Annotated in this window: 58 protein-coding genes (2 of these 58 running past the window's edge); 32 read left to right on the top strand and 26 right to left on the bottom strand. The window is 73.5% G+C overall.

What is annotated here, in order from left to right:
* The 11 genes from rplF to meaB form a co-directional block, all read left to right on the top strand.
* Positions 1-48 carry the final stretch of a 50S ribosomal protein L6 gene (rplF, locus tag KC207_RS07165; RefSeq protein ID WP_211602321.1) on the top strand. 489 nt of this gene lie to the left of the window's left edge, so the window shows 48 of its 537 coding nt (coding positions 490-537); its start codon lies beyond the left edge, outside the window; its stop codon occupies positions 46-48.
* Between the two features lie 3 nt (positions 49-51).
* Positions 52-426 carry a 50S ribosomal protein L18 gene (gene rplR / locus KC207_RS07160; protein ID WP_211602320.1) on the top strand — a complete coding sequence of 125 codons (375 nt, stop codon included), beginning with the start codon at positions 52-54 and terminating at the stop codon, positions 424-426.
* Positions 427-469: 43 nt separating this feature from the next.
* Positions 470-1,111, top strand: a complete 642-nt coding sequence (gene rpsE, locus KC207_RS07155; RefSeq protein WP_211602319.1) for a 30S ribosomal protein S5 — start codon at positions 470-472, stop codon at positions 1,109-1,111.
* Complete coding sequence (gene rpmD, locus KC207_RS07150) at positions 1,111-1,293, top strand: 50S ribosomal protein L30 (protein ID WP_211602318.1); 183 nt, start codon at positions 1,111-1,113, stop codon at positions 1,291-1,293. The genes rpsE and rpmD overlap by 1 nt, the downstream gene beginning before the upstream one ends.
* A 2-nt stretch (positions 1,294-1,295) precedes the next feature.
* Positions 1,296-1,787 carry a 50S ribosomal protein L15 gene (gene rplO, locus KC207_RS07145; RefSeq protein WP_211602317.1) on the top strand — a complete coding sequence of 164 codons (492 nt, stop codon included), beginning with the start codon at positions 1,296-1,298 and terminating at the stop codon, positions 1,785-1,787.
* A 166-nt stretch (positions 1,788-1,953) separates the two neighbouring features.
* Entirely contained in the window at positions 1,954-3,267 is a 1,314-nt protein-coding gene (gene secY, locus KC207_RS07140; protein WP_211602316.1) for a preprotein translocase subunit SecY, read from the top strand.
* Positions 3,267-3,833: an adenylate kinase gene (locus tag KC207_RS07135; protein WP_211602315.1), complete on the top strand. Its 567-nt coding sequence runs from the start codon at positions 3,267-3,269 to the stop codon at positions 3,831-3,833. The genes secY and KC207_RS07135 overlap by 1 nt, the downstream gene beginning before the upstream one ends.
* Positions 3,834-3,844: 11 nt before the next feature.
* Positions 3,845-4,702, top strand: a complete 858-nt coding sequence (map, locus tag KC207_RS07130; protein ID WP_211602314.1) for a type I methionyl aminopeptidase — start codon at positions 3,845-3,847, stop codon at positions 4,700-4,702.
* A 96-nt stretch (positions 4,703-4,798) separates the two neighbouring features.
* Positions 4,799-6,610, top strand: coding sequence for a methylmalonyl-CoA mutase family protein (locus tag KC207_RS07125; protein ID WP_211602313.1), 1,812 nt, complete (start codon positions 4,799-4,801; stop codon positions 6,608-6,610).
* Positions 6,607-8,763, top strand: a complete 2,157-nt coding sequence (gene scpA / locus KC207_RS07120; RefSeq protein WP_211602312.1) for a methylmalonyl-CoA mutase — start codon at positions 6,607-6,609, stop codon at positions 8,761-8,763. The genes KC207_RS07125 and scpA overlap by 4 nt, the downstream gene beginning before the upstream one ends.
* Positions 8,760-9,773 (top strand): methylmalonyl Co-A mutase-associated GTPase MeaB, encoded by a 1,014-nt coding sequence (gene meaB / locus KC207_RS07115; protein ID WP_211602311.1) that lies wholly within the window; start codon positions 8,760-8,762, stop codon positions 9,771-9,773. Before scpA ends, meaB begins: the two co-directional genes overlap by 4 nt.
* Here the strand turns inward: meaB and KC207_RS07110 are convergent.
* The gene (locus KC207_RS07110; protein ID WP_211602310.1) at positions 9,754-10,998 is read right to left on the bottom strand and encodes a CPBP family intramembrane glutamic endopeptidase; all 1,245 of its coding nucleotides are present in this window, start codon (positions 10,996-10,998) and stop codon (positions 9,754-9,756) included. The two genes, meaB and KC207_RS07110, sit on opposite strands and share 20 nt — an antisense overlap.
* Positions 10,999-11,193: 195 nt before the next feature.
* Here KC207_RS07110 and infA point away from each other — a divergent pair, with 195 nt between their 5' ends.
* The 12 genes from infA (at position 11,194) to KC207_RS07050 (ending at position 22,424) form a co-directional block, all read left to right on the top strand.
* Positions 11,194-11,415, top strand: a complete 222-nt coding sequence (infA, locus tag KC207_RS07105; protein ID WP_006946284.1) for a translation initiation factor IF-1 — start codon at positions 11,194-11,196, stop codon at positions 11,413-11,415.
* A gap of 28 nt (positions 11,416-11,443) precedes the next feature.
* A complete protein-coding gene (gene rpmJ, locus KC207_RS07100) occupies positions 11,444-11,557 on the top strand; it encodes a 50S ribosomal protein L36 (RefSeq protein WP_166099899.1) in 114 nt (37 codons plus the stop codon).
* 211 nt (positions 11,558-11,768) lie between these two features.
* Positions 11,769-12,146: a 30S ribosomal protein S13 gene (gene rpsM / locus KC207_RS07095; RefSeq protein WP_211602309.1), complete on the top strand. Its 378-nt coding sequence runs from the start codon at positions 11,769-11,771 to the stop codon at positions 12,144-12,146.
* Between the two features lie 56 nt (positions 12,147-12,202).
* Positions 12,203-12,607, top strand: coding sequence for a 30S ribosomal protein S11 (gene rpsK, locus KC207_RS07090; protein ID WP_211602308.1), 405 nt, complete (start codon positions 12,203-12,205; stop codon positions 12,605-12,607).
* A gap of 35 nt (positions 12,608-12,642) precedes the next feature.
* Positions 12,643-13,251 (top strand): 30S ribosomal protein S4, encoded by a 609-nt coding sequence (gene rpsD, locus KC207_RS07085; protein WP_211602307.1) that lies wholly within the window; start codon positions 12,643-12,645, stop codon positions 13,249-13,251.
* Between the two features lie 149 nt (positions 13,252-13,400).
* Positions 13,401-14,435 carry a DNA-directed RNA polymerase subunit alpha gene (locus KC207_RS07080; RefSeq protein WP_211602306.1) on the top strand — a complete coding sequence of 345 codons (1,035 nt, stop codon included), beginning with the start codon at positions 13,401-13,403 and terminating at the stop codon, positions 14,433-14,435.
* A 40-nt stretch (positions 14,436-14,475) separates the two neighbouring features.
* Positions 14,476-15,156: a 50S ribosomal protein L17, sunset domain variant gene (gene rplQ / locus KC207_RS07075; RefSeq protein ID WP_211602305.1), complete on the top strand. Its 681-nt coding sequence runs from the start codon at positions 14,476-14,478 to the stop codon at positions 15,154-15,156.
* Between the two features lie 85 nt (positions 15,157-15,241).
* Positions 15,242-15,697, top strand: coding sequence for a hypothetical protein (locus tag KC207_RS07070; RefSeq protein WP_211602304.1), 456 nt, complete (start codon positions 15,242-15,244; stop codon positions 15,695-15,697).
* Between the two features lie 30 nt (positions 15,698-15,727).
* Positions 15,728-16,579, top strand: coding sequence for a tRNA pseudouridine synthase A (locus KC207_RS07065; RefSeq protein ID WP_211602357.1), 852 nt, complete (start codon positions 15,728-15,730; stop codon positions 16,577-16,579).
* A gap of 9 nt (positions 16,580-16,588) precedes the next feature.
* Positions 16,589-16,987 (top strand): MmcQ/YjbR family DNA-binding protein, encoded by a 399-nt coding sequence (locus tag KC207_RS07060; RefSeq protein WP_211602303.1) that lies wholly within the window; start codon positions 16,589-16,591, stop codon positions 16,985-16,987.
* A gap of 54 nt (positions 16,988-17,041) precedes the next feature.
* On the top strand, positions 17,042-18,736 hold the full coding sequence (locus tag KC207_RS07055) for an ABC-F family ATP-binding cassette domain-containing protein (RefSeq protein ID WP_211602302.1): 1,695 nt from the start codon (positions 17,042-17,044) through the stop codon (positions 18,734-18,736).
* A gap of 184 nt (positions 18,737-18,920) precedes the next feature.
* On the top strand, positions 18,921-22,424 hold the full coding sequence (locus KC207_RS07050) for an alpha-amylase family glycosyl hydrolase (RefSeq protein ID WP_211602301.1): 3,504 nt from the start codon (positions 18,921-18,923) through the stop codon (positions 22,422-22,424).
* 21 nt (positions 22,425-22,445) lie between these two features.
* On the opposite strand, the gene KC207_RS07045 is transcribed toward KC207_RS07050, so the two are convergent.
* Genes KC207_RS07045 through mftA form a run of 8 tightly spaced genes read right to left on the bottom strand, consistent with a single transcriptional unit; the run spans position 22,446 to position 28,915 of the window.
* A complete protein-coding gene (locus KC207_RS07045; protein WP_211602300.1) occupies positions 22,446-23,102 on the bottom strand; it encodes an LmeA family phospholipid-binding protein in 657 nt (218 codons plus the stop codon).
* Positions 23,103-23,134: 32 nt separating this feature from the next.
* Entirely contained in the window at positions 23,135-24,310 is a 1,176-nt protein-coding gene (mftD, locus tag KC207_RS07040) for a pre-mycofactocin synthase MftD (RefSeq protein ID WP_211602299.1), read from the bottom strand.
* Entirely contained in the window at positions 24,307-25,764 is a 1,458-nt protein-coding gene (gene mftF, locus KC207_RS07035; RefSeq protein ID WP_211602298.1) for a mycofactocin biosynthesis glycosyltransferase MftF, read from the bottom strand. Before mftF ends, mftD begins: the two co-directional genes overlap by 4 nt.
* Positions 25,757-26,563: a mycofactocin-coupled SDR family oxidoreductase gene (locus KC207_RS07030; RefSeq protein WP_211602297.1), complete on the bottom strand. Its 807-nt coding sequence runs from the start codon at positions 26,561-26,563 to the stop codon at positions 25,757-25,759. Before KC207_RS07030 ends, mftF begins: the two co-directional genes overlap by 8 nt.
* On the bottom strand, positions 26,560-27,288 hold the full coding sequence (mftE, locus tag KC207_RS07025) for a mycofactocin biosynthesis peptidyl-dipeptidase MftE (RefSeq protein ID WP_211602296.1): 729 nt from the start codon (positions 27,286-27,288) through the stop codon (positions 26,560-26,562). The genes KC207_RS07030 and mftE overlap by 4 nt, the downstream gene beginning before the upstream one ends.
* Before the next feature lie 4 nt (positions 27,289-27,292).
* Positions 27,293-28,528, bottom strand: coding sequence for a mycofactocin radical SAM maturase (mftC, locus tag KC207_RS07020; RefSeq protein WP_211602295.1), 1,236 nt, complete (start codon positions 28,526-28,528; stop codon positions 27,293-27,295).
* On the bottom strand, positions 28,525-28,788 hold the full coding sequence (mftB, locus tag KC207_RS07015; RefSeq protein ID WP_211602294.1) for a mycofactocin biosynthesis chaperone MftB: 264 nt from the start codon (positions 28,786-28,788) through the stop codon (positions 28,525-28,527). The genes mftC and mftB overlap by 4 nt, the downstream gene beginning before the upstream one ends.
* A 10-nt stretch (positions 28,789-28,798) precedes the next feature.
* The gene (gene mftA / locus KC207_RS07010) at positions 28,799-28,915 is read right to left on the bottom strand and encodes a mycofactocin precursor MftA (protein WP_211602293.1); all 117 of its coding nucleotides are present in this window, start codon (positions 28,913-28,915) and stop codon (positions 28,799-28,801) included.
* A 294-nt stretch (positions 28,916-29,209) separates the two neighbouring features.
* On the opposite strand from mftA, the gene mdo reads away from it, so the two are divergent.
* From mdo to mftM, 4 genes are all read left to right on the top strand, one after another.
* Entirely contained in the window at positions 29,210-30,502 is a 1,293-nt protein-coding gene (gene mdo / locus KC207_RS07005; RefSeq protein ID WP_211602292.1) for an NDMA-dependent methanol dehydrogenase, read from the top strand.
* Positions 30,503-30,586: 84 nt separating this feature from the next.
* Positions 30,587-31,849 carry an AAA family ATPase gene (locus KC207_RS07000; RefSeq protein ID WP_249138612.1) on the top strand — a complete coding sequence of 421 codons (1,263 nt, stop codon included), beginning with the start codon at positions 30,587-30,589 and terminating at the stop codon, positions 31,847-31,849.
* Positions 31,850-31,859: 10 nt separating this feature from the next.
* A complete protein-coding gene (locus KC207_RS06995) occupies positions 31,860-33,386 on the top strand; it encodes a VWA domain-containing protein (RefSeq protein ID WP_211602291.1) in 1,527 nt (508 codons plus the stop codon).
* Positions 33,383-34,294: a mycofactocin oligosaccharide methyltransferase MftM gene (mftM, locus tag KC207_RS06990; RefSeq protein ID WP_211602290.1), complete on the top strand. Its 912-nt coding sequence runs from the start codon at positions 33,383-33,385 to the stop codon at positions 34,292-34,294. The genes KC207_RS06995 and mftM overlap by 4 nt, the downstream gene beginning before the upstream one ends.
* Positions 34,295-34,351: 57 nt before the next feature.
* On the opposite strand, the gene KC207_RS06985 is transcribed toward mftM, so the two are convergent.
* From KC207_RS06985 to KC207_RS06955, 7 genes are all read right to left on the bottom strand, one after another.
* Entirely contained in the window at positions 34,352-35,557 is a 1,206-nt protein-coding gene (locus KC207_RS06985) for an HNH endonuclease signature motif containing protein (protein ID WP_211602289.1), read from the bottom strand.
* A gap of 135 nt (positions 35,558-35,692) precedes the next feature.
* Positions 35,693-36,400 (bottom strand): spermidine synthase, encoded by a 708-nt coding sequence (locus tag KC207_RS06980; protein WP_211602288.1) that lies wholly within the window; start codon positions 36,398-36,400, stop codon positions 35,693-35,695.
* A gap of 45 nt (positions 36,401-36,445) precedes the next feature.
* Positions 36,446-37,129: a MadR family response regulator transcription factor gene (locus KC207_RS06975; RefSeq protein ID WP_282958956.1), complete on the bottom strand. Its 684-nt coding sequence runs from the start codon at positions 37,127-37,129 to the stop codon at positions 36,446-36,448.
* Positions 37,123-38,493 (bottom strand): MadS family sensor histidine kinase, encoded by a 1,371-nt coding sequence (locus KC207_RS06970; protein WP_211602287.1) that lies wholly within the window; start codon positions 38,491-38,493, stop codon positions 37,123-37,125. The genes KC207_RS06975 and KC207_RS06970 overlap by 7 nt, the downstream gene beginning before the upstream one ends.
* Positions 38,490-39,701 carry an iron-containing alcohol dehydrogenase gene (locus KC207_RS06965; protein WP_211602286.1) on the bottom strand — a complete coding sequence of 404 codons (1,212 nt, stop codon included), beginning with the start codon at positions 39,699-39,701 and terminating at the stop codon, positions 38,490-38,492. The genes KC207_RS06970 and KC207_RS06965 overlap by 4 nt, the downstream gene beginning before the upstream one ends.
* Before the next feature lie 134 nt (positions 39,702-39,835).
* Positions 39,836-41,128 (bottom strand): MFS transporter, encoded by a 1,293-nt coding sequence (locus tag KC207_RS06960; protein ID WP_211602285.1) that lies wholly within the window; start codon positions 41,126-41,128, stop codon positions 39,836-39,838.
* Positions 41,125-41,745, bottom strand: a complete 621-nt coding sequence (locus tag KC207_RS06955) for an ArsR/SmtB family transcription factor (protein ID WP_211602284.1) — start codon at positions 41,743-41,745, stop codon at positions 41,125-41,127. The genes KC207_RS06960 and KC207_RS06955 overlap by 4 nt, the downstream gene beginning before the upstream one ends.
* 234 nt (positions 41,746-41,979) lie before the next feature.
* Between KC207_RS06955 and rplM the strand changes: the two genes are divergently transcribed.
* The 4 genes from rplM (at position 41,980) to KC207_RS06935 (ending at position 44,908) form a co-directional block, all read left to right on the top strand.
* Positions 41,980-42,423, top strand: a complete 444-nt coding sequence (gene rplM, locus KC207_RS06950) for a 50S ribosomal protein L13 (RefSeq protein ID WP_211602283.1) — start codon at positions 41,980-41,982, stop codon at positions 42,421-42,423.
* Positions 42,423-42,938: a 30S ribosomal protein S9 gene (gene rpsI / locus KC207_RS06945; protein WP_211602282.1), complete on the top strand. Its 516-nt coding sequence runs from the start codon at positions 42,423-42,425 to the stop codon at positions 42,936-42,938. Before rplM ends, rpsI begins: the two co-directional genes overlap by 1 nt.
* Before the next feature lie 125 nt (positions 42,939-43,063).
* Positions 43,064-44,410: a phosphoglucosamine mutase gene (gene glmM / locus KC207_RS06940; RefSeq protein ID WP_211602281.1), complete on the top strand. Its 1,347-nt coding sequence runs from the start codon at positions 43,064-43,066 to the stop codon at positions 44,408-44,410.
* 45 nt (positions 44,411-44,455) lie between these two features.
* Positions 44,456-44,908: an Ohr family peroxiredoxin gene (locus KC207_RS06935; protein ID WP_211602280.1), complete on the top strand. Its 453-nt coding sequence runs from the start codon at positions 44,456-44,458 to the stop codon at positions 44,906-44,908.
* A 35-nt stretch (positions 44,909-44,943) separates the two neighbouring features.
* Here KC207_RS06935 and lhgD read toward each other — a convergent pair whose 3' ends face one another.
* The 6 genes from lhgD to KC207_RS06905 form a co-directional block, all read right to left on the bottom strand.
* Positions 44,944-46,128 carry an L-2-hydroxyglutarate dehydrogenase gene (gene lhgD / locus KC207_RS06930; RefSeq protein ID WP_211602279.1) on the bottom strand — a complete coding sequence of 395 codons (1,185 nt, stop codon included), beginning with the start codon at positions 46,126-46,128 and terminating at the stop codon, positions 44,944-44,946.
* A 13-nt stretch (positions 46,129-46,141) separates the two neighbouring features.
* Positions 46,142-47,524, bottom strand: a complete 1,383-nt coding sequence (locus tag KC207_RS06925; protein ID WP_211602278.1) for a GH1 family beta-glucosidase — start codon at positions 47,522-47,524, stop codon at positions 46,142-46,144.
* 10 nt (positions 47,525-47,534) lie between these two features.
* A complete protein-coding gene (locus KC207_RS06920) occupies positions 47,535-48,371 on the bottom strand; it encodes an MOSC domain-containing protein (RefSeq protein ID WP_211602277.1) in 837 nt (278 codons plus the stop codon).
* Positions 48,368-48,817: a beta-class carbonic anhydrase gene (locus KC207_RS06915; protein WP_211602354.1), complete on the bottom strand. Its 450-nt coding sequence runs from the start codon at positions 48,815-48,817 to the stop codon at positions 48,368-48,370. The genes KC207_RS06920 and KC207_RS06915 overlap by 4 nt, the downstream gene beginning before the upstream one ends.
* 92 nt (positions 48,818-48,909) lie before the next feature.
* Complete coding sequence (locus tag KC207_RS06910) at positions 48,910-50,625, bottom strand: fumarate hydratase (protein WP_211602276.1); 1,716 nt, start codon at positions 50,623-50,625, stop codon at positions 48,910-48,912.
* A complete protein-coding gene (locus tag KC207_RS06905; protein WP_249138611.1) occupies positions 50,622-51,551 on the bottom strand; it encodes a PfkB family carbohydrate kinase in 930 nt (309 codons plus the stop codon). The genes KC207_RS06910 and KC207_RS06905 overlap by 4 nt, the downstream gene beginning before the upstream one ends.
* 92 nt (positions 51,552-51,643) lie before the next feature.
* Here KC207_RS06905 and KC207_RS06900 point away from each other — a divergent pair, with 92 nt between their 5' ends.
* The gene (locus KC207_RS06900; RefSeq protein ID WP_249138610.1) at positions 51,644-52,201 is read left to right on the top strand and encodes a DUF4245 domain-containing protein; all 558 of its coding nucleotides are present in this window, start codon (positions 51,644-51,646) and stop codon (positions 52,199-52,201) included.
* 258 nt (positions 52,202-52,459) lie between these two features.
* Here KC207_RS06900 and KC207_RS06895 read toward each other — a convergent pair whose 3' ends face one another.
* From KC207_RS06895 to KC207_RS06880, 4 genes are all read right to left on the bottom strand, one after another.
* Positions 52,460-53,221 carry an SDR family oxidoreductase gene (locus KC207_RS06895; RefSeq protein ID WP_211602275.1) on the bottom strand — a complete coding sequence of 254 codons (762 nt, stop codon included), beginning with the start codon at positions 53,219-53,221 and terminating at the stop codon, positions 52,460-52,462.
* 86 nt (positions 53,222-53,307) lie between these two features.
* Positions 53,308-54,654, bottom strand: a complete 1,347-nt coding sequence (locus KC207_RS06890) for an NAD(P)/FAD-dependent oxidoreductase (protein WP_211602274.1) — start codon at positions 54,652-54,654, stop codon at positions 53,308-53,310.
* A gap of 12 nt (positions 54,655-54,666) precedes the next feature.
* A complete protein-coding gene (locus KC207_RS06885; RefSeq protein ID WP_211602273.1) occupies positions 54,667-55,860 on the bottom strand; it encodes an FAD-binding oxidoreductase in 1,194 nt (397 codons plus the stop codon).
* On the bottom strand, positions 55,857-56,096 hold the 3' portion of the coding sequence (locus KC207_RS06880; RefSeq protein ID WP_211602272.1) for an aromatic ring-hydroxylating oxygenase subunit alpha. 1,044 nt of this gene lie beyond the right edge of the window; only the last 240 of its 1,284 coding nucleotides appear in the window; its start codon lies off the right edge, out of view — the gene reads right to left on this strand; the stop codon is at positions 55,857-55,859. The genes KC207_RS06885 and KC207_RS06880 overlap by 4 nt, the downstream gene beginning before the upstream one ends.

Below are 56,096 nucleotides of genomic sequence, written 5' to 3'. Positions count from 1 at the left end.
TACGAGGGCGAGCACATCCGCCGCAAGGTCGGAAAGGCTGGTAAGTAAGCGATGGCACTCATCACCAAGCGCGCCAAGGGCAAGTCGGCCGCACGGGTTCGCCGTCACGTGCGCGTCCGCAAGCAGGTCAGCGGTACCGCGGCCCGCCCGCGTCTCGTCGTCTCGCGCTCCTCGCGGCACGTGTTCGTCCAGGTCGTCGACGACACCGTCGGCAAGACCGTGGCGTCCGCGTCGACCATGGAGGCCGACGTGCGCACCGCCGAGGGCGACAAGCGCGACAAGGCCAAGAAGGTCGGCGAGCTCGTCGCCGAGCGCGCGAAGGCGGCCGGCGTCGAGTCCGTCGTCTTCGACCGTGGCGGCAACAAGTACCACGGCCGCGTCGCCGCCATCGCGGACGGCGCCCGGGAAGGCGGGCTGTCGCTGTGACCCGCGCCCGTACCACCACGTCCGTCGAGAAGAGGAACATCTGATGCCAGGACCCCAGCGTCGAGGCACCGGGAGTGGCCCGAACGACCGCGGCGGCGACCGTCGCGGAGGCCGGGACGACCGTCGCGGTCGTGACTCCCGGGACGCCGAGAAGAACCAGTACCTCGAGCGCGTCGTGACGATCAACCGCGTCGCGAAGGTCGTCAAGGGCGGCCGGCGGTTCAGCTTCACCGCGCTCGTCGTCGTCGGCGACGGTGACGGCACCGTCGGCGTCGGCTACGGCAAGGCCAAGGAGGTGCCCGCGGCGATCGCCAAGGGTGTCGAGGAGGCGAAGAAGAACTTCTTCCGCGTCCCCCGCATCCAGGGCACCATCCCGCACCCCGTCCAGGGTGAGGCCGCGGCCGGTGTCGTCATGCTCCGCCCCGCCAGCCCCGGTACCGGTGTCATCGCCGGTGGCCCGGTCCGTGCGGTGCTCGAGTGCGCCGGCATCCACGACGTGCTGTCCAAGAGCCTCGGCTCGGACAACGCGATCAACATCGTCCACGCCGCCGTCGAGGCCCTCCAGGGCCTCGAGCGCCCGGAGTCGGTCGCGGCCCGCCGCGGTCTCCCGGTCGACCAGGTCGCCCCCGCGGCGATGCTGCGCGCCCAGGCCGCCGGTGTGGCCGAGGCGAAGGCAGGTGCGTGATGGGTCGTCTCAAGGTCACCCAGACCCGGTCCGGGATCGGGGGCAAGCAGAACCAGCGGAACACGCTGCGCTCCCTCGGTCTGAAGCGCATCGGCGACGTCGTCGTCAAGGAGGACCGTCCCGAGATCCGCGGGATGGTCAACACGGTGACCCACCTGGTCGCCGTCGAGGAGGTCGAGTGAGCATGGCCGACACCACGAAGGCCGGCAAGGCCGCCGCGGGCCGTGAGGCCGCGGCGCTGAAGGTCCACCACCTGCGTCCCGCCCCCGGGGCGAAGTCCGCCAAGATCCGCGTCGGTCGCGGTGAGGGCGGCAAGCGCGGCAAGACCGCGGGTCGCGGGACCAAGGGCACGAAGGCCCGCTACCAGGTGCCCGAGGGCTTCCAGGGTGGCGCGACCCCGCTGCACATGCGGTTCCCGAAGCTGCGCGGGTTCACGAACCCGTTCAAGACCGAGTACCAGGTCGTCAACCTCGACAGGCTGTCGGCGCTCTACCCCGACGGTGGCGCGGTGACGGTCGAGGACCTCGTGGCCCGCGGCGCCGTCCGCGGCGGTCACCCGGTCAAGGTGCTCGGGACCGGCGAGATCTCCGTGGCGGTCGACGTCACGGCGGCGGCGTTCTCCGCGAGCGCCAAGGAGAAGATCGAGGCGGCCGGCGGATCGACCACGACCGCCTGACGCACCACCAGGACCGCGTGCCGCAGGGCCGGCTCCGGAGTCACTTCGGAGCCGGCCCTGCGCCGTCCGGTCCGCCCCCCGTGGCGACGGCGCCGTCGGAGTCACCGGGTATGTTGTGACGGATCGCTGACAACCGGCCGTGACCCGGCCGCTCCATGGAGGACCTGTGCTCACCAACTTCGGCCGAGCGTTCAAGACGCCCGACCTGCGCAGGAAGCTGCTGTTCACCCTCGGCATCATCGTGCTGTTCCGTCTCGGGTCGCACGTGCCGACGCCGGGCGTCAGCTACCCGCTCGTGCAGAGCTGCCTCGAGGGCGCCGACAACAGCAACCAGCTGCTCGGGCTCATCAACCTCTTCAGCGGCGGGGCACTGCTCCAGCTGTCGATCTTCGCGCTCGGGATCATGCCGTACATCACGGCGAGCATCATCGTGCAGCTGCTGACGGTCGTCATCCCGCGGTTCGAGGCCCTCAAGAAGGAGGGGCAGGCCGGCCAGGCGAAGATGACGCAGTACACCCGCTACCTCACCATCGGTCTCGCGGTGCTGCAGTCCTCGACGCTCATCACGTTCGCGCAGAACCCGCAGACGCTGTTCAACAACCCGGGCTGCACGAACATCCTCGCCGACGACTCCGTCGTCACCCTCCTCATCATGGTCCTCACGATGACCGCGGGCACCGGCCTGGTCATGTGGCTCGGCGAGCTCGTCACGGACAAGGGCGTCGGCAACGGGATGTCGCTGCTCATCTTCACCTCGATCGCGGCCCAGTTCCCGGGCTCGCTCTGGGCGATCCAGCAGCGCTCCGGCTGGTCGGTCTTCCTCGGGGTCATCGCCGTCGGGCTCGTCGTCATCGCCCTCGTCGTCTTCGTCGAGCAGAGCCAGCGGCGCATCCCGGTCCAGTACGCCAAGCGGATGGTCGGTCGCCGGGTCTACGGCGGCACCTCGACGTACATCCCGCTCAAGGTCAACATGGCCGGCGTCATCCCCGTGATCTTCGCGAGCTCGCTGCTCACGCTGCCGATGCTCGTGGCGCAGTTCAACCAGAGCCCCGACGGGGTCAACCCGGGCTGGGTCGACTGGCTCACCGCGACCTTCCAGACCGGTGACCACCCCGTCTACATGCTCACGTACATCGGGCTGATCCTCTTCTTCACGTTCTTCTACGTCTCGATCACGTTCAACCCGACCGAGGTCGCCGACAACATGAAGAAGTACGGCGGCTTCATCCCGGGTATCCGCGCCGGGCGACCCACGGCCGAGTACCTCAACTACGTCCTCACCCGGATCACCGTGCCGGGCGCCATCTACCTCGCGCTCATCTCGCTCATCCCGCTCATCGCGCTGGTGCTCGTCGACGCCAACCAGAACTTCCCGTTCGGCGGCACCTCGATCCTCATCATCGTCGGTGTCGGCCTCGAGACCGTGAAGCAGATCGAGGCCCAGCTCCAGCAGCGCCACTACGAAGGGTTCCTCCGCTGATGCGCCTCATCATCCTCGGTCCTCCCGGTGCCGGTAAGGGCACGCAGGCCTCCCGGATCGCCGACCACTACGGCATCCCGGCCATCTCGACCGGAGACATCTTCCGCGCGAACATCAAGGAGGAGACCGAGCTCGGTCTCCAGGTCAAGGAGATCCTCGCCTCCGGCGGCTACGTCTCCGACGGGATCACGAACGCGATCGTCGAGGACCGCCTCGCAAAGCCCGACTGCGCCTCCGGCTTCCTCCTCGACGGCTACCCGCGCACCCTGGCCCAGGTCGGCGCGCTCGACCAGATGCTGGCGCAGCAGGGCGCGGACCTCGGTGCCGTCCTCGAGCTCACGGTGGACGACGAGGTCGTCGTCGGCCGGCTGCTCAAGCGGGCCGAGACCGAGGGGCGCGACGACGACACCGAGGACGTCGTGCGGGACCGGATGGCGATCTACCACCGCGAGACCCGGCCGCTCGCGACGACGTACCGCGACCGCGGCCTGCTCGTCTCGGTCGACGGGGACGGCGCGATCGACGAGGTCACCGAGCGCGTCATCGACGCCCTCGGCCGCGTCTGACGACACACCGCATGGGACTGTTCGGCCGCGAGCGCTGCGAGGGCAAGACCCCCGAGCAGCTGGCCCGGATGCGCACCGCCGGTCTGCTCGTCGGGCGCACCCTGGACCTCGTCGCGGCGTCGGTGCGGCCCGGCGTCACGACGCTCGAGCTCGACGCGCTCGCCGAGACGCACATCCGCGACCACGGCGGGGTGCCGAACTTCCAGCTCGTGCCCGGCTATCGCCACACCCTCTGCGCGTCCGTGAACGACGAGATCGTCCACGGCATCCCGCGGGCGGACAAGACGCTCCGCGAGGGCGACCTGCTGTCGGTCGACTGCGGCGCCGAGGTCGAGGGCTGGAACGGGGACGCGGCGATGACGCTCGTCGTCGGCGGCCGGGACGCGGGACGGCCCGAGGACATCGCGCTGTCCGACGACACCGAGGCCGCCCTCTGGGCCGGTATCGGCGCGCTGCGCGTCGGGGGAGCGCTCTACGACGTCGGCGCCGCGGTCGAGGACTCCCTCACGGCGGCGGGCACCGACCGCGGGCGGCGCTACGGGCTCGTCGAGGACTACGTCGGCCACGGGATCGGCACCTCGATGCACATGGACCCGCAGGTCCCGAACTACCGGGTGTCCGGGAAGGGTCCGAAGGTCGTCGACGGCACGACGATCTGCGTCGAGCCGATGGTGACGCTCGGCAGCCAGGACAACACCGTCCTCGAGGACGAGTGGACCGTCGTGACGCGGGACGGGTCGCGGGCGGCGCACTGGGAGCACTCCGTCGCCGTCACCGAGGCCGGTCTCCACGTCCTCACCGCCCTCGACGGGGGCCGCGAGCGGCTGCAGGCCGCCGGTCTCCGGTACGCCGACATCGCGCCCGCCTGAGGGGTCCGTCCCGGCCCGGGTGACCGATCTCTCGGTGTCCCGCGACCACGCCGTGGCTAGGGTTGACGGGACCGACCGCCGATGGAGGAGGGCTGGATGACGTCGCCCGCTGCGGACCCGATGGCACTCGCCGAGGGGTTCGACCCGCGCACCCGCGAGGACTGGCGCCGGCTCGTCGCGCAGGTCCTCGCCAAGGGCCGGCCCGAGGGGGACGGTCCCGGGCCGGAGGAGGCGGAGGACGCCCTGCGCCGCGAGCTCGACGGCGGGCTGAGCACGGCCGGGCTGTACCTGCGGGAGGACCGCGACCTCGGCCTGCCCGGCGTGGCGCCCTTCACCCGCGGCCGCACGGTCCGCGACGGCACCCTGCCCTGGGACGTCCGCCAGCTGCACGACGACCCCGACCCGGCGCGCTCGCGTGCCTTCGTCCTCGACGACCTCGAGCACGGCGTCACCTCGGTGTGGCTCCACGTCGGCGACGAGGGCATCGCCGCCGCCGACGTCCCCGAGGTCCTCGCCGACGTCCGGCTCGACCTCGCCCCCGTCGTCGTCTCCTCCTTCACCGACCAGGAGGGTGCGGCCCGCGCCCTGCTCGACCACGTCGGTGACTCCACGACCGCGGGTCTCGGCCTGGGGCTCGACCCCGTCTCCGCGGCCCTGCGCACCGGCGCCGCCCCCGACCTCACCGGACTCGCCCCGCTCGTCGACCGCTGCGTCGGCCGGGAGGGCTGGAGCGCGCTCACGCTCGACACCCGTGTCCTCCACGACGGGGGTGCGAGCGAGGTCGACGCGCTCGCGTTCGGGCTGTCGTGCGCCGTCGCGCTGCTCCGCCGTCTCGAGGCCGACGGGCTCGACCCCGCCCGGGTCGTCCCCCTCGTCGAGATGCGGCTGCCGGCGACGGCCGACCAGTTCCTCACCGCGGCCGTCCTGCGGGCCGCCCGCCGCCTGTGGGCGCGGGTCGCCGAGGCCTGCGGGGTGCCGGAAGCCGACCGCGGGCTGCGGACGCACGCCGTGACGAGCCTGCGGATGGCGGCCCGCCAGGACCCCTTCGTCAACGTGCTGCGGGGCACCCTGGCGGCCTTCGGCGCGTCGATCGGGGGCGCGGACGCCGTCACCGTGCTCCCGCACGACACCGTCGCCGGCCTCCCCGAGCGCTTCGGCCGCCGGCTGGCCCGCAACACCCAGATCCTCCTCGCCGACGAGTCCAACGTCGGCCGCGTCACCGACCCCGGTGGCGGGTCGTGGTACCTCGAGGCGCTCACCGACGAGGTGGCGACCGCCGCCTGGGAGCGCTTCCGTGAGGTGGAGCGGGCCGGCGGTGCGCTCGAGGCGCTGGCGTCCGGGCTGGTCCACCGCTGGGCCGCCGTCGCGGCCGACGACCGCGCCCGGCTCGTCGCCACCCGGGCCAGGCCGCTCACCGGCGTCTCGACCTTCCCGGACCCGCGGGACCCGACACCGCCGCGCCGGACCCGGTCCGCGCTCCCGGTCTCCGACGGCGCCCTCGCCCCGCGCCGTGACGCGGCGCCGTTCGAGGCGCTGCGCGACCGGGCCCGAGCGCTCGGCGCACCCACGGTCACCCTCGCCACCCTCGGGCCGCTCCGGGACCACCAGGCCCGGCGCTCCTTCGCCGAGAACCTCCTCGCCGCCGGGGGCCTCGTGGTGGGGGAGGAGGTGGGGCCGGTCGCCGTCCTCGTCGCGGGTCGGGGCGGGTACGCCGACGGCGCCCGGGAGGAGGTCGAGCGGCTGCGGGCCGCGGGCGTCGGCCACGTCCTCGTCGCGGGCCGCGCCGACGAGCTCGGCGACGACGCGGACCTCGTCGACGGCGAGCTCTACGACGGGGTGGACGTCGTCGCCCTGCTCGGTGACCTCCTCGACCGGTTCACCGACGCCACGGACGGAGCGCAGCGATGAGCAGGATCCCGGACTTCGGCTCCCTCGACCTCGGCGACGGCACCCCCTCTGCCGGGGCCCCGCCGGCCGCGGGCGAGCCGTGGCTCACCCCGGAGCAGATCGCGGTCAAGCCGTTCTACGACGCCTCCGACCTCGACGGCCTCGACTTCCTCGACACCGTCCCCGGCGCCCCGCCGTACCTGCGCGGCCCGTACCCGACGATGTACACGACGCAGCCGTGGACGATCCGCCAGTACGCCGGCTTCTCCACGGCGGAGGAGTCCAACGCCTTCTACCGGCGCAACCTCGCCGCGGGGCAGAAGGGGCTGTCCGTCGCGTTCGACCTCGCGACCCACCGTGGCTACGACTCCGACCACCCGCGGGTCGCGGGCGACGTCGGGATGGCCGGCGTCGCGATCGACTCCATCGAGGACATGCGGATCCTCTTCGACGGCATCCCGCTGGACCGGATGTCGGTGTCGATGACGATGAACGGCGCCGTCGTCCCCGTCCTGGCCCTGTACGTCGTCGCCGCCGAGGAGCAGGGGGTGGGCCCGGACCGCCTCACGGGGACCATCCAGAACGACATCCTCAAGGAGTTCATGGTCCGTAACACCTACATCTACCCACCCGAGCCGTCGATGCGGATCATCAGCGACATCTTCGCCTTCACGAGCCAGGAGATGCCCCGGTTCAACTCGATCTCGATCTCCGGGTACCACATGCAGGAGGCCGGGGCGACGCAGGACCTCGAGCTCGCGTACACCCTCGCCGACGGCGTCGAGTACGTCCGCGCCGGGAAGGCCGTCGGGCTCGAGGTCGACCGGTTCGCGCCCCGGCTGTCCTTCTTCTGGGCCATCGGCATGAACTTCTACATGGAGGTCGCCAAGATGCGGGCGGCCCGGCTGCTGTGGGCCCGGCTCGTGCGCGAGCAGGGCGGGAAGGACCCCAAGTCGCTCTCGCTGCGCACGCACAGCCAGACCTCCGGGTGGTCCCTCACCGCGCAGGACGTCTTCAACAACGTCGTGCGCACGTGCGTCGAGGCGATGGCCTCGACCCAGGGCCACACCCAGAGCCTGCACACGAACGCCCTCGACGAGGCGATCGCGCTGCCGACGGACTTCTCGGCCCGGATCGCCCGCAACACCCAGCTCGTCCTCCAGCAGGAGTCCGGCACGACCCGCACCATCGACCCGTGGGGCGGGTCGGCGTTCGTCGAGCGGCTCACGCACGACCTCGCCCGCCGGGCGTGGGCGCACCTCGAGGAGGTCGAGGCGGCCGGCGGGATGGCGAAGGCCATCGAGGCCGGGATCCCGAAGATGCGGATCGAGGAGGCGGCGGCGCGCACCCAGGCGCGGATCGACTCCGGCCAGCAGCCGGTGATCGGGGTCAACACCTACCCCGTCGACGAGGACGAGCCGATCGAAGTCCTCAAGGTCGACAACGTCGCCGTCCGGGCGAGCCAGGTGGCCCGCCTCGAGCGGCTGCGGGCCGAGCGGGACGAGGAAGCCTGCCGCGCCGCCCTGGCCCGGATGACCGAGGCCGCGCGCGCCGGGTCGGACGGCACGCTCGGCACGAACCTGCTCGCGCTCGCCGTCGACGCCGCCCGGGCCAAGGCCACCGTCGGCGAGATGTCCGCCGCGATGGAGGAGGCGTTCGGCCGGTACACCGCGCAGATCCGTACGATCGGTGGCGTGTACAGCGCCGAGGCCGGGGAGGACGCCTCGGTCCGGGCCGCCCAGGTGGCCGTCGAGGAGTTCGAGGAGGAGCAGGGCCGCCGCCCGCGCATCCTCGTCGCGAAGATGGGCCAGGACGGCCACGACCGCGGACAGAAGGTCATCGCGACGGCGTTCGCCGACCTCGGCTTCGACGTCGACGTGGGTCCGCTGTTCCAGACCCCGGACGAGGTCGCCCGGCAGGCCGTGGAGACCGACGTGCACGTCGTCGGGGTCAGCTCGCTCGCGGCGGGTCATCTCACCCTCGTGCCGGCGCTGCGTCAGGCGCTCGACGACCTCGGCCGGGACGATCTCATGATCGTCGTCGGCGGGGTCATCCCCGACCAGGACCACGAGGCGCTCCGGGAGGCCGGTGCCGACGCGATCTACCCGCCCGGGACCGTCATCAGCCGGGCGGCGACGGCCCTCGTCGCCGACCTGCGCGAGCGGCTCGGGTGAGGCCGGTCGACGTCGACGACCTCGCGGCGGGTGTGCGGGCGGGGTCCCGCGGCCACGTCGCCCGGGCCATCACGCTCGTCGAGTCCCGCCGGACCGACCACCGTGAGCAGGCCCGCGAGCTGCTCGCCGGCCTCGACGACGCGACCGGGCGGGCCGTCCGGCTCGGCCTCACCGGGGTCCCCGGCGCGGGCAAGTCGACGTTCACCGACGCCCTCGGCACCCGGCTCGTCGAGGCCGGGCACCGCGTCGGCGTCCTCGCGGTCGACCCGAGCTCACGCCGGACCGGAGGCTCGATCCTCGGCGACCGCACCCGGATGGCGACGCTCGCCGCGAGCGACGACGCCTTCATCCGGCCCAGCCCGTCGGGGCGCCAGCTCGGGGGGGTCGCCAGGGCGACCCGCGAGTCGATGCTCGTCCTGGAGGCCGCCGGGTACGACGTCGTCGTCGTCGAGACCGTCGGCGTCGGCCAGAACGAGATCGCCGTGTCCGAGATGGTCGACACCTTCCTCCTGCTCACCCTCGCGCGCGCCGGCGACCAGCTGCAGGGCATCAAGCGGGGGATCCTCGAGCTCGCGGACGTCATCGCCGTCAACAAGGCCGACGGCGACGGCGAGACCCCGGCGAAGGGGGCGGCCCGCGACCTGGCGTCGGCGATGCGGCTCATGCTGCCCGGTGACGTCCGCCGGCCGCCGGTGCTCACCTGCTCCTCGGTGACCGGCGCCGGGCTCGACGAGGTGTGGCAGGCCGTCCTGGACCATCGGGCCCACCTGTCCGAGGGCGGGTCCCTCGAGGCCCGCCGCGCCCGGCAGCAGCAGGACTGGATGTGGGCGCTCGTCGACGCCTCGCTCACCGACGGCGTCCGCGGGTCGGCGAGCGTGCGGGCCGAGCGAGAGGCCGTCGAGGAGGCGGTGCGCGCCGGGACGATGAGCGCCGTCGACGGCAGCGCCCGTCTGCTCGCGCTCTACACCGCCGACCTCGCGGCGGGGGAGGTCAGCCCCGGGCCGGGGTGAGCGCGCCCGCCGGCGCGACGCCGCGCCGGACCGCGAGCCGCAGGAGCACCCACGTCACGAGACCCGTGACGAGCCACGCCATCGCGGCCGACGCCGGGCTGCCGGTCGCCTCGGCGTCGACGAAGGACTGGTCGAGACCGCCGAAGAGGGAGCCGGCGACGGTGATGAGCACGTTGTTCACGACGTGCACCGCGATGACGGCCTCGAGGCCGCCGGTGCGCCACGCCAGCCAGCAGCCCGCCACCGCCAGCGCGGAGAGCTCGGCGACGATCCACGGGTCGGCGGAGCCGTGGGCGGCGGCGAACAGGGCCGTCGTGAGGAGGGTCGTCACGACGAGCGCGACGACCGGCCGCCGGAACCAGGCCCCGACGGCCTGGAGCAGCCCGCCGCGGAAGAAGACCTCCTCCGCGCTCGCCTGGAGCGGGGTGAGCAGGAGCGCCGAGGCGAGCAGACCCGCCCACTCCGCGGGGCGGGGGAGCACCTGCTGGTCGAAGACGACCCACGACACCGCGAGGTAGACCGCCCACACCGGCACGACGACGAGGAGGCACCAGCCGAGCCAGCCCCACCGCAGCCGCCCCGCCACGGAGAGCACCCGCCAGGGCGAGCGGCGGTGCGCGACCCACGAGGCGAGCAGCGTGGACGGCACGAGGAGGATGAGGGTGAGGTTGAGGACGGCGAGCCCGGACGCCGACCCCACGAGCTCGGCCTCGTCGGCGGGCACGAGCCCCGCGAAGGTCAGGGGGAGCACGACGAGGACCGTGAGCAGCGCGTAGGAGAGGGCGAAGACGACCAGCCAGAGCAGCGGGCGCCACCACCGGTGGCGGGGACCGCGCATCTGGTGCACGAACGGCCGCGGCTCGGCCTCGGCCGCCGCGACCGCCTCGGCGGCGGCGACCCGCTCGTCCGTGGCGGTGCGCCACGCGGAGCGGGCCCTCGCCGCGTCGACGAAGGCGGGGTCGAGGCCGGGGGAGGCCCAGGGCGGGGCCCCGGGGGTGTCGCCCCCGACGGGGACCCGGGCGGCGTGCGCCCAGGCGACGACGGCGGCGGCCGCGGGTCCGGCCCCCGGAGCGACCCACAGTCCGTCGGCGCCCTGGATCCGCTCGACCGGCAGGGTGCGGGCGTCGAGCGGACGGACCTCGACGTCCGGCGCGACCGCGGGGGAGCCCTCGGCCGGGCCGGAGGTGACCTCGTCGGCGGTGAGCAGGGCGATGCGGACCGTCATGCGACGATTGTCGGGGGTGCCCCTGGGAGAGGGCTCGGCGGATCCCGGATTTCGCCGCACGGGGCGCCCTGCCCTATCATTGAACGTCGGTCACGTGTGCGCATGCGTGGGTGCATCCTGCGAGGTGGGCACGGGGCCGATTTCCATGGGTGGTCCGACCGACGAAGGGCTGCCCACCTGGCGGATTGAGAGGGTATGGCCAAGAAGGACGGCGTCATCGAGATCGAGGGCACGATCGTCGAGGCACTCCCGAACGCGATGTTCCGGGTCGAGCTGACGAACGGTCACAAGGTGCTCGCGCACATCTCCGGCAAGATGCGACAGCACTACATCCGGATCCTCCCCGAGGACCGGGTCGTGGTGGAGCTGAGCCCGTACGACCTGACCCGCGGCCGCATCGTCTTCCGCTACCGCTGAGACAGACCGACGAGACAGCAAAGGCGACATGAAGGTTCAGCCGAGCGTCAAGAAGATCTGTGACAAGTGCAAGGTGATCCGCCGTAACGGGCGGGTCATGGTGATCTGCGACAACCCGCGCCACAAGCAGCGCCAGGGCTGACCCCGGTCAGACGCAGGTCACGGCACGAGGTCACCGATCTCGACCGGACGCACCACACCAGAAGCACGCAGCACCCGACCCCCGACGGGCCACCTGGATCGCAGGTGGGCGCGGGACGTCACCCCCGGCCCGGAGGCCGGGGACCGGACCAGGATGGGCCGGACCGGTGTTGCACCAGACCTCCGGACATCACGAGAAGGAAACCATCCCCATGGCACGACTGATGGGAGTCGACCTCCCGCGCGACAAGCGCGCCGAGGTCGCACTGACCTACATCTTCGGTGTCGGTCGCACGAGCGCACAGAAGGCCCTCGCGGCCACCGGCGTCAGCCCGGACACCCGGGTCAAGGACCTCGGTGACGACGACCTGGTCAAGCTGCGCGACTGGATCGACGACAACCTCCAGGTCGAGGGTGACCTGCGGCGCGAGGTCGCCGCGGACATCCGCCGCAAGGTCGAGATCGGCTCCTACGAGGGCCTCCGTCACCGCCGGGGCCTCCCGGTGCGCGGCCAGCGGACCAAGACCAACGCGCGTACCCGCAAGGGCCCGAAGCGCACCGTGGCCGGCAAGAAGAAGGCCGGTAAGTGACCTGCGCCTGACGCGCGTCACGCCACCTCACCCGAAGACTTCGTAGGAGAACACACATGCCTCCCAAGGGCCGCAGTACCGGCGCCAAGAAGGTGCGCCGCAAGGAGAAGAAGAACGTCGCCGTGGGCCAGGCCCACATCAAGAGCACGTTCAACAACACGATCATCTCGATCACCGACCCCACCGGTGCCGTCATCTCCTGGGCCTCCGCGGGCCAGGTCGGCTTCAAGGGGTCCCGCAAGTCCACGCCGTTCGCCGCGCAGACCGCCGCCGAGGCCGCCGCGCGCCGTGCCATGGAGCACGGAATGCGCAAGGTGGACGTCTTCGTCAAGGGCCCGGGCTCCGGTCGCGAGACCGCCATCCGCTCCCTGACCGCGGCCGGCCTCGAGGTCGGCTCGATCCAGGACGTCACCCCGCAGCCGCACAACGGCGTCCGCCCGCCCAAGCGCCGCCGCGTCTGAGCGCCGACAGACTTCGCGAAAGGTAAGAGAGAGACATGGCCCGTTACACCGGACCCATCACGAAGAAGTCGCGTCGCCTCAAGACCGACCTCGTCGGTGGTGACAAGAACTTCGACCTGCGCCCCTTCCCGCCCGGCCAGCACGGCCGTCGCCGGATGCAGGAGAAGGAGTACCTGACCCAGCTCCAGGAGAAGCAGAAGGCCCGCTTCACCTACGGGGTCATGGAGAAGCAGTTCCGTCGGTACTACAAGGAGGCGGCCAACCGCCCCGGCAAGACCGGCGAGAACATCCTCACGATCCTGGAGTCCCGGCTCGACAACGTCGTCTACCGCGCCGGGCTGGCCCGGACCCGTCGCGCCGCCCGTCAGCTCGTGACGCACGGCCACTTCGAGGTCAACGGCGTGCGCGTCGACGTCCCGAGCTACCGGGTCGAGCAGTTCGACATCGTCACGGTGCGCAAGCAGTCGGTCGAGATGCTGCCGTTCCAGCTCGCCCGCGAGACCTTCGGCGACCGGCCGACCCCGGCCTGGCTGCAGGTCGTCCCCGGCTCGCTGCAGATCCTCGTCCACTCGCTGCCGACCCGTGCGCAGATCGACACGGTGCTCACCGAGCAGCTCATCGTCGAGTTCTACTCCAAGAACTGACCTGACGTCCGCGACGGCGCCGGCCCCACCCGGCCGGCGCCGCCGCGGACGCCGCCCGTCCCGCGGACCGAGCCGGGGCGGGTGCCGGGATGGTGCCCGGCGTTCACGCGGCGTCATATAGCGGTCGCCCGTGGGAAGGAAGAACCACCGTGCTCATCGCACAGCGTCCCGTCCTCAGTGAGGACGTCGTCTCCGAGTACCGGAGCCGTTTCGTCATCGAGCCGCTCGAGCCGGGCTTCGGCTACACGCTCGGCAACAGCCTCCGTCGCACCCTGCTCTCGAGCATCCCGGGCGCGGCCGTCACGAGCATCCGCATCGACGGCGTGCTCCACGAGTTCTCGACGATCCCGGGCGTCAAGGAGGACGTCACCGAGATCATCCTCAACATCAAGAGCCTCGTCGTCTCCTCCGAGCACGACGAGCCGGTCGTCATGTACCTGCGCAAGCAGGGTGCGGGCGCCGTCACCGCCGCGGACATCGCGCCGCCGGCCGGTGTCGAGGTGCACAACCCGGACCTGCACATCGCGACGCTCAACGACAAGGGCACCGTCGAGATGGAGCTGACCGTCGAGCGCGGCCGCGGCTACGTCTCGGCCGTCCAGAACAAGGCGGGCGACCAGGAGATCGGCCGGATCCCGGTCGACTCGATCTACAGCCCGGTCCTCACCGTCACGTACAAGGTCGAGGCGACCCGTGTCGAGCAGCGCACCGACTTCGACCGCCTCGTCGTCGACGTCGAGACGAAGAGCTCGATGGCCCCGCGCGACGCGCTCGCCTCCAGCGGCAAGACCCTCGTCGAGCTCTTCGGCCTGGCCCGCGAGCTCAACGTCGAGGCCGAGGGCATCGACATGGGCCCGTCGCCGACCGACGCCGCGCTCGCCGCGGACCTCGCGCTCCCGATCGAGGACCTCGACCTCACCGTCCGGTCCTACAACTGCCTCAAGCGCGAGGGGATCCACACCGTGGGTGAGCTCGTCGGCCGCAGCGAGGCCGACCTGCTCGACATCCGCAACTTCGGTGCCAAGTCGATCGACGAGGTCAAGGCGAAGCTCGCGGGCATGGGCCTGGCGCTCAAGGACAGCCCCCCCGGGTTCGACCCGAGCATGATCGCCGACCGCTACGACGACTTCACCTTCGGAGAGGGCGAGGACGACTCGGCGTTCGCCGAGGACGAGCAGCTCTGAGCCACCGCCCTCCCGGCACTGTCACCAAGGAGAATCAACCATGCCCACGCCCACCAAGGGTCCCCGTCTCGGAGGCGGTCCCGCGCACGAGCGGCTCATCCTCGCCAACCTCGCGCAGTCGCTCTTCGAGCACGACCGCATCACGACGACCGAGGCCAAGGCCAAGCGCCTGCGCCCCCTCGCCGAGCGGCTCGTCACCTTCGCCAAGCGGGGTGACCTCTCGGCCCGTCGCCGGGTCATGGCGGTCGTCCGCGACAAGGGTGTCGTCCACCGTCTCTTCGTCGAGATCGCGCCGGACATGGCCGAGCGCAACGGCGGCTACACCCGCATCACGAAGATCGGGCCGCGCAAGGGCGACAACGCCCCGATGGCCGTCATCGAGCTCGTCCGCGAGCCCGTCGCGAAGAAGGCCACCGTCAAGGAGGCCGAGGCCGCGACGAAGCGCTCGGCCAAGGACCGGGACGCGGCCGAGGCCGCCGCCGAGACCCCGGCGGCGGAGGAGGCCGAGACCACGGACGCGACGACCGAGGTGCCCGAGGGCGCCGTCGCCGCGAACGAGGACGGCTCGTCGCCCGACGAGGCGTACGTCGTCAAGGGCAACGCCAACTCGATGAAGTTCCACGAGCCCGACGGCCAGTGGTACGAGCAGACCGTCGCCGAGGTCTGGTTCAGGACCGCCGAGGACGCCGAGGCCGCGGGCTTCACCAAGGCCGGCTCCTGACGCCACGGGTCGCACCCGCCGAGCGAGGGCCGTCTCCCCACCGGGGAGGCGGCCCTCGCCGCGTCCCGGCCGATATCGTCGGGGGATGCCCGCCCGCCCCGCGTCCCTCCTCGTCGCCCTCGTGGGCGCCGCGGTCCTCGCGGGCTGCGGTGGTGGCGGTGACGCGTCCGGCGGCGGCATCTCGCCGGCGCCGGGGGAGAGCCCCGGGCCGACGACCGTGGACACCGACCAGCGCTTCCCCGACGTCGAGACCGCGGAGCTCACGCCGGAGGAGGGTGGCACCTGGTCCCTCGCGGTGACGGTCTCCTCGCCGTACGACACCCCGGAGCGGTACGCCGACGGATGGCGCGTGCTCGACGAGGAGGGGAACGAGCTCGGGACCCACGAGCTCGCGCACGACCACGCGGACGAGCAGCCGTTCACCCGGACCCAGTCCGGACTGGCGATCCCCGAGGGCGTCGACGAGGTCAGGGTCGAGGGGCGGGACAGCGCGAACGGGTACGGCGGGAGCACCGTCGTCGTGCCCGTGCCCGCCGGGTGAGTCCGCGCGGCTAGCCTGACCCGCGTGACGGTGCGGCTGCGGATCGACCTCGCCTACGACGGCACGGGCTTCTCGGGGTGGGCGACCCAGCCCGGACGGCGGACCGTCGAGGGGGTGCTGTCCGACGCGCTGACGACCGTGCTGCGGTCCCCGGAACCTGTCCGTCTCACCGTTGCCGGGCGCACCGACGCCGGCGTGCACGCCCGCGGGCAGGTGGCGCACGCCGACGTCGACGCCGTGGCGTGGCGGGCCCTGCCGGGACGGTCGGACCGCGCCCCGGAGGAGGCCGCCGTGACACGGCTGCGTGGGGTGCTGCCCGTCGACGTCGTCGTCCGGAGGGTCACCGTCGCGCCGGACGGCTTCGACGCCCGGTTCTCCGCCCTGCGCCGGCGCTACCTCTACCGGCTCGCCGACGACGACGCCCGCCACGACCCGCTGCGCCGGCTCGACACGGTGCGGGTCCGTGGGCGCCTCGACGCGGCGGCCATGGACGCGGCGGCGGGCGGGCTCGTCGGACTGCGCGACTTCGCGGCCTTCTGCAAGCGGCGTGAGGGCGCGACGACGGTCCGTACCCTCCTCGAGTACGGCTGGCGGCGGGACGCCGACGGCGTGCTCCTCGGCACGGTCGTCGCCGACGCGTTCTGCCACTCGATGGTCCGGGCGCTCGTCGGCGGCGTCGTGCCGGTGGGGGAGGGGCGGGAGGACGCGGGGTTCCCCGCAGCGGTCCTCACGGGAGGGGTGCGCGACCCCCGGGTCAGGGTGATGCCGGCGCACGGGCTGTCCCTGGAGGAGGTGGCCTACCCGGCGGACGACGAGCTCGCCGCCCGCGCGCAGGAGTCCCGGGCGACGCGGACCCTGCCGGACGACGCTGCCGGGGCCTAGCCTGGGGCGATGGCGCACCCGCCGAGGTTCGACGAGGACGACCCGCTGCTCGCCCGGCTGCGCTCGCTGGCGCTGGCACTGCCCGGCGCGGACGAGAAGGTCAGCCACGGGCGGCCGACGTTCTTCACGAAGAAGGTCTTCGCGATCTTCGGCGGGGTGATCAAGGGCGACCACGGCTCGCACGCCCTGCGGCGCGCGCTCGTCTTCCTCCCCGACGACGCCGAGCGGCCGGCCCTGCTCGACGACCCGCGGTTCGTCGTCCCCGGCTACGAGGGCGCCTACGGCTGGCTCGCGCTCGACCTGCAGGGGGAGGCCGTCGACTGGGACGAGGTCGCCGAGCTCCTCGAGTCCTCGTACCGGGCGACGGCACCGGTCCGGCGGGTCGCCGAGCTCGACGCCCGCGGCTGAGCGGCGCCGGAAAGCGCTCGATCGCAGGCCCGTCGTCGGGGACACTGGTCGCTCGTGGGACATCTCGACGTCGGAGCCGTGGGCTTCTCGCTGCCGGACGGCCGGCCCCTCCTGCGGGAGGTGACCTTCCGCGTCGGCGAGGGCGCCAAGGTCGCCCTCGTCGGACCCAACGGGACGGGCAAGACGACCCTCCTGCGGATCCTCGCCGGTGACCTGGCGGCGCAGGACGGCGCCGTGACCCGCAGCGGCGGGCTCGGCGTCATGAGGCAGTTCATCGGGGCGGTCCGCGACGACTCGACGGTGCGCGACCTCCTCGTCTCCGTCGCCCCGGACCCGGTGCGCCGGGCCGCGGCCGAGATCGACCGCACGGAGCTCGCGATGATGGAGCGCGACACCGAGCAGGACCAGCTCGACTACGCCCAGGCCCTCTCCGACTGGGGCGACGTCGGCGGCTACGAGTGGGAGACGCTCTGGGACGTCTGCACCGTCGCGGCGATCGGTGTGCCGTTCGAGCGGGCCCAGTGGCGGCAGGTGACGACGCTGTCCGGCGGCGAGCAGAAGCGTCTCGTCCTCGAGGCCCTGCTCCGCGGTCCGGACGAGGTCCTCCTCCTCGACGAGCCCGACAACTACCTCGACGTCCCCGCGAAGCGCTGGCTCGAGGAGCGGCTCGTCGAGTCGCCGAAGACGGTCCTCTTCGTGAGCCACGACCGCGAGCTCCTCGACCGCGTCGCGACCCGCATCGCGACGCTCGAGCCGGGCCGCGGCGGCAACACCGTGTGGGTCCACCCCGGCCGGTTCGCGACCTACGACGCGGCGCGTGCGGACCGCAACGCCCGGCTCGACGAGCTGCTCAAGCGGTGGGACGAGGAGCACGCGAAGCTCAAGGCGCTCGTCGTCATGTACCGCCAGAAGGCGGCGTACAACTCCGACATGGCCCCGCGGCTGCACGCCGCCGAGACACGGCTGCGGCGCTTCGAGGAGGCCGGCCCGCCCGAGGCCGTGCCGCTCCGGCAGAACGTGCGGATGCGGCTGCGCGGCGGACGGACGGCCAAGCGCGCCGTCGTCTCGACCGGGCTCGAGCTGCGGGTCGACGGCACCCGGCTCGTCGCGCCGTTCGACGACGAGGTGTGGTTCGGGGAGCGGCTCGGCGTGCTCGGCAGCAACGGCTCGGGCAAGTCGCACTTCCTGCGCCTGCTCGCCGCGGGCGGGAGCCATCCCGAGAAGGAGCACGAGCCGGTCGGGGACGTGCGCCCCGCGCCGGTGGAGCACGCCGGTCGCGTGGTCCTCGGGTCCCGGGTCCGACCTGGCTGGTTCGCCCAGACCCACGACCACGCCGCCCTGCACGGCAGGTCCCTGCTCGACATCCTGCACCGCGGGGACGAGCACCGGGAGGGCCGGCCGCGCGACCTCGCGGCCCGGGCGCTCGACCGGTACGGCCTCGCGGCGGCGGGGGAGCAGACCTTCGACTCGCTCTCCGGGGGACAGCAGGCGCGCTTCCAGATCCTGCTCCTCGAGCTGTCCGGCGCGACGCTGCTCCTGCTCGACGAGCCGACCGACAACCTCGACCTGCACTCGGCCGAGGCGCTCGAGGACGCCCTCGAGGCCTTCGAGGGCACCGTCGTCGCCGTGACCCACGACCGGTGGTTCGCCCGCGGGCTCGACCGCTTCCTCGTCTTCCGGTCCGACGGGACCGTCGCGAGCAGCGACGAGCCGGTGTGGGACGAGGGACGGGTCGCCCGGACCCGCTGACCCACCCCGGGACCGCGCGAGGCGCCACCCGTCCGTCGTGGCAGGTCAGGGGGTGGGGAGCACGAGGGTAAAGAGATCGCAAGGACCGGGTCCCGGGTCTTCATGTAAAGCGTTTTCGCATCTAGGTTCACCTGCGGACCCCCCAGCCGGGCGGCGACCCCGCCCGCGACCCCCAGGAGCGACGATGCCCCGAGTACGACGCCTGCCCGCCCTCGCCGCCGGAGCGGCGCTCCTCGCGGGGCCGGGGCTCCTCACCGCCCTGCCGGCGGCCGCGGACCACACCGACGTCCCGGAGCGCGTCACGCTCATGGGCTCGCTCATGAGCGAGCTCGGGTGCGGCACCGACTGGGACACCGAGTGCGCCGAGACCGACCTCGACGCCGTCGCGGGCTCCCTGGGCGTCTTCAGCGGCGTGTTCGAGGTCCCTGCTGGCTCCTACGAGTGGAAGGTGCGGCTCGACGGGTCCTGGGACGAGAGCTACGGCGACGCGACGTTCGACCTCGGTGGCAACGTCCCGCTCGCGCTCGAGCAGGACGCCGAGCTGCGGTTCACGTACGACCACTCCACGCACCGCGTCGCGGTCGGCCCGGCCTCGCCCGCCGGCGGCCTGACCGCCGCCGACCGGGCGCTCGCCGGCGACGGGCTGCGCGAGGACCTCACCCGCGAGAACTTCTACTTCGTCATGGCCGACCGCTTCGAGAACGCGGACCCGTCGAACGACACCGCGGGCATCGAGGGGACCCGGCTGGACCACGGCCACGACCCGACGAGCCAGGGGTTCTTCCACGGCGGTGACCTGCAGGGCATCATCGAGCGGCTCGACTACATCGAGGAGCTCGGGACGACGGCGATCTGGATGACCCCGTCGTTCAAGAACAAGCCCGTCCAGGGCGAGGAGGGCACGGAGTCGGCCGGCTACCACGGGTACTGGATCACCGACTTCACCCAGATCGACCCGCACCTCGGGACGAACGAGGAGCTGAAGACCCTCATCGACCTCGCCCACGAGCGCGGGATCAAGGTCTTCTTCGACATCATCACGAACCACACGGCCGACGTCCTCGACTACCCCGAGGACGCCTACGACGCCGACGGCCAGGTCCCGTACGTCACGAAGGCGCAGGAGCCCTACCGCGACGCCGACGGCACCCCCTTCGACGACCGGGACTTCACGACGGTCGGCGACGACTTCCCCGAGGTCGACGCCGAGACCTCCTTCCCCTACGTCCCGACCTTCCGCTCCCCGGAGGACGCCGAGGTCAAGGTCCCGGACTGGCTCAACGACCCGACGATGTACCACAACCGGGGCACCTCGACCTTCTCCGGCGAGAACAGCGAGTACGGCGACTTCCCGTCCGGCAACCGGTCGGCGCTGGACGACCTGTGGACCGAGCGGCCCGAGGTCGTCCAGGGGATGGTCGACATCTACGAGACGTGGGTCGAGGACGCCGGCGTCGACGGCTTCCGGATCGACACCGTCAAGCACGTGAACATGGACTTCTGGAAGCAGTTCGGCCCCGCGCTGCAGGGCCATGCGGCGTCGATCGGCAACGACGACTTCTTCATGTTCGGCGAGGTCTACGACGCCGACCCGCGCTTCATGTCGCAGTACACGACGGAGGGCCGCCTGCAGGCGACCGTCGACTTCGGCTTCCAGGGCAGCGGGGTCAACTTCGCCAAGGGCACGCCGACCAGCGAGCTGCGGGACTTCTACGCGCTCGACGACTGGTTCACCGACGTCGACTCCAACGCCTACTCGCTGCCGACCTTCCTCGGCAACCACGACATGGGTCGCGTCGGCAGCTTCCTGCGGCAGGGGAGCACGTGGGACGACGCCGAGCTGCTCGAGCGCGACCGGCTCGCGCACTCGCTCATGTACCTGACCCGCGGGCAGCCGGTCGTCTACTACGGCGACGAGCAGGGCTTCTCGGCCCCGGCCGACGTGCCGGGCGGCATCGGTGACCAGCGGGCGCGCGAGGACATGTTCCCGAGCGAGGTCGCGCTGCACAACGACACCTACGACCTCATCGGCACCGACGCGAGCACCGCGGACGCCAACTTCGACACCTCGCACCCGATGTACGAGCACATCGCCGACCTCGCGGCCCTGCGGGAGGACCACCCCGCGCTCGCCGACGGCGCGCAGGTCCACCGGTTCGCCTCCGACGAGGCGGGGATCTTCGCGCTGAGCCGCATCGACGCCGACGAGAACGTCGAGTACGTCGTCGCCGTCAACAACGCCGACACCGAGCAGACCGCGACGTTCGCGACCTTCCAGCCGCAGCGCAGCATGCTCAAGGCGGTGTGGCCGGCCTCGGCGCCGAAGAACCTCAAGACCGACGTCGAGGGCCGGGTCACCGTGACGGTGCCGCCGCTGTCGGCCGTCGTGTACCGGGCCAACAGCCCTCTGCGTCCCGACAAGGAGGCCCCGGAGCCAGTGTTCACGGCCCCGGGCGATTCGGGCATCGTCACGGGACGCGCCGAGGTCGGCGTCAGCGTCCCCGGTGGTGACTTCACCCAGGTGACCTTCGCCTGGCGGCCCGTCGGCACGAGCGAGTGGACCCCGCTCGGGACCGACGACAACGCGCCCTACCGCGTCTTCCACGACGTCCGGGGACTCGCCCAGGGCACGCCCGTCGAGTACCGGGCGGTCGCCCGGGACCACGACGGCGACCTCGGCGTGACGTCGACGAGCGCCGTCGTCGGGCAGCCGCAGCCGCCCGCGGACCCCGGCATCGACCTCGGGCCCATCACCCAGCCCGACGCCGTGTCGGTCCCCGGCAGCCACGGCAGCGAGATCGGCTGCGCGGCCGACTGGGACCCGCCGTGCGACGCGATCCAGCTGACCCTCGACGACGACGGGGTCTGGAAGGGCACGTTCAGCCCGGTGGCCGGCCAGTACGCCTTCAAGGCGGCGATCGACCGCTCGTGGGACGAGAACTACGGCGCCGGCGGCAACCGCAACGGCTCGGACATCCCGTACGCCACGGACGGCGGACCGGTCGACTTCTACTTCGACTACCGGACGAAGTGGGTGACGAACAGCGAGCTGGACCCGGTGCTCGTCGCGACGGGTGACTTCCAGTCCGAGCTCGGCTGCGCCGCGGACGACGACGCCGACTGCATGCGCTCCTGGCTGCAGGACCCGGACGGGGACGGCACGTACTCCTTCACGACGGTCGACATCCCGGCGGGGACGTGGTCGGTGTCGGTCGACGGGACCGGTCCGGTCTCGTTCACCGTCGAGGAGGGCGAGGCGACGACGGTCTCGTTCCAGCGCTCGTCGTCGAGCCTGACCGTCGACACCTTCGTGCCGGACGTCGGCCCGGACCTGTCGACGGCGCGCGCCTCGTGGCTCACCCCCGAGGTCGTCTCGTGGAACCTGCCCGACGACCGGGGCGCGTGGACCTACCGCCTGCACTGGGGTCCGGCCGGGTCGCTCGAGCTGGACACCGAGACCGTCGGCGGGTCCTCGCTCCCGCTGACGCTCGACCCGTCGGGGCTCCCGGCGACGCTCGCGGCGCAGTACCCCGACCTGGCCGACGCCGAGGTGCTGCGGCTGTCGAAGAAGGACGCCCGCGACGCGGGGGCGATCTCGCGGTCCGGCCAGGTGGCCGTCGTCGCGTACGACGTCCTCGGGCGGGTCGTCCAGGCGACCGGCGTGGAGGTCGTGGGGCGGATCCGCTGACCCCCCGCAGGGGCCGCGACGTCAGTTCACGACGACGTCGCGGCCCTGGAGGGTGACGGCGAAGCCGGCGGCGCCGGTCGTCACCTCCCGCAGAGCCATGCCCTCGGGGACGCCGGGCACGTCCTGCCGGAAGGTGACGAGCGTGCGGGCGACGGCGCTGATCGCGGCGTCGAGGAAGGACGGTCCGCCGACGTCGACCGTCGCGGGTTCGATGAGGAGCCGGCCGTCCTGGGCGCTGACGTCGGCCGTCGCTCGGATCGTCACGTCACGGCCGAGGACCGAGGCGGTCCGCTCGATGCCGGTGCGCCCCTCGTTCGCCGCGTAGAGGCGCACCCCGTCGCCGATCTGCTCGGCGACGACGTCGAACGGGACGGTCGCGTCGATGTCGAGGCGCTGCGCCCGCAGCCCATCGGGGCCGAACCGGACCCCGGTGCCCTGTGCGGTCACGTCGGCGAGGCTGCCGTCCGGCGCGACGACTCCCTGGCTCGACAGGTCGACCGACCCGAGCCACGTCTCCTGGGGACCGAGGTCGTCCGGCGCCTGCGCGGGGGTCGCCGGGGCGGCGCTCGGCGGGAGGTCGAGCGGCTCCGCGCCGGACCCGAGGGAGGCGAGCAGGACGGCGCCACCGACGGCGAGCACGGCGAGGGTCGTCACGACCCCGAGCAGGAAGTTCTTCACCTGCTCAGCGTCGCACGGCCGGACGCCGCGGGTCAGGCGCCGAGCTCGCGGCGGAAGCCGTCCGGGACGAGCACGTCGTCCGGCGTGAGGTCGTGGACCGAGGCCTTGCCGAGCCCGAGGAGGGCGGAGGAGATGCCGCCGGACATGATGTCGAGGACGTTCTCGACGCCGGCCTGGCCGTTCGCGGCGAGCCCCCAGAGGTAGGCGCGGCCGATCATCACGGCCTTCGCGCCGAGGGCGAGCGCCTTGACGACGTCGCCGCCGCGACGCACCCCGGAGTCGAAGACGACCTCGACGTCGTCGCCGACCGCCTCGGCGATGCCGGGCAGCATCCGGATGGCACCCGGGGTCCCGTCGAGGTTGTTGCCGCCGTGGGTCGAGACCGAGATCGCCGAGACCCCGGCGTCGACGGCCCGGCGGGCGTCGTCGATCCGGCTGATCCCCTTGACCATGAACGGACCGCCCCACGCCTCGCGCATCCACGCGATGTCCTCCCACGTCGGGGGCGGGGTCGTCATCCACTCGCCGTAGGCGCCGAAGAACGTCGGGCCCTTCTCGCCCTTGCCCGCCATGTTGGGCGTCGTGAGGTCGGGCAGCTTCCCGGTCCGCGCGAAGTCGAGCAGCCACCGGGGCTTGCGGACGACCTCGGGGGCGAAGGAGGCCATGGCCCGCGGGGTGAGCTTCTCGGGGATCGTCGGGCTGCCCCAGTCCCGGCCGTGCGAGAAGGTCCAGTCGAGGGTGACGATGACGCCCTTGGCGCCGGCCTCCCGGGCCCGGTCCAGGCGCTGCTCGATGACGTCGCGGCCGCCGGACCAGTAGATCTGGAAGAGCGTCTTGTCGTTGACGGCGGTGACGTCCTCGATGGGGAAGGAGCCGAAGGAGCTGAGGCCGACGGCGGTGCCGCGGGCCGCGGCGGCCCGGGCGACCGCGACCTCGCCCTCGGGGTGGACGGCCTGGACCCCGGTCGGGGAGATGATGACCGGCAGGGCGAGGTCGACGCCCATGACGTGGGTGCCGAGCGCCCGGTCGGCGACGCCGCCGGCGACGTGCGGGGCGAACCCGAGCTCGGAGAAGGCGGCGACGTTGTCGTCGTAGGTGAGGCCGCGCTCCGACCCGGCGAGAAGGGCCTTGTAGACCGAGCGCGGCAGGCGCTTCTCGGCGCGGCGCTGTGCCTCGGCGACGGTCTCGAACCATCCGGTGCTGCTCATCGGGAACCTCTCGTCGGCGGGGTGTCGGGGTCGGGGCTCGTGCGCGCGGTGCGTCGGACGAGGGGCAGGAGGGCGCGGGCGGACCGTTCGCGGGCGCAGCCGGCCCACAGCCCGACGCCGTACGCGAGGTCCTCGGCGCGGCGCAGGGCGGTCCAGCGGACGACGTCGAGGTCGGGGCGGACCCGGCGGTGGTCGAGGACCCCGTCGACGACCGCGGCGACGACCAGCGCCCGCCGGGCCCGGCGCGAGGCCGGTGCGAGCGCGACGGCGAGCGGCCAGTGGTGGCGGACGAGGGCGGACGCGGTCTGGGTCAGTGTGGCGTGCAGGCCGACGGCCATCACCGCGGCGGCGGCCCGGTGCGGCCGGTCGGACCCGGCGAGCCGTCGGGCGAGGGAGACCTCGGTGATGGCGCACGCCGCGAGGGCGACGGGAAGGCTCCAGCGCCGCTGGGCCAGCAGGGCGGCGGCGACGACCCCGGCCCAGGGGGCCATGACGACGGGCGCGACGGCGCTGCCGTGCCGCGTGGCGAGCAGGGCGGCGCCGGTGCCGTAGAACGCCTTGCGGTGCAGCCAGGCACGGGGCGTCGTGCGGTGCTCGTGCCGGACGACGACATCGGGGTCGTACCGGACGGTGTGCTCCCGGGCGAGGCGCCACACGAGGTCGACGTCCTCGGCGACCTCGAGGGACTCGTCGAAGCCGTCGCCGAGAACATCGCGGCGGGCGAGGAGCATCGCGCTCGGGACGTAGGACACCCGGCCGTGCGGGTGGACCCGCGCCGGGGTGGCGCCGAGGTCGAGGGAGCTGCGGGCGGCCTCGAACCGGGCGAGGACGCCACGGCCCTCGTCGAGGCCGAGGACGCGCGGGGCCGCGAGGACGACGTGCGGGTCGTCGAGGTGGCGGCGCAGGGCGACGAGCGCCCGGACGTCGAGGACCACGTCGGAGTCGGCGAACGCCACGCACGACGTGGTGACGGCCGCGAGGCCGGTGTTGCGGGCGGCGGCGGGACCACGACGCTCGGGATGGCGGACGTACCGCGCGTCGTGGGTCCGGCACACGGCGACGACGGCCGCCGGGTCCTGCGACCCGTCGTCGACGACGACGGTGCGCACTCCGGGGAGCCCGGTGAGCAGGCGGTCGAGCTCGGCGGGGCGGTCGAGGACGGGGACGACGAGGGTGACGTCGGCGGGCGGCGACGCGTCGGCGGCGTCCGGCCACCAGGGGTGCGCGAGGCCTCGGTCGAGGAGCAGCCGGGCGACCGCGGCCGACGTGCGGTCCTCGACGCGGACCGACCCGGACCCGTCGATGCGGGCGAGCGCCGCCGGACGCAGATGGACGAGCCGACCGGAGGACCCGCCGAAGAGGGTGCGACCGTCGTCGCACCGGTGCGCGTCGTCGGCGAGGCGCACCCGGAACCCGAGGGGCAGGCCGTCGGGGGAGGGACGGGCGTCAGACACGGCCGAACCCCCCGTCGGCGGCGAGCACGCTGCCGTGCAGGACCCGTCCTGCCGTGCAGGCGTGCAGGGCGACGGCGGCGACCTCGTCCGGCGTCATCGGGGTCCGGCCCTGCTGGTCCTCCGCGAGCGGGGCAACGTCGTCGAGGCCGTAGAGGTCGGCGGTCGCTCGGAGCATCCTCGTGTCGGTGGCGCCCGGGGCGACGCCGACGGCCGTGACGGCCGTGCCGACGAGGTCGGCGGCGAGCGCCCGGACGACCCCGACGGCGGCGTGCTTCGCGACGACGTACGCCGACAGCCCGTAGAGCCCGCGCTCGCCGGCGACGGAGGTGAGGACGGCGACGGTGGGTCGGTCGTGCGCGGGGCGGTGCAGCAGGTGGGGGACGGCGGCGGCTGCGAGGTTCCACGCCGTCGCGGCGTCGGCGGCCAGGAGGGCGTCGCGGACCTCCGGCGGGGTCTCCCAGAGCGGGGTGCCCCCGACGATGACCGAGGCGGTGGAGGCGGCGACGTCGAGCCGGCCGTGCCGGGCGGCGACGTCGTCGACGGCGGCCCGGGTGGCGTCCGCGTCACGCAGGTCGACGGCATGGCACCGCACGCCGTCCCCCTCGAGCACGGCGACGTCGGCCGCCGCGGCGTGGGGGTAGCCGAGCGTGTCGCCGTCGACGGCGTCGAGCACCTCGACCGTGTGCCCGGAGGCGACGAGCATCCGCACGAGGGCGGCGCCGATCCCGCGGGCCCCGCCGCCGACGACGGCGACGCGGCCCGCGGCGGGGCCTGCCGGGGTGGCCCGGACGGCGGTCACCGCGGGGCCCCCGCGGGCACCGGACGCTCCAGGCGGCCGTACTCGTCGGCGACGCCCGCCGTCACCTGGCCGTGGACCCGGTCGACGACCCGACGGAGATGCTCCCGTCCCTCGCTCGCCCCGGCGCCCGCGGGGTCGCCGAGGACCCCCGACGGGGAGACCGCTCGTACGCCCCCCGCCCGGAGCGCGGGCAGGAGGTCGCCGACCGGGGCGTCGGGCCCGGCGACCGCGGCGTCGGTGTCGACGTCCTCGGGACGCAGGGTGAGCAGGAGCGAGGTCTCCGCCCGACCGGCGTGCGCGTCCCAGCCCGGCTCGGCGCACGAGGTCCAGGCGACGTCGTGTCCCTCGTAGCGGAGCCGGCGGACGGCGGCGGACACCGCGTCCGCGTTGCCCCCGTGCCCGGTGACGAGGACGACCGGGCCGCACCAGCGACGGGCCGAGCGGACGAGCTCGACGACGACGGTCCGCAGCGCCTCGGTCCCGATCGACACGGTGCCCGGGAAGCCCTCGTGCTCCCCGCTCGCGCCGTAGGGCATCGGCGGCGCGACGAGCACCGGGCGGCCGTCGGCGGAGAGCCGCGCGGCGACCCCGCGACAGACCGCCTCGGCCACGGTCGTGTCCGTGTCGAGCGGCAGGTGCGGACCGTGCTGCTCCACCGCACCGAGCGGGACGAGCATGGTCACCGCGTCCGGCACGGACGGCGAGGTCCGGCGGCCGAGGTCCACGGGCTCAGGGGAGGGCCGGGACGTCGCGGGAGGACCCGACGGGGCTCTCGTCGCACGGGCTCGCCGGGGGGCGACGGCCGATGGACACCGGGACCGGCGCGTTCCGCACGGTGCCCCGGTGGCTGTGGTCCTGCGACGGCGACGGGCGGGTGCCCGCCTCGACGGCGGCGAGGGCGTCCGCGGCGTTGCCCTTGACGCACTCGGGGTCGGGACCGTCGAGCGGGAGGCCGGTGAAGAACTTCGCCGCCATGCAGCCGCCGCGGCACGCGTCGTACGCCGAGCACCGCGTGCAGGCGCCCCCGGTCTGCGGGGAGCGGAGGTCGGCGAAGAGCGGGGCGTCGCGCCACACCGCCGCGAACCCGGCGTCGCGGACGGACCCCGCCTTGAAGCGGTCGTGGATCGCGAACGGGCACGCGTACACCTCGCCGACGGGGTCGACGAGGCAGACCACCCGGCCGGCCCCGCAGAGGTTGAGGCCCGGGAGGGCGTCGCCGTAGGCCGCGAGGTGGAAGAAGGAGTCGCCGGTGAGGACGCCGTCGCCGTGCGCGACGAGCCAGTCGTAGAGCTCGCGCTGCTGCTCGGGGAGGGGGTGCAGGTCCTGCCACACGTCCGCGCCCCGGCCGGCGGGGCGCAGCCGGGTCAGCCGCAGCGTCGCGCCGTACTCGTCGGCGATCTCCTTGAACCGGTCGAGCTGCGGGATGTTCTCGCGGGTGCAGACCACCGAGAGCTTCGTGTCGGTCATCCCCGCGTCGCGCAGGTTGGCCAGCGCCCGCAGGGCCGCGTCGTACGTGCCGGCGCCGCGGATCGGGTCGTTGACCTCGGCCGTCGCCCCGTCGAGGGAGACCTGCACGTCGACGTAGTCCGTCGCGGCGAGCCGCGCCGCCTTCTCCGGGGTGATCCGGAACCCGTTCGTCGAGAACTTCACCCCGACGTGGTGGGCGACGGCGTAGTCGACGATCTCCCAGAAGTCCGGGCGGACGGTCGGCTCCCCGCCGCCGATGTTGACGTAGAAGACCTTCATCGCCTCGAACTCGTCGATGAGGTCGAAGCACTCCTGCGTCGTCAGCTCGTCGGGGTCGCGACGCCCGGAGCTGGACAGGCAGTGGACGCACGCGAGGTTGCAGGCGTACGTCAGCTCCCAGGTGAGGCAGATCGGGGCGTCGAGACCGTGCTCGAAGTGGTCGACGAGCCGGGTGCCGGTGGCGGGCGTCGTCGCGGGCCGCTCGGGGGCGAGGGTCATGCGGTCCTCCTCGTGATCATCCGCTGCTCGGCGAGGCGGCGCAGCGCGGCGTCGAAGCCGGGGCGCTCGCCCTCGGCGACGCCGGCGGCCGTGAGCGCGTCGCCCACGGTCGGGGCGTCGCGCAGTCCCTCGACGACCGCGACGAGGCGCGGGTCCTTGAGGAAGGTGAGCCGGCGGGTGGTGAAGTCGTAGAGCAGGGCGCCGAACGGCTCGGGGCGGATCGCCACCGAGCCGTTCAGCTCCCAGGACTGCTCGAGCACGCCGGGCGCCTCAGTAGACGCCGCACATGCCGTCGATGGACACGTCCTCGACGAGAGCGTCCGCGAGCAGGTCCTCCTGCTCCGTCTCGGCGACCTCGGTGGCCTCGGTGGTCTCCTCGGGTGTCATGTCGGCTCCTTCCCAGCGTCGTCGGTGGTGTCGGCGGGTACGCGCGGGCACCTCGCTCACACGCTAGGAACACCGGCGTCGCGCCCCCACCCCCGAGACGACGGGCCCGGCCTGCCGGACCGGGCAGGGGTGAGGCGGACGCCTACCCGGTCGGCGGGGGAGGCCCACCGTCCGAGGCGGGGGCGACCGCCGGGCGGGGCGGGCGGTTTCCCGGGCCTCGTCTGGGCACGGGGCACGGCGCTCCCTAGCGTCGGGGGCGCTGGCCACGACGTGCCTCAACGAGGAGGATGTTCCATGCAGGTCGACGAGCTGCTCAAACCGTTCCCCATCAAGGAGTTCCACCCCTTCCCGCGGGCCCTCATGGGCCCCGGCGCGCACGAGATGATCGGACCGGAGGCCCTCAAGCTGGGCTTCCGCAAGACGCTCGTCATGACCTCCGGCCTCCGGGGGACCGACATCGTCCACAAGATCGTGGAGTCGATGAAGTACCACGGCCTCGAGGTCGTCGTGTACGACAAGGTCGAGTCCAACCCCAAGGACTACAACGTCATGGACGCCGTGGGGCTGTACCAGGACAACGAGTGCGACTCCTTCGTCTCCATCGGCGGCGGCAGCTCGCACGACGCCTGCAAGGGCGCCCGGGTCGCGGTCGCCCACGACGGTCGCAACGTCAACGAGTTCGAGGGGTTCAACAAGTCCGAGAACCCGAAGAACCCGCCGCACATCGCGGTGTCGACGACGGCCGGCACCGGGTCGGAGACGTCGTGGGCGTACGTCATCACGGACACCACGACCGACCCGGACAACCCGCACAAGTACGTCGCCTTCGACGACGCGTCGGTGACGACGCTCGCCATCGACGACCCGGTGCTCTACTACGACTGCCCGATCGACTACACCGCCCAGTGCGGCTTCGACGTCCTCGCCCACGCGAGCGAGCCGTACGTCTCCCGGCTCAACTTCGAGCCGTCGCTGGGCAACGCCCTGCGGGCGGTCAAGCTCACCGCGGAGAACCTGCGCCAGGCCGTGTGGAACGGTCAGGACCTCGCCGGCCGCGAGGGGATGATGTACGCCCAGTACATCGCCGCCCAGGCGTTCAACTCCGGCGGGCTCGGGATCATCCACTCGATCAGCCACGCGGTGTCGGCGTTCTACGACACCCACCACGGGCTGAACAACGCGATCGCGCTGCCGCGGGTGTGGGCGTTCAACATGCCGACCCAGTACAAGCGGTTCGCCGAGATGGCCGAGGCGATGGGTGTCGACACCTACGGGATGACCGACGTCCAGGCCGCCGACGCCGCTCTCGAGGCCGCCATCCGGCTGCTGCGCGACGTGGGCATCACCGAGCGGTTCGTCGACGTCACCGCGGACAGCTACTCGAAGAACCGGCTCGGCCAGGGCCCGACGAAGTTCTACGAGAACGCGAAGACGATCACCGGCGACGCCGACGACGTCGACCGCATCACCAACCACGTCCTCGGCGACGCCTGCACCCCGGGCAACGCCAAGGAGTGCACCTTCGAGACGGTGCGTCCCGTGGTCGAGCACTGCATGAACGGCGACCTCGACGACCTCCTGTCCTGAGACCCCGGTGCCGCCCGGCCGCGCGACGACGCTGCCGGGCGGCACCGGCACCACGGCCACCACCGACGAAGCTGGAGGACCCACGTGACGAGCGAGCCGCTGCCCGAGACCGACGTCGACCCGACCGGGGCCGACGGGATCACCTTCGCGAGCGTCGAGGACGCCCGCGAACGGCTGCGGGGGGTCGGCTACCTCACCGACGACCGTCTGGCGACGACGGCGTTCCTGCAGTCCGCCCTCGGCAAGCCGCTGCTCCTCGAGGGCCCTGCGGGGGTCGGCAAGACCCAGCTCGCCCAGAGCGTCGCCGCGGCGACCGGGCGCCGGCTGCTGCGGCTGCAGTGCTACGAGGGCCAGGACGAGACCAAGGCCCTCTACGAGTGGGACTACGGCAAGCAGCTGCTCTACACCCAGATGCTCCGGGACAAGATCGGGCAGGTCGTGCAGGACGCCCCGGACATCTCGTCGGCCGTCGAGCGGATCGCGGCCCAGGACAGCGTCTTCTTCTCCGAGCGGTTCCTCGTCCCGCGTCCCCTCCTGGAGGCCCTGACCTCGCCGGAGCCGGTCGTCCTGCTCATCGACGAGGTGGACCGGGCCGACGAGGCGCTCGAGGCCGTCTTCCTCGAGCTGCTCGCCGAGTTCCAGGTCTCCGTCCCGGAGGTCGGGACCTTCACCGCCGAGCACCACCCGCTCGTCGTCCTCACCTCGAACAACACCCGTGACCTGTCGGCGGCGCTCAAGCGGCGCTGCCTCCACCTCTTCCTCGACTACCCGGCCGCCGACCGTGAGCTCGAGATCATCCGCTCCAAGGACACCGGGCTCGCCGACGCCCTCGCCGAGCAGCTCGTCGGGGTGGTCCGCGGGCTGCGCGAGCTCGAGCTGCGGAAGGCGCCGAGCATCTCGGAGACGATCGACTGGGCCCGCACGCTCGCCGTCCTCGGGGTCACCGAGCTGTCCGCGCCGGTCCTCGCCGAGACGCTCAACGTCGTGACGAAGTACGAGCGCGACCTCGGGATCGCCACCCGGGAGCTGCCGCGGCTGGTCGACCCGAACGCGACCGTCCCGGGGGAGCGGGGCCACGGCCACGGGCACGGCCATGGTCACGGGCACGGCGCCCCCGAGACGCCGGCGGGCCCGACGTCCGCCCCGGTCCCCGCCTCGGCACCACCGCGTCCGGCGCCGGACGCCGGTGACGGGCGGGACGTGCGGGCGGGCAAGGACGCGCCCGGACGGCACGACGAGCAGTACTACGGGTCGCCGAGCGCCGCCTCGGGCCGGCCGCGGACGGTGACGCCGGGGCAGGGCTCCCGCTCGTTCCGTCCGGGGGGCGCCCGGAAGCGGCCGCTCTGAGGAGGCCGACGTGGAGAGCGCGCTGCACCGCTTCATCCGCTTCCTGCGGCTGCACGGGATGCGGGTGTCGGTCGCCGAGGCCGTCGACGCCCTCGAGGCCGCGTCCCAGGTCGGGATCATGGGCGAGCGCGAGGTGCTGCGCTCGGCGCTCGCCGTCACGCTCGTGAAGGACCGGCGTGACCAGGAGGTCTTCGACGCCGTCTTCGACCGGTTCTTCCGGCTGCGTCAGGTCGTGCCGGACGAGGAGGGGCACGGGCACGCCCACGACGACCTGTCCGACGACGGCGAGCTGACCGGGCTGACGATCAGCGACGAGCTGTCCGACACCCCGCAGCAGGGACACAGCCACGGCGCGCCGCAGGACATCCGCGAGTACTTCCGGCCCGAGGACCTCGCGCAGCAGTACAACCTGCACCAGGAGGCGAACAAGCTCGACATGGCGGCGATGACCGACGAGGTCGTGCTGTCCAAGGACGGGGTGACCCCGCAGGGCGAGGCGGCGCGGGTGCAGGTGTCGACGTCGCGGCTGCACAACCCCGGGACCCCGGGCACGCTCACCGAGGCCCGGGGGACCGAGCTCGACGTCGAGCTGACCGTCGCCGAGGAGCTCGCCCTGCTGTCCTGGCTCGGCGAGCCGGACGACGAGCTCGAGGGGGTGCTCGCCGACCCGGACGTCGCGGCGCTGCGCGAGCAGCTGGCGCCGCTGCTCGCCGGGCTGCCGGAGCAGATCAAGCGGCACCTCGAGCAGCTGATGTCCGCCGAGGCGGAGGTCGAGGAGCGGGAGGTCGACGTCGCCCGCGCCGAGGTGCTCGCGGAGTCGGACCGGCTCGCGTTCGAGGAGTCGGTGCGCCGGCTGCTGCGGGCGCTGCGCGGGGCGCCCCGGCCGCGGCGGCACGTCGCGGGGCGCGGGGTCATCGACTCGCGCCGGACGATGCGCTCGAACATGCGCTACGACGGGGTTCCCTTCCGGCCGGTCCTCGTGTCGAAGAAGGAGGACCGGCCGCAGCTGCTCGTCCTGTGCGACGTGTCGCTGTCCGTCCGGGCGACGTCGGGGTTCGCCCTGCACCTCGTCCACGGCCTGCAGTCGGTCGCCTCGAAGGTGCGCTCGTTCGCGTTCGTCGACGAGGTCGTCGAGATCAGCGACCTCTTCGCCGACCACCACGTCCAGCAGGCGCTCGCGACCGTCATGGCCGGGCAGGGGGACGGTGGCGTCGTCGACGTCGACGCCGACAGCGACTACGGGTCCTCCTTCCGGCAGTTCCTCGAGGAGTTCGGCGGGGCGGTGACGAGGCGGACGACTGTCGTCGTCATCGGCGACGGCCGGGGGAACGGGAAGGACCCGGGGCTCGGGGCGTTCGCCGAGATCGCGCGACGGGCCCGGCACGTCGTGTGGCTCACCCCGGAGCCGCGGTACTCGTGGGGGCTGGGTCGCTGCGACCTGCCGCTGTACGAGGAGCACTGCGACCACGTCGAGGTCGTGCGCAACCTCGGGGCGCTGGAGTCCTTCTCGCACCGGATGGGGGAGGTGTTCGTGTGACCGTCGCGCCGATCGACGCCCTCGCCCCGGCCCTCGGCGGCCGCTACCGGGACGGGGTCGTCAGCGTGCGCCGTCGAGGGCCGGGCGGGCGCCGGGTCGGCGTCACCCGGACCGAGCACTTCGACCTCGGCCGCGACCGGGACGGCGACCTCGTCCTCGAGCACGGGCTGACGCTCGCCGAGGTCGACGACGACCTCGCCGGGCTGCTCTCGGCCGAGCTGTTCGAGCCCGGCTGGCTGCGGGGGTCTGAGCTGTTCGAGCGGGTGTTCACCGGTGTCGTCCTCACGTGCGCCGACGACCCGCAGGAGGCGTGGGAGGCGTTCTACACGAACACGCTCGCCGCCGTGGGGGCGGCGGCGAGCGGGGGAGGGCCGCCCGAGGACACGTCGGGACACGGGTCCATCCGCGACTACGCGCCCGTCTACGCCCACGCCGAGTCGCTCGTGTCCGGGCGGGAGGTGCTCGAGCTCGGGAGCTGCTTCGGCTTCCTCGCGTTGCGGGTCGCGGCCGGTGGGAGGTCGGTCACGGCGTCGGACATCTCGGCGGGCACCATGCGGCTGCTCGCGGCGATGGCCCCCCGGCTCGGGGTGCACCTGGGGACGCTCACGTGCGGGGCGGCGCACGTCCCGCTGCCGGACCGGTCGGTCGACACCGTCCTCGCCGTCCACCTCCTCGAGCACCTGGAGCCCGAGCACGCCGATCTTGTCGTCGCGGAGGCGTGCCGGCTCGCGGACCGGCGGGTCGTCGTCGCGGTGCCGCTCGAGGACCATCCCAGCGAGCAGTACGGCCACGTGTGGGCGATCACCCTCGAGACCCTGCGCGGCTGGGGGGAGGTCGCCGGTCCCTGCTGGCGTGCCGACGTCCACGAGCTGCACGGCGGCTGGCTCGTCCTCGACCGGCTGGGGTGACGGTCCCCGCGGGAGCGACGACCCCGCCGGAGCGTGGTCGATCCTCCCCTGAGCGGGTCAGGCCGCGCGGGGTGCCGCGTCGACGGCGAGGGCTCGATCGTAGGACCCGTCGAGGAGGTCCCAGACGACGAACCGACCGCGCTCGTCGGGTCGGCCGCGGACCTCGGCCCACAGCCGTCGTCGATGGACGGTCGTGTGATGTCGCTGGCAGAGGAGGGCCGCGTTCCCGATGTGGGTCGCCCCGCCGTCGGCACAGTGGCCGACGTGGTGGGCCTTCGTCCAGGCGGAGGGCGCCGTGCATCCGGGGTAGGTGCAGCCGCGGTCCCGCAGCAGGAGGTGGCGGCGCTGGGCTCGGGCGAAGAGGCGGGCGCGCCGCCCGACGGCGAGCGGTTCGCCGTCCGTGCCGGGGACGTGGGGGAGGAGCGCGGCGTCGCACGCGAGGACACGGACCGCGTCGGGGGCGAGGAGCGTGCCGTCGGCGACCGTGGCGAGCACCTCGCCCGCGCCGGTGCCGGCGCGCAGGTCCGCGAGCGGCATCGTGACGTGGAGCGTGGCGGACTCGCCCCGCTCGCCCTGGTCGAGGGCGGCCGCGGTGCGGCAGACCTCGGTGAGGGCCTCGACGCGCCGTTGCCCGGCGGGACGCAGGTCACGCTCGCCGGTCTCGTCGTCGGGAGCCGGTGCGGACAGTGGCCCGATGACGGCCTCGAGCGTGGCGGCCTGCTCGGGGGTCATCCACAGCTGGTACTCCGTGAGGTCACCGGACTCGACCCGCGGCATCGACAGCCGGGCGGAGGAGGCGAGACGGTCCTGGAGGTCGTCGAGGACACCGGCGCGTCCGTGCTCGGCGAGCAGCCGGGGACGGAGGCGGCGCATCATCGACGGTCCCCACTCGGCGGCGAGGCCGAGCAGCCCGGCGGTGACCGTCGGCAGGGCGTCGTCGCGCAGGTGCGGTTCCAGCCGCGCGGCCTCACGGAGCACCGCGCACGCGGTGCCGGCCTCGACCTTGCCCGACTCGACAGCGTGCCACGCGAGGCCGAGCGGAGAGGCGTCGTCGACGGTGCCGGTGAGTCCCGAGCCCGCCGACCCGACGTCCACGGCGACCCGGGTCACCGACGCGGCACCGCCCTCGCGCAGGGACGGTGCGTGCTCGCGGACCCAGGCGTGCGTCCCGGACCCCGCGACCTCACCGCGTCGGACGGCCTCGACGGTGACCGCGACGCGTGCCGCCGACCCCTTCGCCGTGACGTCGTCGACGAGGCCCATGAGGTCGGCCAGCTCGGGGCCGGACGCGGCGTCGAGGACCTGGCCGAGCCCGACGAGCGCGTCCCGAGCGCGGAGCGTCGCTCCGCGAGTGTGCTGGTCCCCCTGTGGACGACGCTCGTCGGGGAGGGCCCGTCCTCAGTGGCGGGGGCGCACGGCGAGGTAGACGGTGTTGCTCGCCTCCCCGCCCGTCAGCGGGTTGGCGAAGGCGACGACGTGCGCGCTCGCCTCCTCGAAGGCCTCACCCATCCGCCGGACGACCTCGTCCTCGGGCGGCTCGTCGGACCACAGGGCGAGGACGCCGTCGGCGCCCAGCATCGCCCCGGCCCGGCCGAACCCCTCGACGGTGTAGAGGTCGCCGTGGTCCTCGCGCAGCAGCCAGTCGGGGGCGTGGTCGATGTCGACGAGCAGCGCGTCGTACGTCCGGTCGGCCCGTCTGGCGCGCACGAGGTCGAAGAAGTCGTCCCGCACGATCCGCACCCGCGGGTCGGCGGCGAGCCCCACCGTGTCCGGCAGCAGGTCCCGCCGGTGCCAGTCGATGACCGGCTGCAGGGCCTCGACGACGGTGAGCTCGGCGACCCGCTCGTCCTCCAGCGCCGCCCGCGCCGTGTACCCCAGCCCGAGGCCACCGACGAGCACCGTGAGCGAGGACCCGGCGGAGGCCCCGACGGCGGCGAGCCCGATCCGGGACAGCTCCTCCTCGCCGACCGTGAACTGGCTGGACATGAGGAAGTCGTCGTCGATCTTCACCTCGTAGACGTCCCGCTCCGTGACCCGGTCGTACCGGCGGCGCAGGCTGATCGTCCCCCACGGCGTCTCGTCCCAGCCGAGCTCCTCGATGCGCATCCGCCGACCCTACGGTGCGGCGCCTGCGACCCCACGGGGCGACCGTCAGAGCATGTGCCGCTTCGTCGCCTCGTAGACGGCCTCGGCCCGCCCGGACACCCCGAGCTTGCGGAGGATGTTGCCGACGTGGAACTTCGCGGTCGTCTCCGAGATGTAGAGCCGCTTGCCGATCTCCTTGTTCGACAGCCCGCGCGCGAGCAGCTGCAGCACCTCGGACTCCCGCTCGGACAGCGTCGGCTCGACCGGCGCCGGCGGCGCCTGCATCCCACGGACCATCGCGGCGGCCGAGCGTGCGTCGAACGCCGACTCGCCCTTGCTCACGTCGTGGATCGCCCGCACGAGCGCGGCGGTGTCGACGTCCTTGACGACGTACCCGCGCGCCCCGGCCCGCACGGCCTCGAGGACGAGCTGCTCGTCGAGGAACGTCGTGAGGACGAGGACGGCGACCTGGGGGTGCCCCGTGCTGATGGCGTGGGCGAGCTCGAGGCCCTCGGTGTCCGACGACGTCGACAGCTTGAGGTCGAGGAGGACGACCCGGGGCGAGACGCGTTCGAGCACCGCGAGCGCCTCCCCGCGCGAGGACGCCTCGGCGACGACGGCGATGTCGGGCTCGCGCTCGAGGACCGAGCGCAGCCCCTGACGGACGATCGCGTGGTCGTCGACGAGCATGACGCCGATCGGCTCCGGGTCGGCGGCGGGCTCGGGACGCTCGTCGGTGGTGCTCAGCACGGGGTCTCCTCGGGGTGGGGCAGGTCGAGACCCGCGGGGTGGGCCCGGACGACGGGCAGGGGCACGCGGAACATGACGCGGACGCCGCCGAGGCGCGAGCGACGGAACGACAGGGTCCCGCCGAGGCCGCGCATCCGGCTGTCCATGTTGGCCAGGCCCTGGTGCCGGCCGTCGCGGACGCTGCGGCGCTCGAGCTGGAGCATCCGGCGCAGCGCCGCGGGCTCACCGTCCCCGTCGTCCGACACGGACACGAGCAGGGCGTCGGCCAGCCACCGCACGCGCACGACGGACCGGGTCGCCGTCGTGTGCGTGACGATGTTGAACAGCGCCTCGCCGACGGCCCGGGCGAGCTCGTGGTGGACGGCGTGCTCGAGCTGCTGGGTGCGCCCGGCGATGACGATCCTGATGTCCAGCATCGGCCGGTGGTGGTGGACGACCTCGGTGAGGAGGTCCTCGAGCGAGGCGACGGAGTCCGACTCGGACCGGGTGAGGGCGAAGATCGCCGACCGCAGCTGCTCGACGGCGGCCTGGCTGAGCGACTTCGCCGTCTCCAGGTGCTGGGTCAGCCCCGCGGCGCCGAGCGCCTCGGACTCGCCGCGCGCCATCTCGACGGCCATCCCGGCCGACAGCACGTACTGGGTGACGCTGTCGTGCAGCTCGCGGGCGATCCGGTGCCGCTCCGCGTCGACGAGCTCGCGCTGCTGCGCGACCGCGAGGCGCTGCTCGGCAGCCTCGAGCTCGGCGGTGCGCACCGCGAGGTCGCGGGCCTGGGCGCGGGCCTCCTCGTGCAGCCGCTGCGCCCGGCGGTGGAGCGACAGCCCGGACTGGTACTGCTCGCTCGTGTGCAGGGACACCGCCGCCTGGTTGGCGAGGATGCGCAGCACCGCGAGGTCCTCGCCCCCGACGTCCTCCCCGAGCCCGTGCCGCCCCGCGAGCCCGCCGACCCGGCGCCCCTCGAGGTACATCGGCACCCTGACCCACACGTCGGTGCGCGCGGACGACGCGGCGTAGCCCGAGCGCAGCGCCGACAGCTCGAGGCGGACGCCTTCGGGCACCTCGACGGGGTCGGCGATGCTGCGCCGGTCGGGGCCGATGACGACGAAGCGTGGCCGGGCGTTCTCGAGGTGGGCGTCGGCGAGGGCGAGGACGGCCCAGTCGGCGGCGAGGTGGTCGGCGGCGGCCCGGGTGACCTCCTCGAGCAGCCCGCGCGGCCCCTCGACGGTGCGCACGACGGCCCGCGAGATCGTGTCCATCGAGCGGACCGCCCGTTGGGTGCGCTCGGTCGAGCGCAGGTAGGCCGGGTAGTAGGAGTTCTTGCCGGAACGGACCCCGGTGAGCCGGGAGAGGTCCGTCGCCTCGGTCACAGCGCCGCCCGGAAGAGGCGCTCGATGTCGTGGGCGTCGCTCGCCCGCGGGTTCGTCGTGAGGCACGCGTCCTCGAGGGAGTTCTGCGACAGGACGGTGAGGTGCTCCTCGGTGATGCCGAGCGAGCGCAGCGACCGGGGGACCCCGACCTCGTCGGCGAGCTGCCGGACGTGGGCGGCGAGCAGCTCTGCGGCCTCGGCGCCGGGCATCCCGTCGACGGCGAGCCCCGCGGAGCGTGCGACGGCGACGAAGCGCTCCGGGGCCGACTCGGCGTTGTAGCGGATGACGTGCGGCAGGAGGATGCCGTTGATGACGCCGTGCGGGGCGTCGAGCAGACCGCCGACCTGGTGGCTCATCGCGTGCGTGGCCCCGAGGATCGCGTTCGTGAAGGCGAGTCCGGCGGCGAGCGACGCCTGCGCCATCCCGGTCCGGGCCTCGTGGTCGTCGGGCTCGGTCATCGTCCGGGTGAGGTGGCGGTTGACGAGCCCGACCGCGTCGAGGGCGTGGACGTCGGCGAGCGCGTTGTGGGCGAGCGAGACGAAGGCCTCGATCCCGTGGGTCAGGGCGTCCAGGCCGGTCGCGGCGTTGAGCCACTCGGGCATCGAGGTGAGCAGCCGCGGGTCGGTGATCGAGATGTCCGGGACGAGCGCGCGCCCCATGATCGTCACCTTCATGTGCCGCTGGGTGTCGGTGATGATGCAGAACTGGCTGACGTCGGCCCCGGTGCCGGACGTCGTCGGGATCATGAGCAGCGGTGGGATCTCGCGGTGCACCTGGTCGACGCCGCGGTAGTCCAGGATCGACCCCCCGTTGCCGGCGAGCACCGCGACGCCCTTCGCGGCGTCCATCGACGACCCGCCGCCGATGCCGACGATGACGTCGCACTCGTTGGCGCGGTAGAGGTCGTAGGCCGCGGCGACCTCCACGTCCTTGGGGTTGGGGGTGATGTCGCGGCAGACGACGGGGGAGAGGCCGACGTCGCGCAGGTGCTGGAGGAGCTCACGGACCCAGCCGGCGTCGACGATGCCGGGGTCGGTGAGGACGAACGGACGGCGGGCGCCGAGACGCCGCGCGGCGTACCCCGCCTCCGCGAGCGCACCGATGCCGAAGAGGATCTCGGGCGCCTGGAACTTCACCAGGGCGGCCGAGTCCGTCGGCCATGCCGTCGCGGTGACGACGCCGGCTCCGTTGCCGCTGCGCCCGCTCATCAGGCTCCCTCCTGGGCTGGGATGCAGACACGGTAACCTCCGCGGCCACCCGGGTCACCCCCAGCGGACCCTCCTCTTGCGGCGGCTCGGCCGGACCTGTCCGGACGGGTAGGGGTGCGTGCGCCGTGCGCCCGTCACGCCACGACCTCACCGGTGTCGGTGCCGCGACGGCGTTCGTCCCGGAGGGCGGGACGGTAGAGCAGCGCACCGAGCACGCTGAAGCCTCCCGCGACCCCGATGGCCAGGGCCGTGCTCGTGCCCTCGGCGAGGGGGCCGAGCAGGAGCAGGCCGACGCTGTAGCACGCTCCGGCGACCATCGAGTTCATCGAGAGCAGGGTCGTCCGGTTGCCGGCCTCGGCCTGGCGGTGGATGAGGGTCGCGTGGACCGGCCCGGCCGTGCCGTGGAGGGTGTAGACGACGAAGAAGGCCGTGACGAGCCCGACCGGCCCGGTCATGAGGGCCATGACGACGACGAAGAGGCCCTGCGCGGCGCGGGAGACGATCGCGGTCCAGGCGACGCCGACCCGGCGGGCCAGCATCGCGGCACCCGCCGACCCGGCGGCGAACAGCCCCCAGGCCGCGGCCGACACCGGACCCATGATCGCGCCCGCCTGTGCCTCGCCCCCGACGAGCTCGGACAGCCGGACCGGCATGAGCGTCTCGAACGAGATCATCCCGACGCTCCAGAACACCTCGACGCCGACGAGGGCGAGGAGGACGCGGTTGGTCCGCAGCATCCCGAGTCCGCCGGTGACGACCCGCGGGGCCTCCTTCGCCGAGGCGACGGCACGGTGCCAGCCCGTCGAGTCGACGTGGGTGACCGGCTCCTTGAGCAGGACCGCCGTGGCGACGATGTTGGCGGCGATGAAGACGATCGAGAGCCAGTACGGCGTCTCGAGGGCGGTGAGGAACGGCAGCGGGTCCCAGGCGATGAGTCCGCCCGAGACGAGGGCCCCGCCCGCGATGGCGAGGCCGAGGGCGGTCCCGGCGTGGGCGAGCCCGCGCTCGACCTCGACGTCGGGATCGTCGGCCTGGGCGGTGTCGACGTACCAGGACTCCAGCGGTCCGGAGTCCAGCGCCCGGTACACCCCCTGGAGCAGCATGGCGACGACGAAGGCCGCGACCGTCTGGGCGGTGACGAAGAGCACCGCCGAGGCGAGGGCGACGAGGGTGGCGGCGACGAGCACCGGCCGGCGACCGAGGGCGTCGGCGAAGCCGCCGGTCGGCAGCTCGAGGGCGAGGACGACGAACCCCTGGGCGGACAGGATGATCCCGAGCTGGCTCAGGCTCACCCCGCGCTCGAGCGGCAGGAGGGTGAGGACGCCGATGACGAGCCCGACGGGGAACCAGCGGGTGACGGTGAGGAGCAGCAGGATCCGGCGCGCGGCCGTGGCCGTGAGAGGGGCGGTCGTCGTGGGAGAGGTCACGCGTCGCTCCGTCCTCGCGGGGGCCGGTCGAGGTCCAGGGGGTAGCTGACGAGGTAGGCCGCGACCCGTCGGGCACTCGGGTTGCCCTGACCGACCCGGCGGTACTTCTCGAGGACCGCCCACAGCTCGGTGTTCATCGCCTCGAGCTGCTCGGCCGTCGCGATGACGAAGGAGTCGCCCATGCCGACCGCGTCGCGCCACTCGGTCGGCCACGCGTCCTCGGCGTCGAGCCACCGCTCGAAGTGCTCGCCGAGGTGACGGGAGTAGTCACGCTGCAGCCAGTTCAGCGCGGTCTCGGCGTCCTCGTCGCCGGCGAAGTCGCTCGGCTCGTACTGGTGGCTGTCGGTCGACGCCCGCCACAGCCGGCGCTTGCCCTCCCCGTCGCCGGTGTCCGTGACGAGGCCGACCGACTCGAGCTTGCGCAGGTGGTAGGACGTCGCGCCGCTGTTCGTCCCGAGGGCGCCCGCGAGGTCGGTCGCCGTGGCCGGCCCGCCGACGCGCAGCCGGCTCAGCAGGCGCGAGCGCAGGGGGTGGGCGAGGACCTTGAGCGCGGCGGAGTCGAGGCGCATGCCGGTGTAGTCGTCCGGGGACCCCGTGGGGGTGTCGTCGGTGGCCATGTGTGCACACTACATGTGCACATTCAGTTTGCACAAAGATCGTGCAGAAGAAGTCTGCACGGCATCGTCGCAGGTGGCGACCGGTGCGTAGGGCGGGATCGCTCGATTTCGACCCGGTGCCGACCCGCCCGTAGACTGGGTGGCTGTTGTGCCGTGTGCCCTCGCGAGGGCCGCACTCCCTCCCGGGAGCACTCGGCATACGCCCCCCGTCCCAGAGACCATGAGGAAGCCCCCATGCGTACCTACACCCCGAAGCCGGGCGAGATCACCCGGACGTGGCACGTCATCGACGCCACGGACGTCGTGCTCGGCCGCCTCGCGAGCCAGACCGCGCAGCTCCTGCGCGGCAAGCACAAGCCGACCTTCGCACCGCACGTCGACACCGGTGACTTCGTCATCATCGTCAACGCCGACAAGGTCGCCCTCACCGGCAGCAAGCACGAGCAGAAGCGCGCCTACCGCCACTCCGGCTTCCCGGGTGGCCTCAAGTCGCAGTCCTACACCGAGCTGCTCGAGAAGAACCCGACGAAGGCGGTCGAGAAGGCCGTTCGCGGGATGCTCCCCAAGACGACCCTGGGCCGCCAGCAGCTGTCCAAGCTCAAGGTGTACAGCGGCGCCGAGCACCCGCACGCCGCCCAGCAGCCGAAGCCCTTCGAGATCACCCAGGTGGCCCAGTGATGTCCGAGAACACCCAGATCGACGAGACCGCCGGGACCGACGCCGACGACGCGCCGGTCAGCGAGTACACCTCCGAGTCCGACGCGCCCGTCGGCGGCGCCGAGGGCGTCGCCCGCCCGAGTGCCTCGGCGCCCGGTGCCGCCGTCGGCCGGCGCAAGCAGGCCGTGGCCCGCGTGCGCATCGTGCCGGGCAGCGGGGAGTGGAAGGTCAACGGCCGCACCCTCGAGCAGTACTTCCCGAACAAGGTGCACCAGCAGATCGTCGCCGAGCCGCTCAAGGTCCTCGAGCTCGACGGCGCGTACGACGTCCTCGTCCGCGTCCACGGCGGTGGCCCCTCCGGCCAGGCCGGCGCGGTGCGCCTCGGCGTCGCCCGCTCGCTCAACGGCGTCGACCCCGAGCTCAACCGCCCGGCGCTGAAGAAGGCCGGTCTGCTCACCCGGGACGCCCGCGTCCCCGAGCGCAAGAAGGCCGGTCTCAAGAAGGCCCGCAAGGCGCCGCAGTACAGCAAGCGCTGACCCGCTCCCGGGCACGCCCCGGGCACGGCCGACGACGGCGGCACCCTCGCGGGGGTGCCGCCGTCGCGGCGTCCACCCCCGGGTCGCGGTAGGTTCGTCCGCGGTCCACAGAAAGGCAGTCGTCCATGTCCCGACTCTTCGGCACCGACGGGGTCCGCGGTCTCGCGAACCGTGACATCACCGTCGAGCTGGCGCTCGACCTCAGCATCGCCGCGGCGCACGTCCTCGGCGAGCAGGACCGGCGGGCCGGCCGCCGTCCCCGAGCCGTCGTCGGCCGCGACCCCCGGGTCAGCGGCGAGTTCCTCTCCGCCGCGGTCTGCGCCGGCCTGGCGTCCGCCGGCGTCGACGTCCACGACGTCGGGGTCCTGCCGACCCCGGCCGTCGCCTTCCTCACGGCGGACATGGGCGCGACCTTCGGCGTCATGGTCTCGGCCTCGCACAACGCGATGCCGGACAACGGCATCAAGTTCTTCGCGACCGGGGGGCACAAGCTGCCCGACGCCGTCGAGGACGAGCTCGCCGCCCGGATCGGCCAGGAGTGGGAGCGACCGCAGGGCGCCGACGTCGGCCGCATCCAGCGCAACCGGGCCGGGCAGGCGCGGTACGTCGCGCACCTGCTCCAGGCCCTGCCGAACCGGCTCGACGGCGTCACGGTGGTCATCGACGCCGCGCACGGGGCTGCGAGCGCCGTCTCGCCCGAGGTGTTCCGGCTCGCCGGGGCCGAGGTCGTCGAGATCGGCAGCGACCCCGACGGGCTCAACATCAACGACGGCTACGGCTCGACCCACCTCGAGCGCCTCCAGGGCGCCGTCGCCGAGCGCCGGGCCGACCTCGGCATCGCCCACGACGGCGACGCCGACCGCTGCCTCGCCGTCGACGCCGACGGCAACCCGCTCGACGGCGACCAGATCATGGCCGTCCTCGCGCTGTCGCTCAAGGACAAGGGCCTGCTGCGCGAGAACATCCTCGTCGCGACCGTCATGAGCAACCTCGGGCTGCTCCAGGCGATGGAGCGCGAGGGGATCACCGTGAAGCAAACCGCCGTCGGCGACCGGTACATCCTCGAGGAGATGCGGCGGCACGACCACTCCCTCGGCGGGGAGCAGTCCGGGCACGTCATCCTCCTCGACCACGCGACGACCGGGGACGGCGTCCTCACCGGGCTGCTGCTCGCGGCGCGCGTCGCCGAGACCGGGCGCAGCATCGCCGACCTCGTGTCCGTCATGACGCGGCTGCCGCAGGTCCTCGTCAACGTCAAGGGCGTCGACAAGTCCCGGGTCGAGAGCGACGAGGGCCTCCAGGCCGCCGTCGCGGCGGCGCAGGAGCGGCTCGACGGCTCGGGGCGGGTGCTCCTGCGCAAGTCCGGCACCGAGCCGGTCGTGCGGGTCATGGTCGAGGCGGCGACGTTCGAGGAGGCGCAGTCGACGGCCGACTCCCTCGCGGCGGTCGTCCAGGAGCGGCTCGCGCTCTGACCCCGGGAATGGGGGAAGGGGTGGCGCGGTTGTCCTCCGCGACCGATGAACGTCGACGAAAGGACGATCGCCGTGCCCTACGAGGCCGTGAACAAGGAGCTCTACAGCATCGCCGCCACCGCCACCGGCGGCCGTGAGGGACGCACCGTGAGCGAGGACGGGGTCGTCGACCTGCCGCTCGGCAAGCCGAACCCGTCGAACCCGGTCGCGAACCCGGAGACGCTGTTCGCCGCCGGCTACGCGGCCTGCTACAACGGCGCGCTCGCCTTCGTCGCCCAGCGCGACGGCGTCGACGCGTCGGGTGCCGAGACGACGGCCAACGTCCGCTTCGGCGAGACGGACACCGGGTTCGGCCTCGCCGTCGAGATCACGACGACCATCCCGGGCGTCGCCGCGGACACCGCGCAGGGCCTCGCCGACAAGGCCCACGAGTTCTGCCCGTACTCCAAGGCGACCCGCGGCAACATCGACGTCACGGTGGTCGGCAAGCCCGCCTGACCCGCGTCGCGTCACCCGTCGGCCTCCTCCCCTCGTCAGGGGAGGTGGCCGACGACGTGTCCGGCGATCTCGAGCGAGGCGGTCGCGGCCGGCGAGGGCGCGTTGAGGACGTGGGCGCAACGCGCGGTGCGCTCGACGAGGAAGTCGTCGACGAGGGTCCGGTCCGGCCGGACCGCCTGGGCGCGCACCCCGGCGGGGGAAGGACGCAGGTGCTCGTCGCGGACCTCCGGGACGAGCCGACGCACGCTGTCGGCGAAGCGGCGGCGCGAGAGCGATCGGGTGACCTCGGCGGGGCCGGTGCGGGCCTGCCGGCGGGCCAGCCGCCACGTCCCCGGCCACGCGAGGGTCCCGGCGAGGTCGCGGGCCGAGACGACGCCCCAGCCGTAGCCCTCGCGGGCCAGGGCGGGGACGGCGTTCGGGCCGGCGTGGACGACGCCGTCGACGCCGCGGGTGAGGTGGACCCCGAGGAACGGCAGGTCCGGGTCGGGGACCGGGTAGACGAGACCGCGCACCAGGTGGGCCGCCTCGGGGGCGAGCTCGTGGTACTCACCGCGGAAGGGCACGACCCGCACGAACGGGTCGTGGCCGAGGCGGCGGGCCACGGTGTCGGTGTGCAGGCCCGCACAGGTGACGACGACGTCGGCGCGCTCCTCGCCGGTGCTGGTCGCGACGGTGACCCCGCGGGCGTCCTCGCGTCCGCCGAGGACGGTCGTGCCGGTCCGCAGGTCCGCCCCGGCGGCCCGCAGCCTGCGGACGAGGGCCGCGGACACCGCGGCGTAGTCGACGACGCCGGTCTCCGGGACGTGGAGCGCGGCGAGGGCGGCGACGTGCGGCTCGTGCTCACGGGCCTCCTCGGCGTCGACGCGCCGGACGGCCAGCCCGTTCGCGAGCCCGCGCTCGTGGAGTGCTGCGAGCCGGGGGAGCTCCTCGGGTGCGGTGGCGACGACGAGCTTGCCGGTCCGCGCCTGCGGGACCCCCTCCTCGGCGGCGAACGCGAGGAGTGCCTCCGCACCGGCCCGGCACCAGCGGGCCTTCGCGCTGCCCGGCGGGTAGTAGAGGCCGGAATGGACGACACCGCTGTTGCGGCCGGTCTGGTGGGTCGCCCAGCCGTCCTCCTTCTCCAGGACGGTGACGCGTGCGGCGGGGTCCTCGCGCAGCACGCGGTCGGCGACCGCCAGCCCGACGACGCCGCCCCCGACGACGAGGACGCTCCGGGTCACCGGTCCGGTCCGGTCACCGGTCCCGGTGCGCCGCGAGGATGCGTGCGTACTCGAGCCCCGAGTCCTTGACGGTGCGCTCCTGGGTCGCGTAGTCGACGTGGACGATGCCGAAGCGCTTGTCGTACCCGTAGGCCCACTCGAAGTTGTCGAGGAGGGACCAGGCGAAGTACCCGCGGACGTCGGTGCCGCCGTCGACCGCGTCGGCGAGCGCGCCGAGGTGGGCGCGCAGGTAGTCGACGCGCTCCGGGTCGTGCACGGCCCCGTCCGGGCTCACCGTGTCGTCCCAGGCCGAGCCGTTCTCGGTGACGTGGATCGGCAGACCGCTCTCACGGGCCGAGCGCTCGACGATGAGGCGGTGGCTCTCGGGGGACTGCTCCCAGCCCATCGCGGTGACCGGCGGGCGGGGGGCGATCTCGCTGACCCGCTCGCAGCCCGGCAGCCGGTGCGTCTCGCCCTCGGGCTCCTCGCTCTCGGGGGTGGCCCGCACGCGGGTCGGGAAGTAGTTGTTGACGCCGAGGGTGTCGAGCGGGGCCGCGATCGTCGCGAGGTCGCCGTCGTGGACGAAGGAGCCGTCCGTGAGGTGGGCGACGTCGTCGAGCATCCCCTCGGGGTAGGCCCCGTGGAACAGCGGGCCGAAGAAGACGCCGTTGAGCGCGTTGTCGGCGCGGCGCACCGCGTCGAGGTCGGCGTCGGTCGCGTAGTCCGGGCCGTACACCTGCGTCGGGTTGAGCGTGATCGACACCTGCGCGTCCGGGCACTCCTCGCGGATGACGGGGACGGCCGTGCCGTGGGCGAGCATGAGGTGGTGGGCGGTGACGAGCCCCTCGAGCGGGTCCCGGTGGCCGGGGGCGTGGGCGCCGATGGAGTGGCTGAGCATCGAGGAGCACCACGGCTCGTTGAGCGTCGTCCAGCGGGTCACCCGGTCGCCGAGGGCGCCCACGACCGCCCGGGTGTACTCGGCGAACCAGCCGGCGACGTCGCGGCTGCGCCAGCCGCCGCGGTCCTCGAGGGCCTGCGGGAGGTCCCAGTGGTAGAGCGTGACGACCGGCGTGATGTCGGCGGCGAGGAGCTCGTCGACGAGCCGGTCGTAGAAGGCGACCCCGGCGGGGTTCACCGCGCCGGTCCCGCCGGGGACGACCCGGGGCCAGGAGACGGAGAAGCGGTAGGCGTCGAGGCCGAGGTCGCGCATGATCGCGACGTCCTGCGGGACGCGGTGGTAGTGGTCGCACGCCACGTCGCCGGTGTCGCCGTTCGCGGTCGTGCCGGGGGTGTGCGAGAACGTGTCCCAGATCGACGGCGAGCGGCCGTCCTCGGTGGCGGCCCCCTCGATCTGGTAGCTCGCGGTGGCGGCGCCGAAGAGGAAGCCGTCGGGGAAGCGGCGGGCGAGGTCGTCCATGCCCGCGAATCTACCGGTGGACGGTGACCTCGTCCCCCACGGCCACCTCGCCGGGGACGGTCGGGACCGCCCAGACGGCGAACCACGTGCAGCCGTCCCAGCGGCGGTGCCGGGCGAGGGTGCGGATCGGTTCGTGACCGCGCTCGCGGGTCACCGGGTCGAGCGTGGTCATGACGCAGCGGTCGACGGGGCCGACGACCCGCAGGGTCACCCCGCCGGCCTCCACCGTCGACCACGCGTCCTCGGCGAACGGCTCGAGGTCGCCGTCGAGGACGAGGTTGGGGCGGAAGCGGCCCATCGACAGGGCGGTCGGCTCCTCGCCCCGTTCGAGGGCGGTCTCGGTGACGAGGTCCTGCAGCCGGCGCAGCGACGGGAGCGAGGCGAGCGTCACGGGGGAGGAGTCGGTGAAGGACGTGTGGGCGCCGGGGACCCCGTGGCGGTCGCTCACCGGGCGGGGACGGTCGAGTGCGACGAGGTCGACGTCGTCGCGGCCCAGGGCCGCGCGCAGCCAGTCCCTCGCCGCGGGGACGGGGAGCCCGGTCGTCGGCGTCCCGTGGACCGTCACCGGCCCCGGCTCCCCGGAGGGGGCGTCGAGGAGGAGGTCCTCCGAGCCGGCGGCTCGCAGCCGTAGCGGGGCGTCGACGCAGGGGTCGGTCGCGGGGGTGTCGGCCACGATCCCGAGCAGCCCGTGCTCCTCGCGGGCGGTGAGGACAGCGCCGTCGCCGGTGACGACCATCCAGCGCCGGTCCTCGGCGAGGCCCCACGCGTCGACCGTCGCGGACGCCAGCGGCCGGCCGGCGGTGCTCTTGACCGGGTGGACCGAGAGCGCGTCGAGCCGGACCGTCACACGACCCGCCGCAGCAGCCCGGTGTCGACGTCGTAGACGAAGCCGCCGACCGTGGCGCGGTCGCCGATGAGCGGGTGCGTACGCACCGCGGCGACGTCCTGGTGCAGGGCGTCCTCCTGGTCCGGGACGACCCCGAACCGCTGCCACGACGCGTCGACCCCGGCGGACTCGCCGACCCGGCGGCGGACCTCGGCCTCGGTCGCGGACGCCATCGCGCACCGGGTGTGCGGGACGACGAGGATGCGCCGCACGTTGAGCAGGTGCACGCCGAGGACGAGCGCCTCGAGCGCCTGCGGGGTGACGCGCCCGCCGGGGTTGCGGAAGATCTTCGCGTCGCCGGGGCGCAGGCCGACCATCCGCAGCGGGTCGATCCGGGAGTCCATGCACGTGACGAGCGCGACGCCCGCCGCGGCGACGCCGTCGAAGCCGGCGAGGTCGAAGGACATCGCGAACTGCTCGTTCGCGGCGACGAGGTCGTCGAAGGCGTCGTGGGCGTCGCCGGCGTCCGCCGCGGTCTCGTCGGTCGTGGTGGGGTCGGTCACTGGAGTCCCTCTCGCTTGCCGATGGTGAAGGCGACGGGCTTGGCCGTCGCCGCGAAGAAGTCGCCGCCCTTGTCGTCGACGACGACGAACGCGGGGAAGTCCTCGACCTCGATCTTCCAGACCGCCTCCATCCCGAGCTCGGGGTACTCCAGCACCTCGACGGCGCGGATGCAGTCCTGGGCGAGGCGGGCGGCCGGCCCGCCGATCGAGCCGAGGTAGAAGCCGCCGTGGCGCTCGCAGGCCTCGGTGACCTGCGGGCTGCGGTTGCCCTTGGCGAGCATGACCATCGACCCGCCGGCAGCCTGGAACCGGTCGACGTAGGAGTCCATCCGGCCGGCGGTCGTCGGCCCGAACGAGCCGGACGGCATGCCCTCGGGCGTCTTCGCGGGGCCGGCGTAGTAGACGGGGTGGTCCTTCATGTACTGCGGCATCTCCTCGCCGGCCTCGAGCCGCTCGAGGATCTTCGCGTGGGCGATGTCGCGGGCGACGACGAGCGGCCCGGTGAGCGAGAGCCGGGTCTTCACCGGGTGCTTCGTCAGCTCGGCGAGGATCTCCTCCATCGGGCGGTTGAGGTCGATCTCGACGACCGCGCCGCGGCCGGTCGAGGCGGCCCCCTCGGCGTCCTCGGCCCCCTCGACGACGGACTCGTCGGTCTGCTCGGGCAGGAAGCGGGCCGGGTCGGTCTCGAGCTGCTCGAGGAACACGCCGTCGGGGGTGATCCGGCCGAGGACCTGGCGGTCGGCCGAGCAGGAGACCGCGACGGCCACCGGGAGCGAGGCGCCGTGTCGGGGCAGGCGGACGACCCGGACGTCGTGGCAGAAGTACTTGCCGCCGAACTGGGCGCCGATGCCGAACTCGCGGGTCAGCTGCAGGACCTCCTCCTCGAGCTCGACGTCGCGGAATCCGTGGCCGGTCGCGGGGTCGCCGCTCTTCGGCAGGGCGTCGAGGTACTTCGCGCTCGCGTACTTCGCCGTCTTGAGGGCGAACTCGGCGCTCGTGCCGCCGATGACGACGGCGAGGTGGTACGGCGGGCAGGCGGCCGTGCCGAGGCCGCGCAGGGTCCTGTCGAGGAAGGCCCGCATGCCGTCGGGGTTGAGGATCGCCTTCGTCTCCTGGAAGAGGAAGGACTTGTTCGCGCTGCCGCCGCCCTTGGCCATGAAGAGGAACTCGTAGGACGTCTCGTGGCCGGGCTTGGTGTCGGCGTAGAGCTCGACCTGGGCCGGGAGGTTGGAGCCGGTGTTCCGCTCCTCCCACATCGTCACGGGGGCCATCTGGGAGTACCGCAGGTTGAGCCGGGTGTAGGCGTCGTACACCCCTCGGCTCAGCGCCTCCTCGTCGGTGCCCTCGGTGAGGACGTGCTGGCCGCGCTTGCCCATGACGATGGCCGTTCCGGTGTCCTGGCACATCGGGAGGACACCGCCCGCGGCGATGTTCGCGTTCTTCAGCAGGTCGAGGGCGACGAACTTGTCGTTGTTGCTCGCGTCGGGGTCCTCGAGGATGTTCGCGAGCTGCTGCAGGTGGGCCGGGCGCAGGTAGTGCGCGATGTCGTGCATCGCCGTCTCGGTGAGCAGCCGCAGCGCCTCGGGGGAGACCTGGAGGAAGGTCCGCCCGCCCGGCCCCTCGACGGTCTCGACGCCCTCGGTCGTCAGCAGCCGGTACGGCGTCTCGTCGGCGCCGACCGGCAGCAGGTTCTCGTAGGCGAACTCGGTCATGCGATCTCCTCTCGGGTCGGGGCGTAGGCACCGGCACGGCGGACGGTGACCCCGCTCGTGCGCAGGGCGCGGTCGACGGCGGGGGCCACGGCCTCCGTCGGGGCGGCGTGCAGGGCGGTGCGGGCGTCCGGGCCGCCGAGCAGCCCGTCGTCGAGCAGGCCGGAGACGAGCCCGGCCATGAACGAGTCGCCGGCGCCGACGGTGTCGACGACGTCCAGGACGCGGGCGGGCTCGCTCGTCACGGTGCCGTCCGGTGCCCGCCACGTGACGCCGGCACCCCCGAGGGTGACGACGACGAGACCGGCGCCGAGCGCGGCCCAGGCGTCCATGACGTCCGTCGCGGACCGGCCCGGGTAGAGCCACGCCAGGTCGTCCTCGGAGCACTTGACGACGTCGGACAGGGCGACGAGCTCCTCGACGCGGGGTCGGACCTCGTCGGGTGCGCCCATGATGGTCGGGCGGACGTTGGGGTCGTAGGACACGGTGCCGTTCGCCCGGCCGCGCACGAGCGCGTCGGTGACCTCCGCGGCCCCGGGCTCGAGGGTCGTCGCGATCGATCCGGTGTGGACGTGTCCCGTGCCGTCGGGGAGCGCGACGCGGGGGAGGTCCCAGTGGAGGTCGAACTCGTACGTCGCGGCGCCGCTCGCGTCGAGCGTGGCGACGGCGGTCGAGGTGGGGTGGGTCGCGCTCGTGCTGCCGGGCAGGAGCCGGACCCCACCGGCCCCGACGTGGGCCTCGCAGCGGTGGCCCCGCTCGTCGGTGCCGACGAGCGTCGCGAAGTGCGTGTCGTGCCCGAGCCGGGCCAGACCGAGGGCGACGTTCGCGGGGGACCCGCCGACGTGCTCGGTACGCTGGCCGTCGGGGGCCTCGACGATGTCGACGAGCAGCTCGCCGGCGACGACGACGGGCGGCAGGGCGGTGCTCACGGGGGACGGGACCTCTCTCGCGCGGGGTATCCCGCACCCTAGCCCTCGACGGCGATTCGGCGCGGCGGCGGTCCGTCGGGGACGATGGGCGGGTGAGCACGCCGACCGCCCCCCGGAGCCGGTACTCGATGGGGTCCACGAAGAACCTCGTGTACTCCCTGCTCGCCGTGCTCGGGATGGTGGCGGTGCTCGTCCTCATGGTGCCGCGCGTCGAGACCGTCGGCGGTCCGCCGGTCGACGTCGCCGCCGAGGCGACACAGGTCCGCGAGGAGTCCGGATGGGACATCGTCGCGCCGCAGGGCCTGCCCGAGGGGTGGGTGCCGACGTCCGTCCGCTACGTGCGCACGACCGGCGACTTCATGACGTGGCACGTCGGGTACCGCACGCCGCGGGACACCTACGTCGCGGTCGAGCAGACGATGGACCCCACGCGCGAGTGGGTCGCGGCACAGACCAACCGCGCGCCGGAGGACGGCACGACCGAGATCGCCGGCCGCACGTGGACCCGGTTCGTGCGCGACACCAAGGTGCAGAACAGCCTGCTCGACATGCCGGCCACGGGCTCCGGGGAGCTGACGACTCTCGTCACCGGCGACGCCGACTTCGACGACATGGCGATCTTCGTCGAGGCCCTGCGCCCGGCCGGCTGATCCTCCGAGCCGCCCGTCACCGCAGGTGGCGGTGGGTCCTGCCCCGGTCCGCCGTGACAGGATGCGAGGACCGGTCGGGGGGCTCCCGGCCCGCCGTCCCGACCGAGCAGGAGCATCCCGATGGCCACCACCGCCAAGCGCTACGGCGTCCTCAACTTCCTGTTCGACGTGCTGCTCACGGTGATCACCGGCGGGTTCTGGCTCATCTGGATCTTCGTCCGGGAGATGCGCAAGCGCTGACGTGTCCCGCGCCGCCGGTCACCAGGCGGTGAAGCCGCCGTCGACGAGCAGGTCGGTGCCCGTGACGAACGAGGCGCGCGAGCCGAGGAGGAAGACGACGGGCTCGGCGACCTCCTCGACCTCCGCGAGCCGTCCCATCGGGGTCTGCTTCGCGAACGCGGCGTTGACCTCGGGGGCGTTCCGGCGGGTCATCGCCGTGAGCGTGTAGCCCGGGCTCACCGAGTTCACGCGGATCCCCGCCGGCGCCCACTCGACCGCGAGGGCGCGCGAGAGGTGGACGACGCCCGCCTTGGCGGCGCTGTACGCCGCGTGCGTCACCCCGCGGTTCACGACGTGCCCCGACATCGACGCGACGTTGACGATCGACCCGCCGCCGGCCGCGGTCAGGAGGGCGTGCTCGGCCTGGCAGGCGAACATCACCCCGTCGAGGTCGACGTCGACGACGCGCTTCCAGTCCGCCGCCGACACCGTCGCGGACGGCTCGAGCCCGTCGACGCCGGCGCAGTTCACCGCGTGCCGGACCGTCCCGAGGTGGGCGGCCCGGGCCACGGCGGCACGGACGGCCTCCTGGTCCCGGACGTCCACCGGCGCCACGGCGTGCGCGACGCCGGCGGCGCGGCAGACCCCCTCGAACGCGGAGACGTCGGCGTCCGGGTGGTCGACGCCGAGCACCGCGACGCCGCGGGCGACGAGCGCCTCGACGACGGCGAGCCCGATGCCGCGTGCCGAACCGGTGACGACGGCGACGTCCCCGGGCGTCAGCTCCGGTGTCCCGCTCATGCCGTCACCCCCGCCCCGACGTGCGACCTACCCCGCAGGACTCGTCGTGATCGCAGCACATACCACAGGGTAGGCCGCAGGCGCGCTCAGCCGAGGACGGTGCGGGTGCTCGCGCTCGACTCCCGGATGCGGCTGTAGGCGGACAGGTCGACCTTGAGACCGGTGTGCTCCCCGACGTAGACGACCGGCTCGGCGTCGTGGTCGTGCCCGCCCTCGACGGCGTCGACGATCGCGGCGACGAAGCCGCCGGCGACCGGGGCGTTCTTGAACGAGTTGCCGCTCGTGCCCATCGCGACGTAGAACCCCGGGGCGTCGGTGCGGTCGTAGATCGGGGTCCAGTCGTCGGCGACGTCGTACACCCCGACGACGCCGGACGGCCGGTTCGGCACCCGCAGCTCGGGCAGCCGCCGGGCGGCGCGGGTGACCTGGGCCTCGTACCGCTCGGCGGTGACCGTGCCGTGGACGGTGTCCGGGTCCTCGATCCAGTCGAAGCGGTCGCACTCCGGCTCGGTGCCGCCGACGACCCACGCGCCCGCGGGACCGGGCCGCATGTACGTCCCGAGGTCGAGGTCGAAGACCCCCGGCCCGGGCGCCTCGTCGGTGCCGTACCCGGCCGGCTGGGTGACCTGGTGGACCTCCTGGCGCAGCGGGCGCACCCCGATGGTGAACTCGGCGCCGACCCCGGCCATCGTGTTGAACGCCCCGGACCACGGGCCCGCGGCGTTGACGACGACGGGCGCCTCGACCCGGCGGCCGTCGGCGAGCCCGAGGCGCCAGACGCCGGCGGCGTGCTCGGCGGAGACGACCTGGGCGCGGTAGACGGTCCTCGCCCCGAAGCGGCGGGCGGCGTACGCGAGGTTGTCGGCCGCGAGGCGCGGGTCGTCCATGTACCCGGCGTCCGGGGTGTACACGGCGCCGAGCGCGGCCTCGGTCTCCTCCCAGAACGCGTCGTCGGTCACCGGCTTGTTCGGCCAGTACGACCCGCCGTCCAGGTGCGGGAACCGGCTCGTGAGGTCGGCCGCGCCGACGTACTCGAACGGCACGCCGGCCGCGCGCAGCAGGTCCATCGACTCCTCGAGCGGCACGGCGGGCACGTCGAGGTGGAGCATCCCGGTGCGGTGGAAGCGGCTGAGCGCGGGCGGGTCGTCGAGGGAGGTGACGTCGCCGAGACCGAGGTGGTCCGACCACGCCTCCCAGCAGAACTTCGACTCCCAGGCCGTCGCGACGCTCGCGAACGTCGAGTACATGAAGCGGATGACGGCGCTCGAGGCCGACGTCGAGCCGAAGCCCGGCCCGGCGGCCTTGTCGAGGACGAGGACCGAGCGGCCGTCGCGGGCCAGCTCGAGGGCGACGGAGGAGCCGATGACCCCGGAGCCGACGACGACGGCGTCGGCGGTGAGGGCGGGGGAGCGGACGTCGGACGTCTCGGACACGGAAGGGCCTCCTCAGGCGTCGACGACGATGTCGCCGGTGGGGGTCGAGCAGCAGGGCAGGAACTTCTGCTGGGCGATCTCGCGGGGCCGGATGCCGCCCTGGTGGCGCATGTCGACCGACCCCTCGAGCAGGGTGGACTTGCAGGTGCCGCACAGGCCCTCGGCGCAGGAGGACGGCAGCGTGATGCCGGCGGAGGCGGCGGCGTCGAGGACGGTCGTCCCGGGCGGGCAGAGCACCTCCCGGCCGCTGCGGGCGAAGCGGATGCTGGCGCCGACGACCGCGCCCTCGCCGGGCGAGGTGGGGCCGTCCGGGACGCCGGGCAGCGGGACGAGCGTGGGCGCGGCCGGGGCGCCGATGACGAACGACTCCTCGTGGCAGCGGGCCGGGTCGGCGCCCGCCTCGGTGAGCGCGGTGGCGACGGCCGCCATGTACGGCGGCGGCCCGCACGTGAGCACCTCGCGGGAGGCGAGGTCGGGGACGAGCGCGAGGAGCTGCTCGGTGCTCACCCGTCCGCGCGGGCCGTCCCAGCGGGGCAGGCCGTCGGCGGGCGCGGCGTCCTCCTCGCAGACCCACACGACGCGGACCGAGCCGTGCGCGGCGGCGAGCGCCTCGACCTCGGCCCGGCAGATGAGGTCGGCGGGGGTGCGCGCGTGGTGGACGACGACGACGTCGACGTCCTCGGCGAGGTCGGCGACCGTGCGCAGCGTGGACAGCGTGGGGGTGATCCCGCTCCCGCCGGACAGCAGGAGGTAGGACCGTGCCGGGTGGGCCGCGACGCTGAACCCGCCGAGCGGACCACGGGCGGTGACGCGGTCGCCCGGCGCGAACCGGTCGTGCAGGTACGGCGAGAGCCCGCCGTCGTGGACCCGCTTCACGGTGACGGTGAGCAGGTGCGGACGGGTCGGGGGCGAGGAGATCGTGTAGCAGCGCTCGACGGGCACGCCGTCGACGTCGACGGTGAGCGTGACGTACTGGCCCGGCTGGAACGCCACGCCCCCCGGGCGGGTCGGCTCGAGGACGAGGGTCACGACGTCATGGGTGACCCGCACGACCCGGCGGCAGACGAGCTCCTGGTCGAAGGTCTCCTCCTCCGGCAGGACCCCCGTGCCGAGCGGGCTCGGCAGGTCGGGGACGAGCCGCAGGGCGGGCGGCTCGTGGGCGGGCTGCTCCCGCAGGAGGGTGCTCTCGGGGTACGGCTGGGTCATCGTCCTGCCTCCTCGCGCATGCGGTCGACGTACCAGGTGACGAAGGCGTCGACCTGGCGCTCGGGCTCGGTGTAGGGGCCGGGTTCGTAGGTGGGGTCGGACACCCCGCGCTGGGTGAGACCGACGAAGGCGGCGTCCTGCTCGTTCGTGTGCTTCCACACCTCGGTGAGGGCCTCGACGTCGTAGTCGACGCCCTCCTGCGCGTCCTCGTGGACGAGCCACGTCGTGCGGACGAG

This window comes from Phycicoccus avicenniae (assembly GCF_018139485.1).
Classification (GTDB): domain Bacteria; phylum Actinomycetota; class Actinomycetes; order Actinomycetales; family Dermatophilaceae; genus Phycicoccus; species Phycicoccus avicenniae.
The sequence above is the reverse complement of the archived record's forward strand: the minus strand, read 5'-3'. Positions and strand labels throughout refer to the sequence as shown.

What these genes read in the sequence shown, in the direction of transcription:
- rplR (WP_211602320.1), top strand. Translation starts at nt 52, where the DNA reads ATGGCACTCATCACCAAGCGCGCCAAGGGCAAGTCGGCCGCACGGGTT.
- rpsE (WP_211602319.1), top strand. Translation starts at nt 470, where the DNA reads ATGCCAGGACCCCAGCGTCGAGGCACCGGGAGTGGCCCGAACGACCGC.
- rpmD (WP_211602318.1), top strand. Translation starts at nt 1,111, where the DNA reads ATGGGTCGTCTCAAGGTCACCCAGACCCGGTCCGGGATCGGGGGCAAG.
- rplO (WP_211602317.1), top strand. Translation starts at nt 1,296, where the DNA reads ATGGCCGACACCACGAAGGCCGGCAAGGCCGCCGCGGGCCGTGAGGCC.
- KC207_RS07135 (WP_211602315.1), top strand. Translation starts at nt 3,267, where the DNA reads ATGCGCCTCATCATCCTCGGTCCTCCCGGTGCCGGTAAGGGCACGCAG.
- map (WP_211602314.1), top strand. Translation starts at nt 3,845, where the DNA reads ATGGGACTGTTCGGCCGCGAGCGCTGCGAGGGCAAGACCCCCGAGCAG.
- KC207_RS07125 (WP_211602313.1), top strand. Translation starts at nt 4,799, where the DNA reads ATGACGTCGCCCGCTGCGGACCCGATGGCACTCGCCGAGGGGTTCGAC.
- scpA (WP_211602312.1), top strand. Translation starts at nt 6,607, where the DNA reads ATGAGCAGGATCCCGGACTTCGGCTCCCTCGACCTCGGCGACGGCACC.
- KC207_RS07110 (WP_211602310.1), bottom strand. Translation starts at nt 10,998, where the DNA reads ATGACGGTCCGCATCGCCCTGCTCACCGCCGACGAGGTCACCTCCGGC.
- infA (WP_006946284.1), top strand. Translation starts at nt 11,194, where the DNA reads ATGGCCAAGAAGGACGGCGTCATCGAGATCGAGGGCACGATCGTCGAG.
- rpmJ (WP_166099899.1), top strand. Translation starts at nt 11,444, where the DNA reads ATGAAGGTTCAGCCGAGCGTCAAGAAGATCTGTGACAAGTGCAAGGTG.
- rpsM (WP_211602309.1), top strand. Translation starts at nt 11,769, where the DNA reads ATGGCACGACTGATGGGAGTCGACCTCCCGCGCGACAAGCGCGCCGAG.
- rpsK (WP_211602308.1), top strand. Translation starts at nt 12,203, where the DNA reads ATGCCTCCCAAGGGCCGCAGTACCGGCGCCAAGAAGGTGCGCCGCAAG.
- rpsD (WP_211602307.1), top strand. Translation starts at nt 12,643, where the DNA reads ATGGCCCGTTACACCGGACCCATCACGAAGAAGTCGCGTCGCCTCAAG.
- rplQ (WP_211602305.1), top strand. Translation starts at nt 14,476, where the DNA reads ATGCCCACGCCCACCAAGGGTCCCCGTCTCGGAGGCGGTCCCGCGCAC.
- KC207_RS07070 (WP_211602304.1), top strand. Translation starts at nt 15,242, where the DNA reads ATGCCCGCCCGCCCCGCGTCCCTCCTCGTCGCCCTCGTGGGCGCCGCG.
- KC207_RS07060 (WP_211602303.1), top strand. Translation starts at nt 16,589, where the DNA reads ATGGCGCACCCGCCGAGGTTCGACGAGGACGACCCGCTGCTCGCCCGG.
- KC207_RS07050 (WP_211602301.1), top strand. Translation starts at nt 18,921, where the DNA reads ATGCCCCGAGTACGACGCCTGCCCGCCCTCGCCGCCGGAGCGGCGCTC.
- mftD (WP_211602299.1), bottom strand. Translation starts at nt 24,310, where the DNA reads ATGAGCAGCACCGGATGGTTCGAGACCGTCGCCGAGGCACAGCGCCGC.
- mftC (WP_211602295.1), bottom strand. Translation starts at nt 28,528, where the DNA reads ATGACCCTCGCCCCCGAGCGGCCCGCGACGACGCCCGCCACCGGCACC.
- mftA (WP_211602293.1), bottom strand. Translation starts at nt 28,915, where the DNA reads ATGACACCCGAGGAGACCACCGAGGCCACCGAGGTCGCCGAGACGGAG.
- mdo (WP_211602292.1), top strand. Translation starts at nt 29,210, where the DNA reads ATGCAGGTCGACGAGCTGCTCAAACCGTTCCCCATCAAGGAGTTCCAC.
- KC207_RS06985 (WP_211602289.1), bottom strand. Translation starts at nt 35,557, where the DNA reads ATGGGCCTCGTCGACGACGTCACGGCGAAGGGGTCGGCGGCACGCGTC.
- KC207_RS06980 (WP_211602288.1), bottom strand. Translation starts at nt 36,400, where the DNA reads ATGCGCATCGAGGAGCTCGGCTGGGACGAGACGCCGTGGGGGACGATC.
- KC207_RS06965 (WP_211602286.1), bottom strand. Translation starts at nt 39,701, where the DNA reads ATGAGCGGGCGCAGCGGCAACGGAGCCGGCGTCGTCACCGCGACGGCA.
- KC207_RS06955 (WP_211602284.1), bottom strand. Translation starts at nt 41,745, where the DNA reads ATGGCCACCGACGACACCCCCACGGGGTCCCCGGACGACTACACCGGC.
- rplM (WP_211602283.1), top strand. Translation starts at nt 41,980, where the DNA reads ATGCGTACCTACACCCCGAAGCCGGGCGAGATCACCCGGACGTGGCAC.
- rpsI (WP_211602282.1), top strand. Translation starts at nt 42,423, where the DNA reads ATGTCCGAGAACACCCAGATCGACGAGACCGCCGGGACCGACGCCGAC.
- glmM (WP_211602281.1), top strand. Translation starts at nt 43,064, where the DNA reads ATGTCCCGACTCTTCGGCACCGACGGGGTCCGCGGTCTCGCGAACCGT.
- KC207_RS06935 (WP_211602280.1), top strand. Translation starts at nt 44,456, where the DNA reads ATGAACGTCGACGAAAGGACGATCGCCGTGCCCTACGAGGCCGTGAAC.
- KC207_RS06925 (WP_211602278.1), bottom strand. Translation starts at nt 47,524, where the DNA reads ATGGACGACCTCGCCCGCCGCTTCCCCGACGGCTTCCTCTTCGGCGCC.
- KC207_RS06915 (WP_211602354.1), bottom strand. Translation starts at nt 48,817, where the DNA reads ATGTCCTTCGACCTCGCCGGCTTCGACGGCGTCGCCGCGGCGGGCGTC.
- KC207_RS06910 (WP_211602276.1), bottom strand. Translation starts at nt 50,625, where the DNA reads ATGACCGAGTTCGCCTACGAGAACCTGCTGCCGGTCGGCGCCGACGAG.
- KC207_RS06895 (WP_211602275.1), bottom strand. Translation starts at nt 53,221, where the DNA reads ATGAGCGGGACACCGGAGCTGACGCCCGGGGACGTCGCCGTCGTCACC.
- KC207_RS06885 (WP_211602273.1), bottom strand. Translation starts at nt 55,860, where the DNA reads ATGACCCAGCCGTACCCCGAGAGCACCCTCCTGCGGGAGCAGCCCGCC.